Origin of the sequence: Actinokineospora iranica, from assembly GCF_900101685.1 — a bacterium.
Classification (GTDB): Bacteria; Actinomycetota; Actinomycetes; order Mycobacteriales; family Pseudonocardiaceae; genus Actinokineospora; species Actinokineospora iranica.
This window is the reverse complement of sequence record NZ_FMZZ01000010.1, coordinates 173,015-228,713: the sequence shown is the minus strand read 5'-3', so window position 1 is coordinate 228,713 and position 55,699 is coordinate 173,015. Positions and strand designations below refer to the sequence as shown.

Annotated in this window: 54 protein-coding genes and 1 riboswitch (2 of these 55 cut by a window edge); of the genes, 29 read left to right on the top strand and 25 right to left on the bottom strand. The window is 70.4% G+C overall.

The features are described 5' to 3' along the window. Positions 1-635, top strand: partial view of a glycosyltransferase family 4 protein gene (locus BLS56_RS20840; RefSeq protein ID WP_091453574.1) — the final stretch only. The gene continues 640 nt to the left of window position 1, outside the view; only the last 635 of its 1,275 coding nucleotides appear in the window; its start codon lies beyond the left edge, outside the window; the stop codon is at positions 633-635. A gap of 34 nt (positions 636-669) precedes the next feature. Here the strand turns inward: BLS56_RS20840 and BLS56_RS20835 are convergent, their stop codons facing one another. Together BLS56_RS20835 and BLS56_RS20830 are read right to left on the bottom strand one after the other, a co-directional pair. After that, positions 670-2,187, bottom strand: a complete 1,518-nt coding sequence (locus BLS56_RS20835) for a GMC oxidoreductase (protein WP_175482958.1) — start codon at positions 2,185-2,187, stop codon at positions 670-672. Positions 2,188-2,208: 21 nt separating this feature from the next. Next, a complete protein-coding gene (locus tag BLS56_RS20830; protein WP_175482957.1) occupies positions 2,209-3,996 on the bottom strand; it encodes a B12-binding domain-containing radical SAM protein in 1,788 nt (595 codons plus the stop codon). Positions 3,997-4,221: 225 nt separating this feature from the next. Between BLS56_RS20830 and BLS56_RS20825 the strand changes: the two genes are divergently transcribed. Next, complete coding sequence (locus BLS56_RS20825; protein ID WP_091453565.1) at positions 4,222-5,412, top strand: radical SAM protein; 1,191 nt, start codon at positions 4,222-4,224, stop codon at positions 5,410-5,412. Next, entirely contained in the window at positions 5,412-6,155 is a 744-nt protein-coding gene (locus BLS56_RS20820; protein WP_175482956.1) for a TylF/MycF/NovP-related O-methyltransferase, read from the top strand. The genes BLS56_RS20825 and BLS56_RS20820 overlap by 1 nt, the downstream gene beginning before the upstream one ends. On the opposite strand, the gene BLS56_RS20815 is transcribed toward BLS56_RS20820, so the two are convergent. Beyond that, positions 6,119-6,955: a PIG-L deacetylase family protein gene (locus BLS56_RS20815; RefSeq protein ID WP_175482955.1), complete on the bottom strand. Its 837-nt coding sequence runs from the start codon at positions 6,953-6,955 to the stop codon at positions 6,119-6,121. The two genes, BLS56_RS20820 and BLS56_RS20815, sit on opposite strands and share 37 nt — an antisense overlap. 42 nt (positions 6,956-6,997) lie before the next feature. Between BLS56_RS20815 and BLS56_RS20810 the strand changes: the two genes are divergently transcribed. Genes BLS56_RS20810 through BLS56_RS20800 form a run of 3 tightly spaced genes read left to right on the top strand, consistent with a single transcriptional unit; the run spans position 6,998 to position 10,198 of the window. Continuing rightward, positions 6,998-8,032: a zinc-dependent alcohol dehydrogenase gene (locus BLS56_RS20810; RefSeq protein WP_091453560.1), complete on the top strand. Its 1,035-nt coding sequence runs from the start codon at positions 6,998-7,000 to the stop codon at positions 8,030-8,032. 11 nt (positions 8,033-8,043) lie between these two features. Next, entirely contained in the window at positions 8,044-9,357 is a 1,314-nt protein-coding gene (locus tag BLS56_RS20805) for an aminotransferase class III-fold pyridoxal phosphate-dependent enzyme (protein WP_091453557.1), read from the top strand. 10 nt (positions 9,358-9,367) lie between these two features. Next, positions 9,368-10,198, top strand: coding sequence for an APH(3') family aminoglycoside O-phosphotransferase (locus tag BLS56_RS20800; protein ID WP_091453555.1), 831 nt, complete (start codon positions 9,368-9,370; stop codon positions 10,196-10,198). Here the strand turns inward: BLS56_RS20800 and BLS56_RS20795 are convergent. The 4 genes from BLS56_RS20795 to BLS56_RS20780 all read right to left on the bottom strand — a co-directional run bounded on the left by BLS56_RS20795 (position 10,171) and on the right by BLS56_RS20780 (position 13,493). Next, positions 10,171-11,112, bottom strand: coding sequence for an inositol monophosphatase family protein (locus BLS56_RS20795; RefSeq protein ID WP_091453552.1), 942 nt, complete (start codon positions 11,110-11,112; stop codon positions 10,171-10,173). The genes BLS56_RS20800 and BLS56_RS20795 overlap by 28 nt on opposite strands. Positions 11,113-11,140: 28 nt before the next feature. Then, complete coding sequence (locus BLS56_RS20790) at positions 11,141-11,935, bottom strand: class I SAM-dependent methyltransferase (protein ID WP_175482954.1); 795 nt, start codon at positions 11,933-11,935, stop codon at positions 11,141-11,143. After that, complete coding sequence (locus BLS56_RS20785) at positions 11,932-12,963, bottom strand: Gfo/Idh/MocA family protein (RefSeq protein WP_091453547.1); 1,032 nt, start codon at positions 12,961-12,963, stop codon at positions 11,932-11,934. Before BLS56_RS20785 ends, BLS56_RS20790 begins: the two co-directional genes overlap by 4 nt. 65 nt (positions 12,964-13,028) lie before the next feature. After that, on the bottom strand, positions 13,029-13,493 hold the full coding sequence (locus BLS56_RS20780) for a carboxymuconolactone decarboxylase family protein (RefSeq protein ID WP_091453544.1): 465 nt from the start codon (positions 13,491-13,493) through the stop codon (positions 13,029-13,031). A 353-nt stretch (positions 13,494-13,846) separates the two neighbouring features. On the opposite strand from BLS56_RS20780, the gene BLS56_RS20775 reads away from it, so the two are divergent. Next, the gene (locus BLS56_RS20775; RefSeq protein WP_228771804.1) at positions 13,847-15,001 is read left to right on the top strand and encodes an epoxide hydrolase family protein; all 1,155 of its coding nucleotides are present in this window, start codon (positions 13,847-13,849) and stop codon (positions 14,999-15,001) included. Between the two features lie 102 nt (positions 15,002-15,103). Here the strand turns inward: BLS56_RS20775 and BLS56_RS20770 are convergent, their stop codons facing one another. Then, a complete protein-coding gene (locus tag BLS56_RS20770; protein WP_091453539.1) occupies positions 15,104-15,946 on the bottom strand; it encodes an alpha/beta fold hydrolase in 843 nt (280 codons plus the stop codon). A gap of 114 nt (positions 15,947-16,060) precedes the next feature. Here BLS56_RS20770 and BLS56_RS20765 point away from each other — a divergent pair, with 114 nt between their 5' ends. After that, positions 16,061-16,633 carry a TetR/AcrR family transcriptional regulator gene (locus BLS56_RS20765; RefSeq protein ID WP_091453536.1) on the top strand — a complete coding sequence of 191 codons (573 nt, stop codon included), beginning with the start codon at positions 16,061-16,063 and terminating at the stop codon, positions 16,631-16,633. Between the two features lie 81 nt (positions 16,634-16,714). Here BLS56_RS20765 and BLS56_RS20760 read toward each other — a convergent pair whose 3' ends face one another. The 3 genes from BLS56_RS20760 to BLS56_RS20750 all read right to left on the bottom strand — a co-directional run bounded on the left by BLS56_RS20760 (position 16,715) and on the right by BLS56_RS20750 (position 21,651). Next, positions 16,715-17,035 (bottom strand): hypothetical protein, encoded by a 321-nt coding sequence (locus BLS56_RS20760; protein ID WP_091453534.1) that lies wholly within the window; start codon positions 17,033-17,035, stop codon positions 16,715-16,717. A gap of 129 nt (positions 17,036-17,164) precedes the next feature. Continuing rightward, positions 17,165-19,483, bottom strand: coding sequence for an ATP-binding protein (locus BLS56_RS20755; RefSeq protein WP_091453531.1), 2,319 nt, complete (start codon positions 19,481-19,483; stop codon positions 17,165-17,167). Between the two features lie 95 nt (positions 19,484-19,578). Next, positions 19,579-21,651, bottom strand: a complete 2,073-nt coding sequence (locus tag BLS56_RS20750; RefSeq protein WP_091453528.1) for an NB-ARC domain-containing protein — start codon at positions 21,649-21,651, stop codon at positions 19,579-19,581. A gap of 416 nt (positions 21,652-22,067) precedes the next feature. Here BLS56_RS20750 and BLS56_RS20745 point away from each other — a divergent pair, with 416 nt between their 5' ends. Both BLS56_RS20745 and BLS56_RS20740 read left to right on the top strand, forming a co-directional pair. Then, positions 22,068-23,594, top strand: coding sequence for a hypothetical protein (locus tag BLS56_RS20745; RefSeq protein WP_139190866.1), 1,527 nt, complete (start codon positions 22,068-22,070; stop codon positions 23,592-23,594). A 159-nt stretch (positions 23,595-23,753) separates the two neighbouring features. Continuing rightward, positions 23,754-26,063 (top strand): ATP-binding protein, encoded by a 2,310-nt coding sequence (locus BLS56_RS20740; RefSeq protein WP_091453523.1) that lies wholly within the window; start codon positions 23,754-23,756, stop codon positions 26,061-26,063. Here the strand turns inward: BLS56_RS20740 and BLS56_RS20735 are convergent. Next, positions 26,046-26,522: a helix-turn-helix domain-containing protein gene (locus BLS56_RS20735; RefSeq protein WP_091453520.1), complete on the bottom strand. Its 477-nt coding sequence runs from the start codon at positions 26,520-26,522 to the stop codon at positions 26,046-26,048. The two genes, BLS56_RS20740 and BLS56_RS20735, sit on opposite strands and share 18 nt — an antisense overlap. Before the next feature lie 299 nt (positions 26,523-26,821). Between BLS56_RS20735 and BLS56_RS20730 the strand changes: the two genes are divergently transcribed. From BLS56_RS20730 to BLS56_RS20715, 4 genes are all read left to right on the top strand, one after another. Continuing rightward, positions 26,822-27,733, top strand: coding sequence for a hypothetical protein (locus tag BLS56_RS20730; RefSeq protein ID WP_139190864.1), 912 nt, complete (start codon positions 26,822-26,824; stop codon positions 27,731-27,733). A 541-nt stretch (positions 27,734-28,274) separates the two neighbouring features. Beyond that, positions 28,275-28,709, top strand: a complete 435-nt coding sequence (locus BLS56_RS20725; RefSeq protein ID WP_091453514.1) for an SRPBCC domain-containing protein — start codon at positions 28,275-28,277, stop codon at positions 28,707-28,709. Further along, entirely contained in the window at positions 28,699-29,034 is a 336-nt protein-coding gene (locus BLS56_RS20720; RefSeq protein WP_091453512.1) for an ArsR/SmtB family transcription factor, read from the top strand. Before BLS56_RS20725 ends, BLS56_RS20720 begins: the two co-directional genes overlap by 11 nt. A 34-nt stretch (positions 29,035-29,068) precedes the next feature. Continuing rightward, on the top strand, positions 29,069-29,863 hold the full coding sequence (locus tag BLS56_RS20715) for a DUF899 domain-containing protein (protein WP_091453510.1): 795 nt from the start codon (positions 29,069-29,071) through the stop codon (positions 29,861-29,863). 373 nt (positions 29,864-30,236) lie between these two features. On the opposite strand, the gene BLS56_RS20710 is transcribed toward BLS56_RS20715, so the two are convergent. Continuing rightward, a complete protein-coding gene (locus BLS56_RS20710) occupies positions 30,237-30,668 on the bottom strand; it encodes a PPOX class F420-dependent oxidoreductase (RefSeq protein ID WP_091453507.1) in 432 nt (143 codons plus the stop codon). A gap of 52 nt (positions 30,669-30,720) precedes the next feature. After that, positions 30,721-30,927 carry a hypothetical protein gene (locus BLS56_RS20705; RefSeq protein ID WP_091453506.1) on the bottom strand — a complete coding sequence of 69 codons (207 nt, stop codon included), beginning with the start codon at positions 30,925-30,927 and terminating at the stop codon, positions 30,721-30,723. 261 nt (positions 30,928-31,188) lie between these two features. Between BLS56_RS20705 and BLS56_RS31635 the strand changes: the two genes are divergently transcribed. Continuing rightward, entirely contained in the window at positions 31,189-31,509 is a 321-nt protein-coding gene (locus BLS56_RS31635; protein WP_175482953.1) for a hypothetical protein, read from the top strand. Positions 31,510-31,537: 28 nt separating this feature from the next. Here the strand turns inward: BLS56_RS31635 and BLS56_RS20695 are convergent, their stop codons facing one another. Further along, positions 31,538-31,903, bottom strand: coding sequence for a VOC family protein (locus BLS56_RS20695; RefSeq protein WP_091453503.1), 366 nt, complete (start codon positions 31,901-31,903; stop codon positions 31,538-31,540). A gap of 105 nt (positions 31,904-32,008) precedes the next feature. On the opposite strand from BLS56_RS20695, the gene BLS56_RS20690 reads away from it, so the two are divergent. The 6 genes from BLS56_RS20690 to BLS56_RS20665 all read left to right on the top strand — a co-directional run bounded on the left by BLS56_RS20690 (position 32,009) and on the right by BLS56_RS20665 (position 39,008). Then, positions 32,009-32,533, top strand: a complete 525-nt coding sequence (locus BLS56_RS20690; RefSeq protein WP_091453501.1) for a 2Fe-2S iron-sulfur cluster-binding protein — start codon at positions 32,009-32,011, stop codon at positions 32,531-32,533. Next, complete coding sequence (locus tag BLS56_RS20685; protein WP_091453498.1) at positions 32,530-33,522, top strand: FAD binding domain-containing protein; 993 nt, start codon at positions 32,530-32,532, stop codon at positions 33,520-33,522. Before BLS56_RS20690 ends, BLS56_RS20685 begins: the two co-directional genes overlap by 4 nt. Then, positions 33,519-35,597: a xanthine dehydrogenase family protein molybdopterin-binding subunit gene (locus BLS56_RS20680; RefSeq protein ID WP_091453495.1), complete on the top strand. Its 2,079-nt coding sequence runs from the start codon at positions 33,519-33,521 to the stop codon at positions 35,595-35,597. The genes BLS56_RS20685 and BLS56_RS20680 overlap by 4 nt, the downstream gene beginning before the upstream one ends. A gap of 488 nt (positions 35,598-36,085) precedes the next feature. Further along, a protein-coding gene (locus tag BLS56_RS20675) for an IS3 family transposase (RefSeq protein ID WP_228771803.1) occupies positions 36,086-37,293 on the top strand; the annotation gives its coding sequence in 2 pieces (ribosomal slippage) (positions 36,086-36,386 and positions 36,386-37,293; 1,209 coding nt in all). 357 nt (positions 37,294-37,650) lie between these two features. Beyond that, positions 37,651-38,292 carry a hypothetical protein gene (locus BLS56_RS20670; RefSeq protein WP_139190862.1) on the top strand — a complete coding sequence of 214 codons (642 nt, stop codon included), beginning with the start codon at positions 37,651-37,653 and terminating at the stop codon, positions 38,290-38,292. Continuing rightward, positions 38,289-39,008 carry a hypothetical protein gene (locus tag BLS56_RS20665; protein ID WP_091453490.1) on the top strand — a complete coding sequence of 240 codons (720 nt, stop codon included), beginning with the start codon at positions 38,289-38,291 and terminating at the stop codon, positions 39,006-39,008. The genes BLS56_RS20670 and BLS56_RS20665 overlap by 4 nt, the downstream gene beginning before the upstream one ends. Here BLS56_RS20665 and BLS56_RS20660 read toward each other — a convergent pair. Both BLS56_RS20660 and xrtP read right to left on the bottom strand, forming a co-directional pair. Further along, positions 39,005-40,327 carry a glycosyltransferase gene (locus BLS56_RS20660; RefSeq protein WP_091453716.1) on the bottom strand — a complete coding sequence of 441 codons (1,323 nt, stop codon included), beginning with the start codon at positions 40,325-40,327 and terminating at the stop codon, positions 39,005-39,007. The two genes, BLS56_RS20665 and BLS56_RS20660, sit on opposite strands and share 4 nt — an antisense overlap. 44 nt (positions 40,328-40,371) lie before the next feature. Further along, positions 40,372-40,842, bottom strand: a complete 471-nt coding sequence (gene xrtP, locus BLS56_RS20655; RefSeq protein WP_324187530.1) for an exosortase P — start codon at positions 40,840-40,842, stop codon at positions 40,372-40,374. Positions 40,843-41,233: 391 nt separating this feature from the next. Between xrtP and BLS56_RS20650 the strand changes: the two genes are divergently transcribed. The 3 genes from BLS56_RS20650 (at position 41,234) to wecB (ending at position 43,429) form a co-directional block, all read left to right on the top strand. After that, complete coding sequence (locus BLS56_RS20650; RefSeq protein ID WP_091453488.1) at positions 41,234-41,965, top strand: choice-of-anchor P family protein; 732 nt, start codon at positions 41,234-41,236, stop codon at positions 41,963-41,965. A gap of 16 nt (positions 41,966-41,981) precedes the next feature. Continuing rightward, on the top strand, positions 41,982-42,137 hold the full coding sequence (locus BLS56_RS20645; protein ID WP_091453486.1) for an LPXTG cell wall anchor domain-containing protein: 156 nt from the start codon (positions 41,982-41,984) through the stop codon (positions 42,135-42,137). Positions 42,138-42,232: 95 nt separating this feature from the next. Continuing rightward, the gene (gene wecB / locus BLS56_RS20640; protein WP_091453482.1) at positions 42,233-43,429 is read left to right on the top strand and encodes a non-hydrolyzing UDP-N-acetylglucosamine 2-epimerase; all 1,197 of its coding nucleotides are present in this window, start codon (positions 42,233-42,235) and stop codon (positions 43,427-43,429) included. A gap of 18 nt (positions 43,430-43,447) precedes the next feature. Here wecB and BLS56_RS20635 read toward each other — a convergent pair whose 3' ends face one another. Beyond that, on the bottom strand, positions 43,448-44,056 hold the full coding sequence (locus BLS56_RS20635; protein ID WP_091453479.1) for a hypothetical protein: 609 nt from the start codon (positions 44,054-44,056) through the stop codon (positions 43,448-43,450). Continuing rightward, positions 44,053-44,415: a hypothetical protein gene (locus BLS56_RS31630; RefSeq protein WP_175482952.1), complete on the bottom strand. Its 363-nt coding sequence runs from the start codon at positions 44,413-44,415 to the stop codon at positions 44,053-44,055. The genes BLS56_RS20635 and BLS56_RS31630 overlap by 4 nt, the downstream gene beginning before the upstream one ends. A 160-nt stretch (positions 44,416-44,575) precedes the next feature. On the opposite strand from BLS56_RS31630, the gene BLS56_RS20630 reads away from it, so the two are divergent. Continuing rightward, complete coding sequence (locus BLS56_RS20630; protein WP_175482951.1) at positions 44,576-45,853, top strand: helix-turn-helix domain-containing protein; 1,278 nt, start codon at positions 44,576-44,578, stop codon at positions 45,851-45,853. On the opposite strand, the gene BLS56_RS20625 is transcribed toward BLS56_RS20630, so the two are convergent. Both BLS56_RS20625 and BLS56_RS20620 read right to left on the bottom strand, forming a co-directional pair. Next, positions 45,837-46,556, bottom strand: coding sequence for a Type 1 glutamine amidotransferase-like domain-containing protein (locus tag BLS56_RS20625; protein WP_091453474.1), 720 nt, complete (start codon positions 46,554-46,556; stop codon positions 45,837-45,839). The genes BLS56_RS20630 and BLS56_RS20625 overlap by 17 nt on opposite strands. Before the next feature lie 117 nt (positions 46,557-46,673). After that, positions 46,674-47,270, bottom strand: a complete 597-nt coding sequence (locus BLS56_RS20620; RefSeq protein ID WP_091453471.1) for a hypothetical protein — start codon at positions 47,268-47,270, stop codon at positions 46,674-46,676. A 287-nt stretch (positions 47,271-47,557) separates the two neighbouring features. Here BLS56_RS20620 and BLS56_RS20615 point away from each other — a divergent pair, with 287 nt between their 5' ends. From BLS56_RS20615 to BLS56_RS20605, 3 genes are read left to right on the top strand one after another with little or no spacing between them, the layout of a single operon-like run. Beyond that, positions 47,558-47,776, top strand: coding sequence for a hypothetical protein (locus BLS56_RS20615; RefSeq protein WP_139190858.1), 219 nt, complete (start codon positions 47,558-47,560; stop codon positions 47,774-47,776). A 6-nt stretch (positions 47,777-47,782) separates the two neighbouring features. Next, entirely contained in the window at positions 47,783-48,673 is an 891-nt protein-coding gene (locus tag BLS56_RS20610) for a hypothetical protein (protein WP_091453467.1), read from the top strand. A gap of 30 nt (positions 48,674-48,703) precedes the next feature. Continuing rightward, entirely contained in the window at positions 48,704-49,132 is a 429-nt protein-coding gene (locus BLS56_RS20605) for a hypothetical protein (RefSeq protein ID WP_091453465.1), read from the top strand. A gap of 286 nt (positions 49,133-49,418) precedes the next feature. Here BLS56_RS20605 and BLS56_RS20600 read toward each other — a convergent pair whose 3' ends face one another. From BLS56_RS20600 to BLS56_RS20590, 3 genes are read right to left on the bottom strand one after another with little or no spacing between them, the layout of a single operon-like run. Then, on the bottom strand, positions 49,419-50,369 hold the full coding sequence (locus BLS56_RS20600; RefSeq protein ID WP_091453715.1) for a FecCD family ABC transporter permease: 951 nt from the start codon (positions 50,367-50,369) through the stop codon (positions 49,419-49,421). Positions 50,370-50,389: 20 nt separating this feature from the next. After that, a complete protein-coding gene (locus tag BLS56_RS20595) occupies positions 50,390-51,349 on the bottom strand; it encodes a FecCD family ABC transporter permease (protein ID WP_228771801.1) in 960 nt (319 codons plus the stop codon). Positions 51,350-51,375: 26 nt separating this feature from the next. Beyond that, complete coding sequence (locus BLS56_RS20590) at positions 51,376-52,443, bottom strand: ABC transporter substrate-binding protein (protein WP_091453462.1); 1,068 nt, start codon at positions 52,441-52,443, stop codon at positions 51,376-51,378. Between the two features lie 26 nt (positions 52,444-52,469). Beyond that, positions 52,470-52,602: riboswitch (cobalamin riboswitch) on the bottom strand. A 202-nt stretch (positions 52,603-52,804) separates the two neighbouring features. Between BLS56_RS20590 and BLS56_RS20585 the strand changes: the two genes are divergently transcribed. Beyond that, complete coding sequence (locus BLS56_RS20585; protein ID WP_091453459.1) at positions 52,805-54,958, top strand: bifunctional serine/threonine-protein kinase/ABC transporter substrate-binding protein; 2,154 nt, start codon at positions 52,805-52,807, stop codon at positions 54,956-54,958. A gap of 1 nt (position 54,959) precedes the next feature. Here the strand turns inward: BLS56_RS20585 and BLS56_RS20580 are convergent, their stop codons facing one another. Next, positions 54,960-55,699: the 3' portion of a hypothetical protein gene (locus BLS56_RS20580; protein ID WP_091453457.1), read on the bottom strand. The gene runs 151 nt beyond the window's last position; only the last 740 of its 891 coding nucleotides appear in the window; its start codon lies off the right edge, out of view; the stop codon is at positions 54,960-54,962.

Genomic DNA, 55,699 nt, shown 5'->3' with positions numbered 1-55,699 from the left:
CCACCGAGGACCGGGTGCACATCGTGCCGGACGGCGTGCGGCTGGACGACTTCCGGCCGTCCGCCGCCGATCCGGAACCGGACCCCGGCCCGCCCGTGGTGCTCTACTGCGGCCGGTTCGCCCCGGAGAAGGGCTGGGCGGACTACGTGGCCGCCGCGGCCATGCTGGTGCGGGAAGGCACGGCGGCGCGGTTCGTGATGTGCGGGGACGGCAACGAGTTGCGGCACTGCCGGGCGGAGCTGGCCCGGCTGGGCATCACCGGGCACGTCGAGCTGCGCGGGCACCTTGAGCGCGCCGAGATCGCCGCGGCGGTCAAGTCGGCCGCGGTCGTGGTCATCCCGTCCCGGCACGAGGAGCTGGGCGGGACGGTGCTGGAGGCGCTGACCGCGGGCCGGGCGGTGGTCGTGACCGAGGTGGGCGGGCTGCCCGAGGTCGTCGGGCACGGGGCGGCGGGGCTGATCGTGCCGCCGTGGGACCCGCCAGCGCTGGCCGCAGCGGTCCGCAAGCTCCTGGAGTCGCCGGACCTGCGCGGTGAGCAGGGCGCGGCGGGGATGGCGCGGGCGGCGGGCTTCGACCTGGCGGCGGTGACCCGGCGGCTCGCCGAGGTCTACGCCTCGGTCGTCGCCCGTCGGTGAGCGACCAGCCGTGAGGGTCGCCGGGCGGCGACCCTCACGGTTTTCCGTCCACTACCAGGGAAGTGGCGAGACGATGGGCGAGAGCCTGGATCGTGAGGGTGGGGTTGACCCCGCCCGGGTAGGGCATCAGCGCGCCGTCGGCGACCCGGACGTTGTCCGTGGCGTGCACGCGGCCGTCCGGGTCGCACACGCTGGCGCGCGGGTCGGTTCCCATCCGGCAGGTGCCGTGCAGGTGCGCGCTGCCCAGCGGGAAGTCCATCGGCTCGGTGACCACCCTGGTGGCGCCCGCCGCGGTCATCAGCTCGGCGGCCCGCTTGCGCAGGTACGCCAGGCGTTCGAGGTCCAGCGGGTGCGGCCGGTAGTCGATGACCAGCCTGGGCAGGCCGTTGGCGTCCAGGGCAGACCAGTCGAGCGCGACCCGGTTCGACGCCATCGGCTGGTCGCCCACCAGGCACTCCACCCGCAGCACGCGCGGGTTGCCGCGATCCTCGTCCAGCGGGCCGGTCTCCAGGATCAGCCCGCCCAGCCCACTCGGGCAGTCCGGGTCGAGGTAGTGGTCGGTGAGCGCGACGGTGGCGTAGCGGCCGCCCGCGGCGACCAGCGGCTCGGGCAGATCCTCGGCGAGGGTCGCCCGCACGTGCTGGCCCGCCTTCATGCACAGGCCGCGGCCGACCATGCCGTGGTCGTTGCCCAGGCCGTCCGGGGCGAACTCCGACCGCGAGCGCAGCAGCAGCGCGGCGCTCTGGATCGCGTTGGCCGCCACCACGAACATCCCGGCGCGCACGGTTTCCCGCGTGCCCGTGGCCAGGTCGAGGCAGTCCAGCCCGCCGACGTGCCCGGGCCGGTCCTGCACCAGCCGGACGGCTTTGAGCCCGGTGCGCAGGGTCAGGTTGGGCGCGCCTGCCAGCGGGCCGAGCAGCCGCTGGTGCACGTCGCCCTTGGCGCCGGACGGGCAGGCGTAGTCGGTGCACGCGGTGAGGTCCGCGCAGGCGGGGGCGTCGCCGAAAGCCGCCGACGCCACCGCCAGCGGCACCGGGAACGGCCGCATCCCCAGGGAGCGGCCCGCGGCGACCAGCGCGGCCCCGCGCGCGCTCGGCCGGTGCGCGGGCAGCAGGTCCAGCGGCGGCGACGGCCGCTGCGGGTCCAGCCCGCCGTCGGAGGTGATGCCGAGCGCGCGCTCGGCCCAGTCGTAGTGCGCGCGAAGCTCGTCGTAGCCGAAGGGCCAGGCTGGCGGCAGCGCGTCCGGGGCGACGTGCCCCGCTGCGTCGAAGTCGACCCGCCGCATCCGCAGCGAGACCCCGGCGTAGAACCGGGTGCCGCCGCCGACGCAGCAGGCCGTCCACGGGTAGCCCTCCTCGGTCCACTCCCCCGTCATCGTCCTGGCCCTGGCCGTCTCGTAGCCGGGGATCAGGTCGACCAGGTAGGCCCCGCCCGGGACGTGCTCGCCCTGTTCGACGACGAGCACGTCCCAGCCCGCGCCGACCAGCTCGCTGGCCACGACGCCGCCCGCGGCGCCGCTGCCGATCACGCAGACGTCGTACCGACGCTCCATCGCCCGCTCCATCGCCAGCGCCTACTCGGCCATCGCGGCGTCGGGCTCCCCGGCCAACTCGTCCAGCGACTCGCGCAGCACGGCGACGGCGGTCCGGCAGGTGCCCTCGAAGGCGGGGTCGACATCGTCCACGCTGAGCGCGAACACGCAGCGGCCGTCGGTCTTGCCCGGCAGCTGCCGGGCCCCGTAGGCGACACCGGTGTAGAGGCTGACCGCGGCCGCCAGCGCGTCCCCGGTGAAAGTGCACAGGCCGTCCGGCCGCGGCTTGTCCGCGATGTGCTGCATCGAGTCGTAGCAGCCGTCCGGGTGCACGTGGACCCGGTCGCCGTCCACGATGACCGGCACCGCGGGCACCTCCAGCCCGCCGTCGGGCCCGAACAGGTCGGTGCTGTGCGCCAGCAGGCGTTCCAGCCCCTCGGCCAGCGACACCGGCCCCCGCTCGCGCCGGGCCGCGCCCTCCAGCACGTAGGCGGGCCACTGGGCCATGGCCTGGGTGCTCACCCACGCCCAGTACAGCTCGCCGGGCGAGAGCCGGTCGGAGCCGATCGCGAAGTTGAACTGGTCATACAGCGCGAGCTCGGTGTCGTGGGTGATCAGCCCCTCGCCCAGGCACTGCTGGAAGTCCGGCGACCCGGGGATCGGGTAGAACGGGTTGGTCCAGAACCGGACCCCGGCCAGCATCAGGTTGACCGAGTCCTTGATCAGCTCCGCGGTGCTCTGCCCGAGCAGGCCGACGATCAGCGACGCGCCGACGTCCACGCCCTTCTCGGTGAACAGCGCCGCGCCGTCGCGGACCTTGGCCAGCGAGGTGAATCCTTTGCGGATCTTGCGCAGCCGGGCCATGTCCGTGGTCTCCAGCCCGAGGAACAGGCTGCGGAAGCCCGCCCCGGCCATGTCGCTGACCAGCTCCTCGCTGAGCTTGACCACGGTCATGCCGTTGGGCAGGTGCAGCTCGACGTCCAGGCCCCGGTCCCGGATGGCCCGGCAGATCTCGTGCACGCGTGCGATGTCGAAGGTGAAATTGTCGTCCTCGATGAAGAAGCGGCGGATGCCGTGCACCTCGACGTAGTGCTCGACTTCGTCGACGACATTTTTCGACGACCGGGTCCTGAATTGTTTCCCGACCGTCGCGTGCACAGTGCAAAATGAACACGAAAAGGGGCAGCCGCGACTGGTGATCAAGGTGGCCGTGGCGTCGTAGGACGCCATGTCCAACAGGCCGACATCGGGCCGGGGAAGACTGTCCAGATCTTGCAGGAAATTCGCCCTCGGCTGGAGGTGGACCCGGTCGGCCGGTTCCGCGCAATCACACATCCCACGATTGCAGCGGAACGCGACGCCCGCCTGTCCGAGCAGGCTCTCGCCCTCGTGCAGCGCCCGGAAGACCGGCGCGACGTTGGCCTCGGCCTCGCCGAGGACGAGGGCGTCGAAGGCGGTCTCGGTCATCGCGTGGTGGTGCGCGACCGTCGGGTGCTGCCCGCCGAGGACGATCTTCGCTTCCGGCAGGATCTCCTTGACCAGCCTGGCCAGCTGGTAGGCGGGCTCGTAGTACGGGGTGAACATGCAGGACACGCCGACGACGTCGTAGGCGCCCGCGCGCAGCTTGTCGGTGATCCGGTCCCAGGTGGCGCCCCAGTGCACGAGGTTGCGCCAGCGCGGATGCGCGGCGATCTTGGCCCGGTCGGCGTCGGTGTAGTCCTCCGGCGCGACGACGTGGTTGTCGTCGGTCCAGGCGAGGGAATCGAATATCTCGACGGCCATGCCGTCCTGCCGGAGTTGGGCCGCGAGATAGGCGAGCCCGATCGGCATATGCCTGCCGATCTCCACCATGCAGGATCTGATCGGGGGTTTGATGAGTAGTACTTGAATGGGGTTGGTTGTTCCGGCGTCCGCCACATCGGACCCCTTTCTGCGGGGTCCTTGATCTGACGACCTCCCGCGTGGTTTATTAGACGCATCTACGAAAGCCATGTCAAGGGTTAGCGGGGGCCCTCAGGGCTGCTCGAGTGCGTTACGGCCATTCGGAGGAATGTCATGATCCATCTGCCTATACAACCCGCACGACAGCCCGCATTACCGCAAGTTCCGCGTTATGTCACCGTTTTCGTCAACTGGGCGTGCAACCTCAGTTGTCGCGAGTGCTGGCTCTACGGCGATTCCTCAAGCGAGAACACCTGGCTTGAGGAGGTCAAGCGCGAGCACATCACCCTGGACATGTGGAACGGGCTGGTGGACGAACTGGTCGCGCACAACCCGAACCCCAGCATCTCCATGATGGGCGGGGAGCCGCTGATGCACCCGGACGTGCTGGAACTGGTGCGGCAGGCCAAAATCCGCGCGCCGGGCTGCCAGCTCGACATGAGCACCAACGGCACGCTGCTGCCCCGGGTGGCCGACGGCCTGGTCGAGGGCGGCATCGACATCGTCTACGTCTCGCTCGACGGCCCCACCGCGGAGATCAACAACCCGATCCGCGGCCGCAAGTCCTTCGAGCGCGTCGTCGACGGGATCAAGGCGCTGCAGAAGGCGACCCGCAAGGCGGGCCGCGGGCCGCGCATCGCGCTCAACTTCACCCTCACCGGGATGAACTACACCTCGCTGCCGGGCATGGTGCGGCTGGCCGAGGAGCTCGACGTCAACCAGGTGACGGTCGACTTGGCCATGTACTTCACCAAGGAGGAGGGCAAGGCCAGCCGCCCGGCGTTCGAGGGCGTCACCGGCAGGCCTTTCCTGTCCTGGACCGGCTACTGCAACGAGCACCAGCACGCCGACGTCGACCGCGCCGTGCTGCTGCGCGTGCTGGAGGAAGCCAAGACCTGCTCGGACAAGGTGGAAGTGCTTGTCGCGCCGGTCCGCTACACCTCCGAGCAGCAGAGCGCGTTCTTCACCGACGACTGGAAGTCCACGGTGGAGGAGACCACCTGCCCGAAGCTGTGGGCGCAGACCACCGTGCTGCCCAACGGCGACGTGCTCAGCTGCACCCCGTTCGCCGACACCGTCATGGGCTCGGTGAAGGACACCACGCTCGGCGAGGTGTGGAACAACGACATGTACGGCCGGATGCGCGAGCTGATCAAGCAGGAGCTGGAGCCGATCTGCTACCGGTGCTGCGAGCTGAGCCTGGACATCGAGGTCGACCCAGCCCTGTTCGCCAAGGACGGCGACAAACCCCGCGGCGACGAAACCCTCAGCGACGAACCCCTCACTCCGGCAGAAGGACGATGATGACCCGTACGTTCGACCAGGTCGAGAACGCCACCTACGGCGACCTCGGCCGTGCCACCAGGATCTACGGCGAGGCTTTCCGGCTCACCTTCGAGTACGTCTACGGCAGCCACATCCCCGGCGCGGTCGCCGAGTTCGGCTGCTTCGAGGGCTTCAGCTCGCTGCTGCTGGCCGACCTGATCGCGGAGTTCCGCGCGGAGACGGAGTTCTACGCCCAGACCTTCCCCAGGCACTTCTACGTCTACGACTCGTTCCAGGGCTTCCCGAAGAGCACCAACTCGGTCGACTCGATCTCCTACGAGGTGGCCGACAGCGGCTACTGGCGCGAGCACGAGGACGCCTCGCCCCCGGGAACCGAGGAGATGCTGCGGCACGAGTTCGGCCGCAGGCTCGGTCCGGGCGCCTGGACCATCGTGCCCGGCATGTTCTCCGACAGCCTGCGGGCCACCCCGCTGACCGAGCAGGTGGCCATCGCCAACCTCGACTGCGATCTCTACTCCTCCAGCGTCGAGGTGCTCGACCACCTGCTCGGCCGCCACCTGCTGCCCGACGGCGCGGTGCTGCTGATGGACGACTACAACTGCAACCGGGCCAACCCGAGGTTCGGGATGCGCCGGGCGATGCGCGAGTGCTTCGCCCGCACGGACGGCTTCTACGAGTTCAGCGAGTTCATCCGCTACGGCTGGCACGGCCGCGCGTTCTTCGTTCACCGGTTGGGCGACAGCCCCAACCCGGACGCGTGAGCGTCGGCTCCCGACGGCGGTGCCACCGGCGCGGCGGACCACACCAGTTCCGCCGCGCCGTGCGTCGCCAGCCGCGCGTGCGCGTGGCCGGTGAACGCCGCGCGCCAGCCCGGCCCATCCGGGAACAGCATGTCCAATTGGGACGAATAGCGCCCGACGGCCGCCAACTTGGCCGCGCGGTGCGATTCCGATGCCTGAGTGGGCACCAGGGGCCCGGTGGTCTCGGCGGGCGGCTGCCCGATGGCGTAGGGCAGGTCCTCCCACAGGGCGAGGGCGACGCCCTCGGCCGCGCAGGCGGCGGTCGCGGTGGCCAGGGTCGTCCGGTGGTCCACGTGGCCGCCGACCGCCGCGCACGTCCACACCGCCGCGGGCCGCAGGTCGCGCAGCAGCGCGCTCAGCGACGCGGTGACCTCGGCCGCCAGGTCGGGCTCCGCGGGCAGGTCCGGGTCGAAGTGCGCGCCCAGCCAGGCGCACAGCCAGTCCCCGTCGAGCCGCCGGTAGAGCGCGTCGAGGAACGGCAGGTGCAGCGGTTCCGCGCCGAGCGCGGCGACGGCGGCGCTGTCCTCGGCCCTGCGCACGTCCACCGCGTCCGGGCCGAGGCCGCAGTCACGGTGAAACTCCGTGGCGGGGCCGGAAAGCGGCGGCGGCGGACTGCCCGCGAAGACCGTGCAGACCACCACTTGCCGACCGGTTTCGGCGACCGCGGCCAGCGCCGCGCCCGCCGACATCACCGCGTCGTCCAGATGGGGGGACAGCGCTAACAGTGGCCCGTCGTCAGTTGAACCGGTGAATCCGTGCACAGTCCGCTCCTTGGTCCGAGTCAGCACATCCAGGCAAAGGTGATGATGTATACCGAAAATCCCGTCGCCGAGGCGAGCACGATGCTCGCGGTCGTCGTGACCGGCCCCGGCGAGCACAGTCTCGAACGCGTCCCCCGGCCCAGCCCGGAGCCCGACGAGGCGCTGGTCGCGGTCAGCCATGTCGCCCTGTGCGGCACGGATCTGCGGCTGCTGCGCGGAACCCTGCACGACGCCGAGTACCCGGTGATCCCCGGGCACGAGTGGGCCGGGGTCGTGCTGGCCGCGCCGAGCAGGCCCGACCTCGTCGGCCAAGCGGTCGTCGGCCACAACTTCAAGTCCTGCGGCGCCTGCGGGTGGTGCGAGCGCGGCGCGGCGAACCTGTGCCCCACCCTGGACGAGGTGGGCTTCACGCTGCCCGGCGCGTTCGCCGAGGCGTTCTGCCTGCCGGTGCAGAACCTGCGGCCGCTGCCCGCGGGCCTGTCCGGCGCGGAGGGCTGCCTGCTCGAACCGCTGTGCGTGGCCATCCACGCCGCCGAACGCGCGGGCGAGGTGACCGGGCGCACGGTCGGCGTGATCGGCGCGGGCACGGTCGGCCTGCTGGTGGCGCAGTTGGCTGTCGCGGGCGGCGCGACGTCCGTCACCGTGGCCGATCCCGCCGCACAGCGACGCGGGATCGCCGCCGAACTCGGGCTCGGCGCGGTCGCGGACCTCACCGTGTGGCACGACGACCCGCGGGAGGTCGTGGTCGACGCGACCGGCGTCGCCGGGGTCTTCCCGGCCGGACTGGTCGCCACCGCGCAGGGCGGCCGGTACGTCCTGGTGGGCTACTCCGGCGAGGACTCGACGCCGTTCGAGCCGAGCCTGGTCATGCTGCGCGAGTTGACCGTGGTCGGGTCGCTGTCCGGCGTGGGCAGGCTCGACCGGGCGCTGGAAGTCGTCGCCGACGGCTCCGTCCGGCTCGGACCGCTGCTCAGCGACGCGCTGCCGCTGGCGGACTACCGGGCGGTGCTGGACATCCCGGCGGACTCCGCGCCGCTGCGCAACATCTTTTCCGTGAACCAGGAACCGAGCCAGTGAAAGGGATTCCGATGAGCGCAGGCGCGCAGGGCAACGAGGAACTGATCAAGCGGGCGCGCCGGGTGACCGCCGCCGAGGTCTACGACATCGGCACCCGGTTTCCGGCCGTCTACACCGAAGCCGACGGCTCCTGGATGACCGATGTGGAGGGAAACCGCTGCCTCGACGTCACCGCTGCCAGCGGCGCGCTGCTGCTGGGCAACCGGAACCCGCACGTGGTCGGCGCCATCAACAGATACATCGCCGAGCACGGCGTGGTGTTCGCCAGCACGCTGTCCCTGCCGCGCATCGAACTGGCCGAGCGGCTGTGCGAGTGGTTCCCGGCGGGGGAGAAGGCGGTGTTCACCAAAACCGGCTCGGAGGCGACCACCACCGCCATCCGGCTCGCCCGCGCCGCCAGCGGCAAGGACCTGATCGTCACATCGGGTTACCACGGCTGGCACGACTGGCACACCGGCTTCCTGACCATGGGGTACGACGCCGGGACGCGCACGGTCACCTTCGGCTACAACGAGACCGCGCTGGAGCGGCTGCTCACCGAGTTCGCCGACCGGATCGCGGGCGTCATCGTCACCCCGGAGCCCGCCTGGTTCGGCGCGGACTACTACCAGCGGCTTTCCGCGCTGTGCGCCAAGCACGGCGTGCTGTTCATCATCGACGAGGTGATCACCTCGTTCCGCTACGGCCAGCACGGCCTCAACGGGACCGGCGGCGTGCCCGCCGACATCATCACGATGAGCAAGGGCCTGGCCAACGGGCACGCGATCGCCGCCATCCTGGGCAAGGCGGAGGTCATGGACTGCTACGACGCGGCCGGGATCGCGGGCACCTACACCCGCGAGGTGCCGCCGATGGCCGCCGCGCTGGCCGTGCTGGACGTCCTGGCCGACGGCAGCGCGCTCGCGAACGCGCGGAAACAGGGCACCACGCTGATGAACGGGATGCGCGACATCCTCGACGCGGTGGGCATTCCGGCCTTCGTCGGCGGGCCGCCGATGATGTTCGACGTGGTCGTCCCGTCCGAGGCGCTGTCCTGGGACCTCTACCGGGCCGCCTTCGACTACGGCGCGTACTTCGAGGACAGCGGCACCCACATGGTCACCACCTCGTTCACCGACTCCGACACCGACCACGCGCTGACCGCGTTCGAGAAGGGCGCCAGGAAGGTCGCCGCCACCACGAACTTCGAGCCGGGCGGGCTCAGCGTCGACCGCAAGGCGGAGTTCGCCGCGGAGGCGTTCGGCGGCAACCCGGTCGACAGCGCGGAGGTGCTGGCGAAGATCGACACGATGGTGCGGCGGATCGCCGCAGGCACGCAGGCGTGAGCGCGTGCGGATGAGCACTCGGCAGACCGGTCCGGCGGGGTCGGCGGCGTCCGTGACGTCGCAGGCCCCGCTGGCCACCGGCCACATCCTCGACGGCGACTGGCACCGCGTCGCCACCCGTTCCTACGGCGCCGCCATCCACCGGGTGCAGTGCCGGGGAACCTACTACGTGAAGACGATGTCCACTGTGGACCGGGACGACCTCAGGCTCCACCCGGAGAACGAGGCCGAGCGGCTGAGCTGGCTGGCCGGGTACGGGTTCCCGGTCCCGGAGGTGGTGGAGGTCGGAGCCGCGGAAGGCCTCTCGTGGCTGGTCACCACCGCCGTTCCCGGGGTGCCCGCCAGCGGCCCCTGGCGTCCCGACGAGCGGGTCCGGGTGCTGGACGCGGTGGCCGACCTCACCGCGGCGCTGCACTCGATTCCCCCGGCCGAGTGCCCGTTCGACCGGACGCTCGCGGTGACGCTGCCCCGGTGCCGGGTCGCGGTGGAACTGGGGACGGTGGACCTGGACGACCTCGACGAGCGGCACGCGGGGTGGTCCGGCCAGGACCTGTTGGCGGAGCTGGATTCCCTGCCGGCGCCACGCGAGGACGTGGTCGTGTGCCATGGGGACCTGGGGCTCGACAACATCCTGGTCGATCCCCGATCCCTTGCCGTATCAGGCGTTCTGGACGCGGGGCGGTTGGGGCGGGCCGACCGGTGGCTGGACCTCGCCATCGCGGTCCGGGATATCACCGAAGAGCTGCGGGTTCCAGCAACCGGATTCCTCAAGCGGTACGGAGTGTCCACTGTGGATGAGCGGCGGTACTTCTACTACCGGTTGATGGACGAGTTCATCTGAGCCGACACCAGGGCCACCGCGTCACCGATCGTCGTGGGAACGTCGACCGCGGTGGGGGCGCAGGCGCTCGTGACGAAGCCGGGAAGGTCCGCGGTGCGGGTGTGGGCCAGCAGCGTCGGGTGAATCCTCGGGGAGGCCGCCAGGACGTGGCCGGTGGTCAGCCAGCGGTTGTGGTCGCCGTGCCAGTCGGTGACCACGCCGCCCGCCTCGCGGACCAGCAGGGCGCCCGCGGCCACATCCCACGGGCCAAGCGCGAGCTCGAAGAAGGCGTCGAAGACGCCGCAGGCCACCCACGCCAGGTCGAGGCTGGCGCCCGCGGGGCGGCGGATGTCCTCCACCGCGCGCACGATCCGGGTGAGGACGTCGAGGTACAGCGGGAAGGAATCCGGCATCTTGAACGGGAAGCCGGTCGCGCAGACCGCTTGGGCCGCCGGTCTGCCCGCCACCCGGATGGGCGTGCCGTTGCGGGCGGCTCCGTGTCCCCGCACCGCGGTGAAGGTCTCCCCCCACATGGGCGCGTGGACGGCGGCCACCACCGGCTCCCCGTCGGCGACCAAGGCGATGGAGACCCCGACGGAGGGAAAGCCCCGCACGAAGTTCGTGGTGCCGTCCAAGGGGTCCACGACCCAGCAGAGCCCGTCAACGACCCCGGCCGCGCCGCCGCACTCCTCGCCGATGAAGGCGGCAGCGGTTCCCACCTCGCGGCACAGCCGGTCACGGATGGCCTTCTCGGCGGCCAGATCGATCTCGGTGACGTAGTCGCCCGGGGACTTGGACCGCACCGCCACCGCGTCGTCGGTGAAGGCGGCCCGGATCAGGTGGCCCGCCTCGTGCGCGGCGCGGACGGCCGCGCTCAGGTAGCGGTCGAGTTCACCGTCGGCGAGATCCTTGGCCCGAAGGTCGTTGCCTGCCACTGGACTCCTCTACTCGGTCTGGGTCCGCTCAGTCCGGCTGCCGCAACACCATCAGGACGTCGCGGTAGCCGACCTGGGTGGGTCTTCCCCTGCGGGCCGACCACAGCGCCGCGAGTTCCCGCTCGTCGACGTCGCGGACCGATCCGGGGGCGAACGCGGGCAGGTCTATCGAGTAGTCCACATGCGTGGACGCGGTGACCTCGACCCAGCGCAGGCCGCTGTCCAGAGCGGCCGCAATATAATCCTCGAAGAACAGCCGGTTGACCGTGTCGCTGTCATGCACATGCCAGATCAGCAGTTCCACCAGATCCGGCGGCAATCCGGTCGCCAGCACTCGCGCCAACTCGTCGCGGGTGTAGGCCAGATGCGCCCATGGCGGAAGCAGCGTGTCGCGCCAGAACACCAGATCGCGGCCGTCGTGCTCGACGTATTCCAACTGGTGCCCGTCCACCCCACTCCAAATGGGGCCGAAATGCGCATAAAGCAGACCACCTGGCCGTAGAATGCGGCGAACCTGCGCCAGTGTGGCTTTCACATCGATGAACTGGAACGCGTTGCTGGAAAACACCGCGTCGACGGACGCGTCGGCCAGCGGCATCTCCTCGGCCCGCGCGCGCAGGACCTGGTAGTCGCCCGCCTCGGTGCGGAACGGGTCGCGGTTGGGGTCCACCGCGTGCCACTGGGCGACGCCGTGCCCGGTGGCGAACTCGACCGGCACCGAGCCGCCGATCTCGGCCACCACCGCGCCTGCAAGCTTCACCCGGGCGGCGAAGTCGGCGAAGACCGCGTCCTCGGAAAGCGCGAGCCCCTGCGGATTGGTCACACCAGCCCCATCTCGACCGGCCGCGCGCCGCGGCTGACCTCGTCGACCAGCACTGGCCGCCGCTCCCGGCGCGACGCGGCCACCGCGTCGGCGACCAGCAGCGCCCGCATGGCGTCCTCGACCGTGCACGGGCTCCGCGCACCCGTGGCGACCATGGTCAGGAACGCCGAGATCTCGGCCCGGTAGGCCACCGTGAACCGCTCCAGGAACCCTGACCAGGCCGTTTCGGCCAGCACCGGGGAATCCGGCTCGACCGAGCGCAGCGGCACCCGGGTGTCCAGGCCGACGGAGATGGTGGACTTGCTGCCCGCGACCTCCATCCGCACGTCGTAGCCCGCGCCGTTGTACCGCGAGGCCTGCATGGTGACGATCGAGCCGTCGTCCAGGGTGAGCAGCGCGGCCGACTCGTCCACGTCGCCCGCCGCCCCGAAGTAGTCCGCGCCGCGGTTCGCGCCGGTGGCGAACACCTCGACCACCTCGCGGCCGCTGACCCAGCGCAGCGCGTCGAAGTCGTGGATCTGGCAGTCCCGGTGGATGCCGCCGGACACCGCCACGTACGCCGCGGGCGGCGGCGCCGGGTCGGCGGTGACCAGGTGCAGCCTGCGGACCTGGCCGAGCGCGCCGGAGCGCACCGCGTCGTGCGCGCCGCGGTAGCCCGGGTCGAACCGGCGCTGGAAGCCCACGTGCACCGCCACTCCCGAGGCCGCGACGTGGTCGACCACGCGCTGGGCGGTCTCCGCGTCGGTGAAGCAGGGCTTCTCGCAGAACAGCGGAATCCCCCGGTCGCAGCATTCGGTGATGAGGTCGGCGTGGGTGTCGGTCGGGGTCGCGACCACCACCGCGTCCGGAGCCGACGCCAGCAGCCCTGCCACCGACTCCGCGGTCCGGGCGCCGAGCAGCGCCGCCGCCCTGCCCGCGCTGCCGGGGTCGAGGTCGGCGATCACCAGGTCGGCCACCCTGGGGTCCGCGGCCAGGGTCGCCGCGTGCACCAGGCCGATCCGGCCCGCGCCTAAGAGTCCAATCCGCATCCGCACGTCCTGCCCGTTCGCCCGGTCATACCTGGTGGTCCATGTCGTTTCGCGCCGTTTCGGCGCTAGGAGATCAGCCAGGGGCGGGCGCCGCCCGCGATCTGGTTCCACACCGTGATGACCGAGACGGTCCAGGTCAGCTCGGCCAACTCGACCTTGCTGAAGTGCTCGGCGGCCGAGCGCCACTGCTCGTCGGTGACCGGCGCGTTGTTCATGTTGGTCAGCGCCTCGGCCAGTTCCAGGGCCGCGCGCTCGCGCTCGGAGAAGAACGGCGCTGCCCGCCACACCGGCAGCGCGGCGATGTGCCGCTCGGGGATCTCGGCTTCGCGGGCGTCGGTGTTGTGCGAATCGACGCAGTAGGCGCACCCGTTGATCTGCGACACGCGCAGGCGCACCAGTTCCAACAGCGGCAGCGGCAGGCTCACCTTCTCCGACAACTCGTCAAGCTGCTCGAATGCCTCCATCAGGTGGGGCGTGAGCTTGTCGACCGCCAAACGGAACTTTCTGGTCCCGGGGCCAGCCTCTGCCATGGGGTGGTTCTCCTATCCGTGGTGCACGGTGTCGCGTGCGTGCTTGCCCGCCCGTGTTCCGGCGGGCACGGGAACGCATTCTAAGCTCACCGAACGCGTGTCGAGAACCACTTTCGCATACTTTTTCTCAGGTGTTCCCATACCAGAAAAGCCAACCGGATTCGGGAAAACCGGCACACCGGGAACCGTTTTCGACCGAACGGTGCCGAGGTGCCATCCACCGGGGTAGCGGGGAATGGACCGGGCGGGCCATGGCGCTTTGTCAAGGTTGTCCTTTAATGGGCGCGACCCGGGCCGCTTCGCTTCGAGTCGGCGTCTGGACCAGCCGGGGCGCCTGTGGGAGCCTCTGGCACGTGATCGTGGAACCCTATGCCGTCGCGGTGGACGACGCGGTGCTGGCCGACCTGCGGGCCCGCGTGCGCAACACCCGGTGGCCATCCCCGGCCCCCGGCGCGCCGTGGTCGCAGGGCACGGATCTGGCGTATCTGCGCGCGATCGCGGACTACTGGGCGGACGGATTCCCGTGGCGGGCACAAGAGGACGAACTCAACCGGCACCAGCACTTCCGGGCCAGGCTCGACGACGTGGACATCCACTTCGTGCACGCGCGGGCCGCGCGCGGCGACGGCGTGCCGCTCGTGCTCACGCACGGCTGGCCGAGCACCTTCGCCGAACTGCTGCCGCTCGTGCCGCGGCTGACCGACCCGGCCGCGCACGGCATCGACGGCCCGGCGTTCGACGTGGTGATCCCGTCGCTGCCCGGCTACGCGTTCTCCACCCGGCCCGCGCGCCCGATCACCATGCGCGACACCGCGGGGCTCTGGCACCGGCTGATGCGCGGGCTCGGCTACCGGCGCTACGGCGCGCACGGCGGCGACTTCGGCTCCGGCGTGTCCACCTTCCTCGGCCTCGACCAGCCGGACGCGCTCATCGGGCTGCACCTGAGCAACTTCGAGCTTGACCCCTACCTCGGCCCCGGCTCCCCGCCGCTGACCGACGCCGAACGCTCCTTCGTCGAGCACGAGGAGGATTTCGCCGAGCGCGAGGGCGGCTACAACCTGGTGCAGTCGACCAGGCCGCAGACCCTGGGCTACGCGCTCAACGACTCCCCCACCGGCCTGGCGGCCTGGGTGCTGGAGAAGTGGCGGGCCTGGTCGGACTGCCGGGGCGACCTGGCGTCCCGGTTCTCCCGAGACTTCCTGCTGACCACGGTGACACTGTTCTGGGTCAGCGGCTCCATCACCGAAACCCTGCGCGACTACCACGACAACGCAAGCGTGTACGACACCCTCACCCCGACCGACCGGGTACGCGTGCCGACCGCCGTCGGACTGTTCGACAACGAGTTCGCCCACAACGGCACCGTCCCCCGCTCCTGGGGCGAACGCCTCTACAACCTCCGACGCTGGACGGTCTCCCCCACCGGCGGCCACTTCGCCGCCGCCGAGGAACCCGATTTGCTGGCCCGCGACATCGCCACCTTCTTCGGCGACCTCTTGACACACTGACCCAGCAGGCCGCCGCGGGTTTCGCAGTCACCTGATCAGACACGGCGGCCGGTTCGCCGTCTCGCCTGCCGGACTTCTCCGGCAGGCGAGACGGCGTGGGAATTACTTGGCCAGGAAGGAAAGCAGGGCTTCGTTCACCTCGGCCCCGTGTGTCCACAGCAGACCGTGCGGGGCGTTTTCGATCTCGACGTAGTCGGCTTCGGGGAGGAGCTTGCGGAACTCGCGGGCGGTGGCGTCGATCGGGAGGATGTTGTCCGCCGTGCCGTGCAGGATCAGGGTGGGCACACCGGTTTCAGCGATCTTGGCGATGTCCGCGCGGAAGTCGGTCAGCCAGGTGGGCACGACCGCGCTGGAGGCGAACCAGGACGCGCCCGCGGCGACGTTCCAGGCGTTGCGCAGGGCCTCTTCGGACAGGCGGGTGCCGAGTGTGTCGTCGGTGTTGAAGAAGCCCTTGTAGAACTCGGTGAAATAGGCGTACCGGTCGGCCTTGACCGCCGCCAGGATGCCGTCGAACACCTCACCGGGCACACCGGTCGGGTTGTCGTCGGTCTTGAGCAGGAACGGTTCCAGCGAAGCCAGGAAAGCCGCCTTGGCCACCCGCTCGGAGCCGTGGGAGCCGAGGTAGCGGCCGACCTCCCCGGTGCCCATGGAGAACCCGACGAGCACGGCGTCGCGGAGGTCGAGCGTGTCGAGGACGACCTTCAGGTCCGCGGCGAAGGTGTCGTAGTCGTAGCCGGTGGTGGGCTGGCTGGACCGGCCGAAGCCGCGGCGGTCGTAGGTGACGACCCGGTAGCCCGCCGCCAGCAGCGCTGAGCTCTGCTTCTCCCACGAGTGCCCGTCGAGGGGGTAGCCGTGGATGAGGACGACCGGCTGACCCTCGCCGTGGTCCTCGTAGTAGAGATCGACGGTGGTGCTGTTCTCGGTCCCGACGGTGATGAATGGCATCGTCTCGCGCCTCTCCTCGCTGGGAGAACGTTCGTTCTCCGGTATGGTGGAGAACAGGCGTTCTCAGCGCGGCATTCCCGGGCGCCGCCGTGACCAGCGCCACAAGGAGGAGCGATGGACGACCGGACCGCACGGGAGCGGGTGCTCGACGCCGCGGCCAGGCTCTACTACCGGCGCGGCATCCAGAACGTCGGCATGGTCGACCTGCGCGCCGAGTCCGGCGTCTCCCTCAAACGGCTGTACCGGCTCTTCCCGTCGAAGGATTCCGTGGTGGAGCAGGCGTTGCTGCGCCAGCACGAGACCTGGGACGCCTGGCTCGCCGCCGCCATCGACGCGGCGGACACACCACGCGACCGACTGCTCGCGGTGTACGACATGCTGGCTCGCTGGTTCAGCCACGACGACTTCCGCGGCTGCATGTTCATCAACTCATTCGGCGAGCTCGGCTCCGTCATGCCCCGGGTCGCCGAGATCGTCCGCGCCCACAAGGCCGACTTCCAAGCGCGCGTCGCCGAGTTGGCTCGCGCGGCCGGAGCGCCCGCGGGCCTGGCCCCGCAGCTGGCGATCCTCGCCGAAGGAGCGCAGACCACCGCGGCCATCTCCGGCACGACCGACGCCGCCCGCCAGGCCCGTCAGGCCGCTGAGGTGCTCATCGACACTGCCCTGCCGCGTCCCGACGCCGCCTAGAACTGGTCGAGTGTGGTGCGTTTCTTTCTTGCGGCAGGCGCGTTCGCGGCTGGGCAGGCGCCATTTCCGTTATCGCCGCGGTCAGCAGGTGACCGTCTTGTCGTAGGTGCCGAAGACGCCCTCATAGATGAAAGTCTTGCTCGTGCCCGCGCCCATGACATAACAGGGGCTGTCCCCGCCGTTGTTGACGATGACTTTCACGGACATGGTCCCGCCGCAGTTGTTCTGGAGAAAGACATCGAACCCGTTCGGCGTGGCGTAGACGTTGCGACTGACACAGGCGGGAGCGGTCCCGGTGACGCCGTTTTCGGTGGCGGTGGCGGTGGGCGCGGCCGCAAGTGAGACGCCACCGACCACTAGCGCCATTATGGCTGTCTTGACCGGACTGACGACGATCTTCATTTTGAACCCCCTGCGAATGAACTACTCGTCACTACCACTTATAGACGTTCGACTTGCGAGCGGTGGGCGCCGATCGCGAGTTTCACCTGAACGAGATCGGACCAGTCGCGGCGTGGTCACCGCGGGCGGTCAATTTCCTTCCGCCTGCCTGCGTCTGGTCGCTATCCACACCGCGACCTGGGCGCGGTTGTGGAAGCCGAGCTTGGTGAGGATGTGATCGACGTGGGTCTCCACGGTTCGCCGGGTGATGACCAGGCGGGCCGCGATCTCGCGGTTGGTCAGTCCAGCGGCGAGCAGGTCGGCGATCTCGCTCTCCCGCCGCGACAGCGGGTTGTCCGGCTCCTGCTCCGGGGCCGCGCCCCCGGACGGCTCGCCGAGCACGTAGCGCACCGCCTGGTCCCGGGGCATCTCGATGCCCAGCCGGTAGTTCTTCTTGTACTCCTGCTCGCCGAGCCCTTCGTAGGACCGCGCGCCGAACTCGGCGAACTTCTCGGTGAAGACGCCGAACCGCCACGGTGAGGCGCCCACGCTGCGCCACAGCTCGGCGGCGATGCCGAACAACGTGGCCGACCGCTCCAGGTGCCCCAGCCGCACCTCGACGCCGCCGAGCAGGTGGACCGCGAACGGCTCCGCCGCCCGGTTGCCCAGCTCCTGGTGCAGCCCGAACGCCGCCAGTCCCGCTTCCCTGGCCGCCATGGGGTCGCCGTAGAACAGTTCGATCATCCCCAGCGCCCACAGCCCCCACGACCGCCAGAAGATCTCCCCGGCGGCCTCCCCCGCCTCGACGCGTTCCCGGACCAGCCGCCTGCCCTCGTCCACGTCGCCGTCGACCGCCGCGGCCAGACCGTGCAGGAACCCCGCGTACCCCTCGCCGTGCGGCACCCGATGGGCGCGGAACACGGCGAACGCGCGGGCGAGCTGCTCTCTGCCCAGCGTTTCGCGGTGCGTGAACAGGTTCGCCAGGGCCCACCCGACGTCAACGTACGCGGTCGAGACGGGATCGGAGATCTGCTCCGCGAGCTCGCGCCCCACCTCCAGCGCGGCGACGCCGGAGTCGATGTCGCCCTGCAGCAGCGCGCACCACGCGATCAGCCGCTGGGCGAGGACCCGCTCAGGCGAGCCGGACGGCGCGAGCGCCCCCAGCCTGCCCAGCCAGATCCTGGCCTCGCTGAGGAACCCCCGGACGGTCCAGTAGACGTCGAGCTGGTTCGCCATGCGCAGCCCGGCCACGGCCTCGCCCGGCTCGGTGGCGCAGAACCCGAGCGCGACCCGGATGTTGGGGTGGTCGCGCTGGATTCGCTCCACCCAGGCGACCTGGTCCCCGCCCATCCAGCCGCTCTCGTAGCGGGCGGTGAGGTCGGCGAACCAGTCGCGGTGCAGGCGGCGCACCCGCTCCACGTCGCCCGCGTGGACGAGCTGGTCATGGCCGTACTCGCGCACGGTCTCCAGCATCCGGTACTCGATCGCCTCGGCGTGCTCCTCGGTGAGCAGCAGGGACTTGTCCACCAGCGCGTGCACGATGTCGAGCACGTCGACCGGGTCCACCCCGGCGCCGCCGCAGACCTCGGTGACCGCCTCCAGGCTGAACGCGCCGGAGAACACCGAGGCGCGCGCCAGCACGGCCCGCTCCTGCGCGGAGCACAGCTCATAGCTCCAGTCGATCATCGCGCGCAGCGTCTGCTGCCGCTGCGGGGCCAGTCGGTTGCCCCCGGTCAGCATGTCCAGCCGGTTGGTCAGCCGCTCGACGATCTGCCGCAGGCCCAGCGCCCGCAGCCGGACCGCGGTCAGCTCGATGGCCAGCGGCAGGCCCTCCAGCCGGGCGCACAGCCGCGCGACGTCCTCGCTGTTCTCCTCGGTGAGCTGGAAGGACGGCGCCACCGCGCGCGCCCGATCCACGAACAGCCGGACCGACTCGTACCGCAGCAGGTCGGCGACCGAGGTCTGCCCGTCCTCCTCGGGCATGGACAGCGGCCGCACCGCGAGCAGCTGCTCGCCGGGGACGCCCAGCGACTGCCTGCTCGTGGCGAGGACCGTCAGGTGCGGACACGCCGGGACAAGGGTGTCCACCAGCCGCGCGCACACGTCGACCAAGTGCTCGCAGTTGTCCAGCACCACCAGGCACCTGCGTGCGCGCAGGTAGTCCAAGAGCACATCGACCGCGGGGCGTTCGGACTGGTCGGACAGGCCGAGCTGGTGGGCCACGGTGATCGCCAGCAGTTCCGGGTCACGCAGTTCGGCGAGTTCGACCAAGGCCACGCCGTCGGGGAAATCACCACGCAGCGCGTCGGCTATGCGCAGCGCCAGCCGGGTCTTGCCGACGCCGCCGACGCCGGTGAGCGTCACGAGCCGGTTCGCGGCCAGCAGGCGCTTGGCCTCGGCCAGCTCACCTTCTCTACCGACGTAGCTGGTCACCTCGGTCAACGGCTCCACCATGCTGTTGCGGGCCACTAGACAGGCTACCTCGTGTGTCTCATACCCGCTTAGCTTCCGGGAACCGCCTGGTCACGGCTCATTATGCGGAACATCACCCGGCGGTGCCGCGCTTACTCGCCGAGGGCGCCGTCGACCAGCAGGCGGGCCGCGCGGGGGCTTCCCATGCGCTCGAAGGCGGCGATGGCCTCGGCCCGGTGCCGCGCCGCCGCGGCGGTGTCGCCGCCTCGGTGGGCGGCTCGGGCGCGCAGCACCGCGACCTCGGCGAGCAGCGCGGTGTTGTCCAAAGCGGTGGCGAGATCCGCGGCGTCGGCGAGGGCGGCCTCGGCGGCGGCCAGGTCCCCCGCGCCTGCGCCTAGGTCGGCCAGGGCGATCAGGGCCTTGGCGCGCACCACCGGCTCGTCGGCCGCCTCGGCCAGCCGCAACGCGGTGCGCAGGGTGGCGCCCGCCTCGTCGTGGCGGGCGAGCCGGGTGAGGGCGCGGCCGACGAACAGGGTCTGCAGCGCGGTGCCGCGGGCCAGGCCGAGGGCGCGGTTGATCTCCAGGGCGCTGGTGAACCAGTCCAGGGCGTCGGAGAACCGGCCGGTGCGCAAGGCGAGGTTGCCGCTGAAGTCGTAGGTGGATGCCCGCAGGCGGTCGTCGCGGGCCAGCTCCCGCGCGCGGGCGAGATGCTTGGCCGCGTCGTCGTGGCGGTCGGTTTCCTGCAAACCCTTGGCCAGCAGGCACCGGCACCGCACCTCGGCCGCGGTGTCGCCGTCGAGGACGGCGGCCTCCACGGCGAGCGTGCCCGCCTCGATCCAGGCGGCCAACGGCTTGCGGGCCTCGTAATAGGCGAAAGCCGACTCGAACAGCCGCCAGGCCAGGTCGTGCCAGCCCTGTTCGGCGCAGGCGCGCATGGCGGCCTCGATGTTGGCGTGCTCGCGGTCGAACCACGCCAGGGCGGTCCGCGCGTCCATGGCCGGGTCCTGGCCGTCGAGGAAGACGTCGGGATCGGCCACGCGCAGCCGCTTGCGCCCGGTGGCGGCCACGTCGGCGGCCGCCGCGCCCAGGCACCACCACCGGACCGCGCGCCGCAGCATCGCGATCCGGTCGGCCCGGGAGCTCTCGGCGTCACCGCGGCGCAAGGCGTGCCCGCGGACCAGGCGGTGCATCGAATAGTGCCCGTCGGGGCGCTCCTCCAGCAGGTTCGCCGCGCAGAGCTGGTCGACGTGGGCGCGGACCTGGGCCACCGGCGCGTCCAGCGCCGCGGCGAGGACTTCCACCGAGAAGTCTCGGGTGACCAGCACGCCCAAGGCCCGGTAGACCTGCCGGACGGGCTCGGCGAGATCGTCGTAGACCGCGTCGAACACCCCGGCGACACGGGCGAGGACGTCGCCCTGGCCGGTGTCCCGCAGTCTCTCGACCTCGGTGGCGAGCGACCGGTTCCGGTGGAGGTTCAGGCGCGCGCCGACGACTCGGATCGCCAGTGGGAGGTAGCCGCACAGCCCGACCAACTCCATGGCCGCGTCCGGCTCGGCGTCGGCTCTGGCCGCCCCGCAGAGGCGCTTGAGCAGGTCGAGCGCGTCTGCCGCCGCGAGCGGGTCCAGGGAGATCGGGACGGCGCCGTCGATGTGCAGCTCTTCCAGCACGATGTTGCCCGCGACGAGGACCATGGCCGCGGCCGAGTTGGGCAGCAGCACCTCGACCTGGGCCGCGTCGGTGACATCGTCAAGGACCACGAGCAGGCGGGAGCGGGCGGTGAGCGAGCGATAGAGGTCCCGTCGTCCGGCCAGGCTCGACGGCACCTGCCCCTCGGGGACACCGAGCACGACCAGGAACCGGGCAAGCGCCTCGCTGGGCGTCTCGCCGTGCGGCCCGAACGCCGCGTAGAGGACGCCGTCGTCGAACCGGTCCGCCAACCTGGCCGCGACATGCCGCAGCAGGCCGGTCTTGCCGACCCCCGGCATCCCCCTGACCGCGACCACCACCGGGCGCCCCAGACCCGCTGACACCGGGACCAGCTCGTCCATTTCCCGAATCTGCTCGCCGCGGTTGACAAACGGGTTCGGCGCCAGGTCCGTCAGCAACGGGACCGCGGCGGGCGCCTGCGGCTGCGGCGCGACGAACGTCACCGAGCCGATCGACCCCGCCTGCACGACCTGGGCGGCCGAGCCGCTGAGTTCGTTGTGGCTGTCCCCTGCGCTCATCCCCACACGAGCCCTCCGTAGCCATCTGTGACGATCACGGTACTGGACATCGGGCCGTTGCGCGGGCACGGGGAGACCTCGTTGCTACCGTGTCACGCGACCGCCGACAGCCGAGGGAACCGCATGTCCGAACCCAGTCTCACGCTCAGCGCCACGCAGGCGGCCAGAGGTCCGGCGGCCCAGGGTCGGCACCGGCACCCCCGGCGACCGAGCGTGCGGCCGCGTGACCCGCGCGTGTGATTGCCGAACCGAAGCCAGCCGTGGTAGTCGAGAATGTCGGGAACCGGGAACCGGGAACCGGGAACCGGGAACCGGGAACCGGGAACCGGGAACCGGGAACCGGGAACCGGGAACCGGGAACCGGGAACCGGGAACCGTGGCACACCATTCAGCCGCTCCGGCACGTCCTGATCGTGGTGCGCTCGCCCGCGGCGCTGGACCGGTTGGAGGACATCGCGCCGCTGCTTCTGCGCGACCGCAGGCTGGAGGTGTGGTTCACCATCGCCCCAGGGTCCCGCTTCTCCGGCGGGTTGAGCAAGCGGCTGAGCGACGCGGGCGCGCTCCTGCTGAGCTGGGAGAACGTGGACCAGCGCCGGTTCGACCTGATCGTCGCGGCCAGTGAGAACAGCGACTTCGCGCGGCTGCGCGGGCCGATCGTGCTCCTCCCCCACGGCGCCGGGTACCACCGCCACTCGCCGCACGACCGGCAGTGGCCATCCGGGCTGAGCAAGACCGCGTTGATCCAAAACGACCATGTGCTGCCGACCACGATCGTCGTCGCCGACGCCGACCAACTCGACGTGATGCGCTCGGTGGACCCGCGCCTGCCCGCCCACGCACTGGTGGCGGGCGACCCCTGTCTGGACCGCCTCCGCGCGTCCCGGCCGCACCGGGAACTCCACCGTCGCGCCTACCAGGCCGACGGCCGCCACCTGGTCCTGCTCTGCTCGACCTGGGGCCCGAACTCCCTGTACGGGCACCGCCCCGACTTCGCCGAACGACTCGTCACCCACCTGCCCGCCGACGAGTACCGGGTGGTCCTCACCCTGCACCCCAACATCTGGGAACTCCACGGCCCGCTCCAGGTGAACGCGTGGCTCCGGCCGGCGGTCACCGCGGGCCTCGTCGTCGTCCCCCCGACCAGGGACTGGCGCCCCGCCCTGCTCGCCGCGGACCTGGTCGTCTCCGACCACGGGTCGCTGACCTTCTACGCCGCAGCCCTGGGCCTGCCGACCCTCATCGCCGCGGACGGCGCCGACGAGGTCGTCGCCCACTCCCCCATGGCCGACCTCATCGCCCGCCTGCCCCGGCTCACCGACGCCGACCGGACGGAGATCGCCCGGGCGCTGCGCGCCCCCGACGCCACACCGCACCGGCCACCCACCCTGGACGTCCTCATCGGACACCTCTACAGCCTGCTGGGCCTGCCGGACGACTCGGACGCCCCTGTCCCACCGGCGGTGCCGGTCCCCGACACCGAGGTGCCCGCACCCCCGCACTTCCAGATCAAGGTGATCGCGGCGCGCAGGCATGGCGACAGCGCGGAGATCACCCTCGAGCGCACCACCGCCCGATGGCGGGCCGACGGCTCGTTCCTCACCGCCGCCGAGCACTGCGCCGACCTCGCTCTCCTCGAACGCGCGGGAGCGATTTACGCCGAGCACCCCCATGCCCGCGCCGACACCGCGGCCGCCCGCGCCAGGAACCTCCGCGAGACCTTCCCCGGCGCCCGCGTCGCGCTCGTGTCCATCGATGAGACCCGGGTCGCGGTCGCCGTCGACAACGGCACAAGCGTCGCGCGAACCACCGCGCCCGTCTCCGCCACGGCCGCGGCACTGCACTGGTGGTCGACCATCCCCCTGCCAGAGCGGCCGACCACCATCCACGTGCGCGCCGGAACGGTCACCGGGGTCGTGACGACCGACGCCGACCCGATGGCGTGACCGGAACCGCCCACCGGCCCGTGCGGGTCTCGGGCTCGTTCGACGGGTGGGAGGCCCGCCGGAGGTCGAGCGTCACCCGTTGCCTGCTTGATCTGTGACCGGGGTTACACTGGGTGACCCTCATCGAGTCGACGGGACGCGGTGGATTTGAGTACAGCGATGGTTGTCGAGGGAGACCCGGCGGGCAGGCCTGCCGAGGTCACCAGCTATATCGGTCGGCGGCATGAGATCGCCGAGGCCAGGAAGCTGCTGGAGACCGGCAGGCTGGTCACGCTTACCGGGCCGGGCGGGGTGGGCAAGACCCGGCTGGCGCACCGGATCGCGGCTGCGGTGGGGCGGCAGTTCCCGGACGGGGTGGCCTTCATCGAGTTGGCCGAGTTGCGCGACCCCGAACTGCTGGCGAACCTCGTCGCCGACAAGCTCGGGCTGCGGGACCAGTCGGCGCGGGCGGCCGCGGACACCGTCGCCGAGCACCTGCGCGAGCGCGCCATGCTGCTGGTGCTGGACAACTGCGAGCACCTGGTGGTCGCCTGCGCGCACCTGGCGGGCAGGCTGATCGCGTCGTGTCCGCGGCTGGTGATCGTGGCGACCAGTAGGCAGTCCCTCAGCGTCGACGGGGAGCACCTGCTGTGGGTGCCGCCGCTCGCGGTGCCGCGCGAGGTGGGCTCGCCCGCCGAGTTGGCGAACTACGAGTCGGTCCGGCTGTTCGTGGACCGGGCGACCGCGGTGCTGCCCTCGTTCGAGATCACCGAGGAGAACTGCGCCGACCTGGCCCAGCTGTGCGCGCGGCTGGAAGGGCTGCCACTGGCCATCGAGCTGGCCGCCGTGCGGTGCCGGTCGATGTCGGTGCGCCAGATAGCCGAGCGGCTGTCGCGGCGGCTCTCGCTGCTGACCATGGGCTCGCGCACCGCGCCCGAGCGCCAGCAGACGCTGCGCGCCACGATCGACTGGAGCTACTCGCTGTGCTCGCGCGGCGAGCAACTGGTGTGGGAGCGGGCTTCGGTGTTCTCCGGGAGCTTCGACCTGGCCGCGGCGGAGCACGTCTGCGGCGGGTCGGGAGTCGAGCGGGCGCAGGTGCTCGACCTGATCGACGGGCTGCTGGACAAATCCGTGCTGATCCGCGAAGAGCACCAAGGGATCGCGCGCTTCCGGATGCTGGAAACCCTGCGGGAATACGCCCAGGACCGCCTCGACCGCGGCGGCGAGAGGCTCCGGGTGTCGCGGCTGCACCGCGACTGGTACGCCGGTCTCATCGAGCGGTTCGAGGCCGAGTGGCTCAGCGCGCGGCAGGTGGACTGGGTGGACCGGTTGCGCCAGGACCACGCGAACCTGCGCGTGGCACTCGACTTCTGCGTCACCGACCCCGCCGACGCGGTGATCGGGCTGCGGATGGCCACCCGCCTGGACGACTACTGGGGCATCCGCGGCTTCCACACCGAGGCGCGGCTGTGGCTGGACCGGGCGCTGGCCGCGGCGGCGCCCGACGCGCCAGAACGCGCGGCGGCGCTGCGCATGTCGGGCTGGTTCGCGCTGCTGCAGGACGACGTCCAGGTCGGGGTGAGCAGGTTGGCTGAGGCGGGCGAGCTGCTCGCGGCCAGCGCCGACCCGGTCCAGGAGGCGTACCTGGCGCACGCCTGGGGCATGGCCGCGCTGTTCAGCGGCGATCTGGCCAAGGCGGCCGAGACGTTCGCCGAGGTGCTGTCCGCCTTCCGCGCGCACGGTGAGCTGCGCGGCGAGCTGTTCACCCTGTTCATCTACGGCTACACCCTCGGCGTCGGCGGCGACCCGGGCGCGGGACGGGCGATGCTCCGGGAAGCCGTCGACACCAGCTCGGCGACCGGGGAGACGTTCTGGCGGGCCTGGGCGCTGTGGGCCTTGGCCCAGATCGAGATCAGCGACGGCGACGTCGATGCGGCGGACCGGGCGGGCAAGGAGGCGCTGCGGCTGGAACGGACGTTCGGCAACCGCCTCGGCGAGGCGTTCAGCACCGACCTGCTCGCCTGGGTCGCGCAGCGGCAGGGCAGGCACGCGCGCGCCGCGATGCTCTTCGGCGCCGCGAGCGCGATCTGGACGATGATCGGCAGCTCGCCGAGCATGTCCTCGGAGTTCAAGCGGCCGCACGACGAGTACCTGAAGCTGAACCGGCAGGCGCTGGGCGAGCCCGCGTTCCAGAAGTCTTTCGCCGAGGGGCGGGCGCTGCCCAGCGACCTCGCGATGCACTACGCGCTGGAGGAGGACACCGCCGAGGCAGCGGTCGACTCCGAGCGGCTCGGCCCGCTGACCAAGCGCGAGTTCGAGATCGCCCAACTGGTCGCAGAGGGCCTGACCAACCGGGAGATCGCGGGCAGGCTCACCATCGCCCGGCGCACCGCCGAGTCGCACGTCGAGCACATCCTCACCAAGCTGGGGTTCACCACCCGCACCCAGATCGCCGCGTGGGTCGCGCGCGAATCAGTCGGCCCCAGGTGACTCCGGCTTGTGCCCGCCGGGTCTGTTGACACGGCGCGTCAGTTCTTTCGCGGGCGCTTTTCGTTCGGCGCCGGACGCGGCCGCGCTCAGGATTCGGCGGAACGTCGGGCATTCCAGGTGGCTCGGCGCGGGGCACGCCGCGGCGTGCCGCAGGCCGTCGCGCACGGCGGTCAGCTTGGCGATCGTGGCGTCGAGTTCGTCCGCCTTGGCCGCGAGCACTCCTCGGTCGATGCGCGGTCGCCCGTCCGGGGCGAACATGAGGGCGATCTCGTCAAGGGAGAAGCCAGCGGCGCGGCCGAGCGCGATCAGCGCCAGCCGCTCCAGCACGCTCGCGTCGAACACGCGCTTGAGGCCCCGCCTGCCGGTCGAGGCGATCAGGCCCTTGTCCTCGTAGTACCGCAGGGTGGAGGCGGGCGCGCCGGAGCGCAGCGCCACCTCGGTGATGTCCAGTTCCGCCATCGCCTGACCTCAAGTCGACTTGAACCGCAACGGTACGGCTTCCCTTTGGCCGCGGCAAACACCGCCCGTGCCGCGCCTACGTTGCGTGAGGCTCGGCGCTGGATCGGGGCCGATGCCGTCCCGGCGGAGTGGACTCGGCCGAATCCCGTTCCCCCGGCGTGCTTTCCCTTGGTTTGCTCATCGCTGCGGATCTCCTGTTCCGCGCCTTCGTGGGTGATCGAGAGTTCGAGAAGGGACCGAAGATGAAGTGCCACCGTGCGCCACGCCGTCATGTCGGCAGAACCGCGATCCTGGCGTCGATGAGTGCGGCGATGCTGCTGCTCTGCGCCCCGGCGCACGCCGCGCCGGACCGCGTCGACTTCGACGCCGGGACGGCGATGGGCATCCCGGAACCCACCGCGGTGCAAGGGTTCCTGCGGAACACGGTCCTGTGCCCGGAAGGCAAGTCCCCCTACGGCGGCGGCGCAGCGGTCGTCGGGGAGGGCACCCGCGACTTCAAAACCACCATCCAGGAAAGCTCCCCCGGCACGATCGGCGGCGGCGCGCGGACTTTGTGGCTGGCGTCGGTGCGCAACAACGACAGCGCCGCGCACACCGTCGGCGTCTTCGCCACCTGCGCCGACAAACTGGCGGGCTACCAGAAAGTGTCCAAGACGATCGCCATTCCCGCCGGTTCCGCCGAGCGCACGACGGTGATCTGCCCGTCCGGCAAGGTCGCCCTCGGCGGCGGCGCCGCGGTCGTCGGCGAAGGCACCCGCGACTTCAAAACCACCATCCAGGAAACCACCCCCGGCACAGTCGGCGGCGGCGCCTACTCCCTCTGGGGAGTGTCGATCCGCAACGACGACAACGCATCCCACACCGTCGGGTTCACCGTTGTCTGCGCCGATCCCCCCGCGGGCTACGAACTCGTCCGCCGCGACCTCACCGTCCCCGCAGGCGGCTTCCTCCGCGACATCGTGCGGTGCCCGTCCGGCAAGGTCGCCCTCGGCGGCGGCGCGGCGGTAGTCGGCGAAGGCAGCCAGGACTTCAAGACCGCCATCCAGGAAACCGCCCCCGGCACGGTCGGCGCCAACGACCAGTCGGTCTGGCTGACCGCCCTCCGCAACGGCGATGCCAAGTCCCACCAGATCGGCCTGTTCGCCGCCTGCACCAACCCGCCCTCCGGCTACCACCGCGCCCGCCAGGACTACAGCGTCCCAGGCGTTTAAAACCGCGCGAGAAGCAGCGATTTTCGGTGTGCTCGGCCTGGTGACCAGGCCGAGCACACTGGCGTGTCCATTGGTCAGCCAGGAGAGAGCGCTGCCGCTCATGCGATAAACGGGACAAGTTAGCCGCGGTCCACTATGGACTGTAAGAGATCGGCCATCCCAACAGCTTTCCGGGCGATGGCCAATGATCCTTGCGGTGGCCATTCGGGCAGTCGGATATGGCCTTCCGCCGTCCGGGGCGGCGTTGCCGGGTGGAGTGGTGGGAGGAAGTGCTTCTCCCTTCTCCACTACGGCCCAGGTTCTGATCAGGAATCAGGCGGGGCTTCCCGTGCTCACCGTGAGCGCCGACCAGGGGTCGCTGGTGCTGGGGGTGGCCGGGACCCGGGGGCGAGATCATCCGCGCAGGTCGACGCGGAGCCCGCGAAGGTGATGATCACCGTGGGCCGGCAGGTGTCCCGCACACCGTCCTGACAGCCATTGACGCAACTAGATGGTTGCCATACTGTGGCAACCATCCAGTTGCTACTCAGTGGAGGCTGTCATGGGATTCCCCGATCGCATCGAACGGACCGTCGAACTCGCCCACCCGCCGGAAAAGGTGTGGTCGGCCATCACCACCGCCGAGGGCCTGGGGACCTGGTTCGGCAACGAGGCGGGCATCGACCTGCGCCCGGGCGGGGCGGCCTGGATGCGGTGGACCGACGGACCCACGGTCGCGCTGCGGGTGGAACGGGTGGAGGAGCCCGCGGTGTTCGGGTTCACCTGGCCCGTTCAAGGCCTGCCCGAGGACGACCCGCGGCGCACATATGTCGAGTTCACCCTCGAACCGGTCGACGCGGGCACCCGGCTGACCGTGGTCGAGACCGGTTTCGCCCAACTCCCGGACGACACCCACCGGACGGAGTACGACGCGCACGTCCAGGGGTGGGCGAGCGAGGTGGGCGAGCAACTGGTCGACTACCTCGATGCCGCCTGACACCGAGGCCGTCGCCGAACAGGTCTTCACCGCCTTGGCCGACCCCAGCCGACGCGCCATCCTGGCGGCCTTGGCCACAACGGGCCCAGCCACGGCGACGGACCTGGCCGACCACCTGCCCATCTCCCGACAGGCCATCGCCAAGCACCTGGCCCTGCTGTCCGAGGCGGGCTTGGTGACCGCCGAGCCCGGCGAACGCCGCCGCGTCCGGTACCGCCTGCGCTCGGCCCCCATGCGGGTGGCACAGCAGTTCCTGGCCGCCCTGGCCCGCGACTGGGACGGCCCCCTCGACGCGTTGAAGAACCACCTTGACCTATCCGACTGACCGTCATCCCTCTAGCTTCGAAGGCGAACTCACCATGCGAACTCCCCCGATCGTCACTCTCCCGGAATGGGAAGCGGCCCGCGAGCGCCTGCTCGTGCGGGAAAAGGAAATGACCCGAGCCCGAGACGCGCTGGCCGCGGAACGCAGGCGAATGCCCTGGCTGCCGGTGGAGAAGGACTACTCTTTCGAGACCCGCAACGGCGAAGCGACCCTGCTGGACCTGTTCGAGGGCCGCCGCCAGCTCATCGTCTACCGCGCCTTCTTCGAGCCCGGCGTCTTCGGCTGGCCCGACCACGCCTGCCGAGGCTGTTCCCTGGTGGCGGACCAGGTGGCCCACCCCGCCCACCTCAACGCCCGGGACACCACCCTGGCCTTCGTCTCCCGCGCCCCCCAGTCGGACATCGAGCGCCTCAAAACCCGCATGTCCTGGCCAGTCATCCCCTGGCACACCATCACCGACGACTTCGACAAAGACTTCAACGTCGACGAATGGCACGGCACCAACGCCTTCATCCGAGACGGAAACCAGATTTACCGCACCTACTTCATCAACAACCGTGGCGACGAGGCAATGGGCAGCACCTGGAGCTACCTGGACATCACCGCCCTGGGCCGCCAAGAAGAATGGGAAGACTCCCCCCAGGACTACCCCCAAACCCGCCCCTACGAATGGTGGAACTGGCACGACGAATACAGCGACGCAGAGGTATCGGAAGGCTGGCTGGCCAAAATCGCCGAATCCGGTGCGATCACCCCCGCCTCTCAGCCCACCCCCGACAAGGACAAGAAGGACGACGCAGGACAGCCAGGGTGCCGCTGCTCTGACTGACCCCCGCGAGGTGGGGCAACACCGCTAGGAGGACAACCGCCCCAAAGCCGTACCCAGCCTGCCCTGCCAGGTGCCAACTGCTCGATGGAGCGAACCAGCGCACCTGCCTTCCTGTCAGGCCGAACACACGCCTGCCAGGTGCGAGATGGGGTCGAGCAGCGAACCTGAGCATCTGCCAGGCCAGCAGGCACCCGCCCAGTGCTCGATGGGGTGGAGTGGTTTCTTCGGGGGTGAAGGAAGATCCCTGAACTCGCCGTGGTCGTGGGGCCGAAGGCTCCCCACCCGTCTTTCCCCGCGACGGGATCTTCCTTCGCAGGGGCCCCGAAGAAACCACTCCACCCCATCGAGCAACCCCACCCAACCCAAGATCAGATCAGCGAAGATCAGCCCCATACACGTTCTCAACAGCGATGGAGATCAACACCCGCCGATCGGACACCATCACCGCCCGATACTCATCCCAGTCGGGATGCTCCCCAGCGGCAGCACGGTAATAGTCCACCAAAGCCTGAACCTCAGGCCCATGAGGATCAACCCCAGGACCGACGAGAGTGACCGTCCCCTCCGCCGTAGCCCAAGCCATGCCATCAGCACTGGTCACCTCCAGTGCCGCCCGAGGATCACGCCGAAGGTTCGCGACCTTCGCGGTCCGGTCGGTGGTCGACACCCGGATGACACCAGCAGCCCGGTCATAAGCGGGCTGGACAGGGGAAAGCTGCGGCCGCCCATCGGACTTGATCGTCGCGAGGACGCCGATGCTGCTCTGCGCGAGCAGCGCGTGCGGGTCGAACAGCGTGTCTGTCATGTCAGCACCAACGCCGTTCGACACCGGGTATTCCCCTACAAAGGCATGTCCGTCAGGTCGGGTTACGGGCGCTGAACACGGCGAAGCTGGGGTTGCGCAGCAGCAGGTCCCAGAAGCCCGGGGGGCGGTCGTCCTGGGGCGCCACGGTTTTGTGGCGGGTCAGGTCGAGCAGGCCCGCGCGGGTGAGTGCGTCCTCGAAGACGGTGCCCGCCCAGAAGTACGAGGTGAACTCGAACGGGGGATCGCCGAGGACGCCCACCGACCCCGCCTGCCGCGGGCCGGGGGGCCGACGCGGTGGATGTCGTAGCCGTAGGGCCGGTAGCCCGCGAGCAGGTCCCAGTCGACGTCGGGGTTGGCCACCAGCACCACCACGGCGCCGCCGGGGGCGGTGTTCGCGCGCACGTTGGCCACCATCCGGTCCTCGCGCCCGAGCCGTCCCCCGCACTCTGGTCGGCGCCGCCGCCGGGCTAATGATCATGATGACGGTCTGGATCGGCGCGGCCTCGCAGGCTGGGCGGGCGTGGGCGGGTCGGCGGTGTTCTGGCTGATGCTGCTGCCTGCCTCCGAGCCAAGCCCGCGTTCGGCGGGTGTTCGCGGGCGGGCTGTGGGTTTCGGCCACCTGACCACGGCCGTGCTCGGGCTGCTGGCCTGGATGCCGCTGGTCACCGTGTGGGGTCCGTGGCCGCTCGCCCGGGTGTGGCTCCCGCTGACCGGCCGCCTGCCCTGGCCGGTCATGGCGTTCCTGGCCGACACGCACCGCCGGGGCGTGCTCAGGCAGGCGGGCGGGGTCTACCGGGTCCGGCACGCGCGGCTGCGCGACCACCTCACGGCGCCGCGGTAGCCGCGGCGCGGGCAGCGGGCCGACGCGGTCAGTCGATGTTGAAGATCAGGCAGAACGGGTGTCCGGCCGGGTCGAGGAAGACGCGGAAGTCGGTTTCCTCGTGCGGTTCGGTCACCCGGGTCGCGCCGAGTGCCAGCACTTCGCGTTCGGCCGCGTCGATGTCCTCGACGTGCAGGTCTATGTGAACCTGTTGGGAGCCCGCGGGGTCGGGGAAGCGGGGCGGGGTGTGGTCCGGGGCCAACTGGAACGCCAGCCGCCTGCCCTCGCCGTCGACCACGACGACCCAGGCTCCGTCGTCCTCGGTCACCTCGCCGCCCACGAGCGCGGCGTAGAAGTCCGCGAGCCGCCGGGGCTCGCGGGTGTCGAGGACGATGTTGCGGAGTTTTCCGATCATGTCGAGGAGATTACCCGCCACGGTGGTGGTAAACCGTGGTGAGCGAGGTGACGGAACGGGCGGATTCCGGTTCACTGGTGGAGATCGGCTATCTGAGGGGAATCCATGAGTTGGACCAACTCCAGCACCATAAAGCTTCGGGTGAACGGAGAAAACCGGGTCATCACGATCGACAACCGCACCACCCTGCTCGACGCCCTGCGGGACCGCCTGGACCTGACCGGCGCCAAGAAAGGGTGCGACCACGGACAGTGCGGCGCCTGCACGGTGCTGGTCGACGGCAGGCGGGTCAATTCCTGTCTCCGGCTCGCCGTCGCCTCGGAAGGGGCGTCGGTCACCACGATCGAGGGATTGGCCGACGGCGAGGACCTGCATCCGATGCAGCAGGCGTTTCTCGATTTCGACGCCTACCAGTGCGGCTATTGCACCCCTGGGCAGATCTGCGCGGCGGTGGCGGTGCTGGACGAGCACGCCGCGGGCTGGCCGAGCGCGGTCACCGACGACCTCTCCCCCGAGGTCCCCGTCGCGTTGGCCGAGCCCGAGATCCGCGAGCGGATGAGCGGAAACCTGTGCCGCTGCGGCACTTACGGCGCCATCGTGCGCGCGGTGTCGACCGTGGCGGCGCGGTGAAGGAGTTCGGCTACCACCGCGCGTCCACAGTGGACGACGCGGTCGCGCTGCTCGACCGGGAGCCCGGCGCCCGCGTCCTGGGCGGCGGAACGAACCTGGTCGACCTGATGAAGTCCGGCGTCGAGGAGCCCAGCCTGCTTGTCGACGTGCGCGAGTTGCCGCTGGACCTGATCGAGCCGACCGGGAACGGCGGGCTGCGGATCGGGGCGACGGTCGCCAACAGCGACCTGGCCGCGCACCCGGAAGTCCGCCGCCGCTGGCCCGCGCTGGCGCAGGCCCTGCTGGCGGGCGCGTCCGGGCAGGTGCGGAACATGGCCACGGTCGGCGGGAACCTGCTCCAGCGCACCCGCTGCGCGTACTTCGCCAACCCGGCGATGCCGTGCAACAAACGGGTTCCGGGCAGCGGGTGCGCCGCGCGCGGCGGGGAGCACCGCAACCACGCCGTCCTCGGCTGGTCCGAGCACTGCGTGGCCACCCACCCCTCGGACATGGCGGTCGCGCTCACCGCGTTCGACGCCGTGGTGACCGTCGCGACGCCCGCCGGGGAGACCGACATCCCGCTGTCCGACTTCTACCTCCCGGTCGGGCGGACCCCGCACCGGGAGACCGTCCTGCCCGCCGCGGCGCTGATCACCGCGGTCACGCTGCCCGGACTGCCGGTGGCGGCCCGGTCGCGGTACCGGAAGGTGCGGGAACGGGCGTCGTTCGCGTTCGCCATCGGGTCGGTGGCCGCCGCGGTGGAGATCGCCGACGGTCAGGTGCGCGACGCGCGGCTCGCCTTCGGCGCGGTCGCCTCGCGGCCGTGGCGTGCCCGGTCGGCCGAGCGGGCGCTGATCGGCTCGCCAGCCGTTCCCGAGACATTCGCCGCGGCGGCCGACGCTGAGCTGTCCGCGGCGAAAACGTTGCCGGACAACGGATACAAGGTCGCGCTGATCCGCGAGCTCACGGTCGCGACGCTGTCGGAACTCACGAGGGAGACGAGCCGATGATCCGGGTGGAAGGCCGCGCGAAGGTCACCGGGGCCGCCCGCTACGCCGCGGACGCCGCCGCGCGGGGCCACGCGCACGGCGCGCTGGTGCCCGCCACGATCGCCCGCGGCCGGGTCGTGTCCATCGATGACGACGCCGCCCTGGCGCTGCCCGGCGTCCTCGCCGTGCTGCACCACGGCAACGCGCCGCGCCTGGCCGAGGTGGCGGGCAGGCTGGGGCCGGACGCGTCGACGCGGGTGCTCCAGTCCGACCGGGTGCCGCACACGGGCTGGCCGGTGGCGCTGGTCGTCGCGGAGACCGCCGAGCAGGCGCGCGCCGCGGCCGACGCGCTGGTGGTGACCTACGCGCGAGAGCAGCACGACGTCGCGTTCACCGCCGACCACCCCGGCCACTACACCCCCGAGCGGGTGTTCCCGTACGAGCCCGCGGTGACCGTCGTCGGCGACGTGGACGCCGAACTGGCCGCCGCGCCGGTCGTCGTCGACGAGACCTACACGACGCCCGCGGAGCACCACGCCCCGATGGAGCCGCACGCGGCCACCGCGCACTGGCGCGACGGCCGCCTGGACGTGGTGGACTCGAACCAGGGCGCGTTCGTCATCGCGGGGGACCTGGCCGGGCTCTTCGCGCTGGACCCGGCGGCGGTGCGGGTGCGCGCCGAGCACGTCGGCGGCGGGTTCGGCGGCAAGGCGGTCACCGGCGCGCACGTGCTGCTCGCGGTGCTGGCCACACTGCGGCTCGGCCGTCCGGTGCGGGTCGTGCTCGACCGCGCGCAGGTCTTCGCGCTCACCGGCTACCGGCCCGCGACCGTGCAGCGGCTCCGGCTCGGCGCCGACCCGGACGGGCGGCTGCGCGCCGTGGACCACGACAGCGCGACGGCCACCTCCACCCTGCACGAGTACGTCGAGGGGACCGGGGCGGGCACGCGCGTGCTCTACGCGGCCGACGCGCTGCGGATCAGCCACCGGGTAACGCGGCTCGACGTTCCGACACCGCGCATGATGCGCGCGCCGGGGAAGGCGCCCGGCTCGTTCGCGCTGGAGTCCGCGATGGACGAACTCGCGCACCGGTGCGGTGTGGACCCGGTCGCGCTGCGGCTGCGCAACGAACCGGCGGCGGGACCGGTCACCGGGTGGCCGTTCAGCAGCCGCAACCTGGCGGCGTGCTTCACCGAGGGCACCCGGCGGTTCGGCTGGGACGGCCGCGACCCGCGGCCCGGCGTGCGCCGCGACGGGCGGTGGCTGGTGGGCACCGGGACAGCGGCCGCGGTGTTCCCCGCGTTGTCCGTCCCGGCGACGGCAGCGGCGACCGCCGAGGCCGACGGCACGGTGACCATCCGGGTCGGCGCGACCGACCTGGGCACCGGGGCGCGCACCGCGCTCACCCTGCTCGCCGCCGAGGCGCTGGGCCTGCCGGTCGACCGGGTCCGCGTGCTCATCGGCGACAGCGACTTCGGGCGAGCGCCGCTCGCGGGCGGCTCGTGGGGCACGAGTTCGTGGGGGGCGGCGGTCGTCAAGGCCGCGACCCGGCTGCGGGAGACGCTGGCCGAGCCGATCCCAGCCGGAGGCATCACCGTCGTCGGCGACACCGCGGCCGATCTCGGGGCGCCCGCCGAGCGGCACCGACTGGCCTTCGGCGCGCAGTTCGCCGAAGCGGCGGTGGATGTCGCCACCGGCGAGGTGCGGGTGCGGCGGCTGCTCGGCGTCTTCGCCGTCGGCCGGGTGGTCAACCCGACCGCGGCCCGCGGCCAACTCGTCGGGGGGATGACGATGGGGCTTTCCCAGGCGCTGCACGAGGAAGCGCTCTGGGACCGGACACTCGGCACGCAGGTCAACGCCGACCTGGCGGGCTACCACATCGCCACGAACGCCGACGTGCCGGTGATCGAGGCAGACTGGGTGGATGATCCGGACCCCGAGATGCCCGGCGGGATCAAGGGGCTGGGCGAGATCGGGATCGTCGGCACCGCTGCGGCCATCGCCAACGCGGTCTGGCACGCGACCGGCGTCCGCCACCGGCACCTGCCGATCCGGCCGGACCGAGTGCTGCTGGCCAAGCCGAATGAACTGGTTTGAGCCCGGCCGAGTCCTCTGTAGACAGGGCTGAGTAAGTGGCTCGCTGTGGGGTCTGCTCGATGGGGTGGAGTGGTTTCTTCGGGGCCCCTACGAAGGAAGATCCCGTCGCGGGGAAAGACAGGTGGGGAGCCTCCGGCCCCACGACCACGGCAAGTTCAGGGATCTTCCTTCACCCCCAAAGAAACCACTCCACCACGTCGAGCACCTGGCAGGGTCGGTGCGGCCTGGCAGATGCTCGGGTGTGCTGCTTGACCCCATCGAGCACCTGGCGAGCGCAGGTTCGACCTGGCAGGAGGGCGGGTCTGCTCCTTGCACCCCGCCTGGCACTGGCGGGACCGGGCCTGGCTGGCGGGTGGGCAGGTGTGCTGCTGCCCCGGCCCAGTGAGGGTGCGGGGCGGTGGCATCCTGAGCAAGTGGGCCAAGCGCCCGGACTGTCTGGACCACCCCGAGTCGGTTGGAGGCTCTGATACCTGGAAGGGTGAGGAGCTATGGCACCACCGAGGAAGTACTCGTCTGAGCTGCGGGAACGCGCGGTTCGGATGGTCTTTGAGTTGCGTGAGCAGGGCGAGCGGACGGGCATGATCGCTCGGGTTGCGGACCAGCTCGGGGTGCATCGGGAGGCGTTGCGGACGTGGGTCCGGCAGGCTGAGGTCGACGGCGGGAAACGGCCGGGGACATCGACGAGTGATGCCCAGCGCATCGCCGAGCTGGAACGGGAGAATCGCGAGCTGCGGCGGGCGAACGAGATCCTGAAAGCGGCGTCGGCGTATTTCGCCCGGGAACTCGACCCCAAACCGCCGCGCTAGTCGAGTTCATCGATACCCATCGTGCGCGGTTCGGTGTCGAGCCCGCCTGTGCCGTGTTGGGAGTGTCACCGTCCACGTATTGGGCGGCCAGGAAACGGGAGTCGAGTCCGTCGGCTCGTGCGGTCCGGGACGAATGGCTGAAAAAGGAGATCCTGAGAGTGTGGCGCGGGCCGGGACGTGGCCTGTACGGGGCGCGGAAGGTGTGGGGACAGTTGAACCGGGAGGGCGTCGGCGTGGCGCGGTGCACGGTCGAACGGCTGATGCGCGAGCTGGGCGTCAGCGGGGTGACCGCGTCCCGCAAGCGGCCCCGCACCACCCTGCCCGGACGCGATTGTCCCGGTGATCTGCTGGAACGAGACTTCACCGCGGAGGGGCCGAACGTGCGGTGGGTCGCCGACATCACCTATGTCGCCACCGCGGTCGGCTGGGTGTACACCGCGTTCGTCCAGGACTTGTTCTCCCGCCGCATCGTCGGCTGGCAGGTCGCCGACCACCTGGGCGCCGACCTCGCGCTCGACGCCCTCGACATGGCGATATGGGCGCGCGGCGGCAGCATCGACGGCCTTGTCCACCATTCCGACAGAGGCGTTCAATACACATCCATCCGCTACGCCGAACGACTTGACCAGATCGGCGCCGCGCGTTCTGTCGGCAGCAAGGGCGACTCCTACGACAATGCCGCAGCCGAGTCGCTCAACAGTCTCTATAAAAAGGAACTCATCGACTTCCACGGCGGCTGGAAGAATACAACGGACGTGACACTGGCCACGATGGAATGGGTTGCCTGGTACAACTCGGAAAGACTACATTCCTTCTGCGGGAACACTCCTCCGACCGAGTACGAGGAGACGTTCCACCAAGCGGCCGCCGACACCTGCTCAGCAGTCTGAGACCAACTGATCCGGCCTCCAACTTTGCCGGGGCGATCCAGTCCCCTGTCGAAGGCCCTGCTGAATGACCACGCTGACATGACCGCCGCGCGCGTTGAGCTGCGGTTGCACCTTGTTCCTGACCGGCTGGTTCCGCGTGAGCCTCGGCTGGGTGGGTGTGGTGTGCCGGTGCCCGCCGACCGGCTTGCTGCGTTGGGGCAGTCTGGGTCGGCGGTTATCGGGTTGGCTTCGGGTTACCGGCATGTGGCCGGGTTTGTCGCGTCGGTGTTCTCTGAGCTTCGGGGGGTGTTGGGGCTGCCGGGGACGCATGGGTGCGTGGTGGTCCCGGTCGTTCCGGGGGCTGTGCTGGAGTTGGCCATGGCCGATCTGGGGTCGGCGGTTCCGGTGGTGGCTCGGGAAAATCCGCACTGGCCTTACGCCGTCGGCGCGGGGGACCCGTGGCGGGTTGTGGACTTGACCCGCACCACCGCGCCGATGGCGCCGGGGGTGCTGGGTGGGGTCGATGTGGCGTTCTTCTGCGCGAGCTGGGTGTTCGGTCTCCCGGCGGGGTTGACCGTGGTGACGCTGTCGCCGCGCGCGGTCGCGGCGGCGCGGCCTACCGGGCTCGGGGCGCTGTTCACCCCGGCGCCTACCGTGACCGACCTGGTGTTGTTGGCGCACGCGGTTCGCGACGCGGCCGATCGGGAACCGGGGGCGTTGGAGCGTGCCGCGCGGGCCCGGCTGGCTCTGGTGCGCGACTGGGCCGTGGACAAGCCGTGGGTGGCCGAACCGCCGCTGCGGGTGGGTGGCGACCTCGTGGCGCGGGTGCGCGTCTCGGCGCCCGCGCGGGCCGTGGCGGAGATCGGCGAGTTCCTGGCCGCGCACCACCTCGCCTATGGCGTGACCGACCCGGCGGTGCCGGGCACGCTGCTGATCGGGTTGGGCGAGACCGTGCCGATCGACGATCTCGAACGGCTGCTCGGGCTGCTCGCCTTCCTCTTCGACGCGGTGGCGGGATGAGCACGCCCGCGTTGGTGATCCTCAAGCCCGACATTCTCTCCGGGCCATTCGCGGTGTGCGGCCGCGCCGCCGCGCGGGACACCGTGCGCGGTCTGCTGTCGGTCTACACCGCCGAAGACGCCGGGCCGTTCGAGGTGGCCGCCTCGGCGGGCGCGGTCGCGGTGGCGACGCGCGCCATCGACCGCAAGGCGCGGGCCGGAACGTGGTACGTCCGCGCGCTGCGCCGCCCGGAGGTGCACCTGCCCGCGCTGCGGGAGCTGGTCGACGGCCCAGCGCTGGCGGGCCCCGGGGTGATCGAGACCGCCGAGCTGGTGCGCCTGGTCGTCCGGGCGCTGGGCTTCCGCGAGCTGGTCAGCGAGCGGCGGCTGTGCACGCACCGCGACTACCTCGGCCTCTACGCCGACAACGCGCACTTCACCCGGCTCGCGGGCAGCCTGCGCGCGTACCTGGTGGGCCGCGAGATCGTGGTGTCGCACCACGAAGGCGACCAGGAGCTCTCCGCCCCGCACATCGTCAAGGAGGTGGTCCGCCGGGTCGTGCGGTACCCGGCGACCCCCTACGACGCGGTGGAGAACCTGCTGCACGTCGCCGATCCGGGGTCGCCGGACTGGCTGTTCTTCACCGCCGTTGTTCCCGCGCCGCAAGCCGTCAAACCGGTTTCCCAAACATTGAGAAACGCCGCTTCGCCCGATTTGTCCCCTGGCCCGCCCGGTTAGTGATCAATCGCGACCAGGCCCGCCCGATCGTTGTTCCGCCGGGTCTTGGTCCAGCCGTTGTGGCCGCGGATCAGCCGGATCAGCGCCCGCCACGAGGTGATGTAGAAGGTGTAGATGTAGAGGGCGTAGGCGAAACCGTAGCCGAGGCCGCGCAGAAAACTCGTCTCCGGTTCGCAGCGTTTGCGGTAGATCGGTCCCCAGATGACGAAGGGCAGCAGGCCGAACGAGCCGTAGACCGCGAACAGAATCCACGCGCCCTCGCTGAACCAGGCCCACACCTGCGCCGGGTCCCCAGCCGCGCGGATGCCCAGCAGGATGAACGGAATCGGGTAGATCAGCGTGCCGAGCAGCTGCAGCCACGGCTGCGCCAGGTAGTACATCATCTCGGCCGCGCCCAATGTGGACAGGTGCTTGGAGTCCCAGATCCGCCGCACGTACCGGATGCACTGCATCGTGCCCTGGCCCCAGCGGGTGCGCTGGGCGAGGAAGCGGCGCAGGCTGTAGAGGGCTTCCTGGTCGACGTGGGTGTCCACGGTGAAACCGGTCTTCCAGCCCACGGTGAGCAGGTGGACGCCGAGTTCGAAGTCCTCGAGCAGCGCGCCGCGCCAGGGGCCGTTGCCGTCCCCGGCGATCGAGTCCAATGCCGAGAGCCGGGTGAACTGCCCGTTGCCGCCCATGGAGATGGTGCCGGTGAGCCCGCGCGACATCTGGATCGCGGCGATGGCGGCGCGGAACTCCAAGTCCTGCAACCGGACCATCATCCGGCCGAACCCGCGCTTGACCGGACCGCCCCTGGTGGGCGACGTGCCCCGGTTGCTCATCCGCACGTCGACCTGGACCGCGCCGATGGCGGGGTTGCCGAAGAGGTGGTCGGCGGCGCAGACCGACAGGCAGTTGGCCCCGGGCCTGCCGTCGGCGTCGACGACGACCACCACGACGCGCTCGGGGTCGTGGTGGGAGCCGAGCCAGCCCTTGAGCGCGCTGTAGGCGGAGTTCAGGGCGTCGCCCTTGCCGGTGCGCGCTTCTGGCCGGTAGCGGCGCACCAGGTGCACGTGGCCGTCGGCCATCGGCCCGGTGCCGCGCAGACCGGTCACGACCGCCACGGTGGCGTCGTCGGAGTCGTCGTCCACGACCCAGATGTGCGCGTGCGGGAAGTTGCCGCGCAGGTAGCGGATCGTGTCGCCGATGACGGCCTCCTCGTCCCGGCACGGGACCAGGAAGTGCCACTCGAACTTGTCCGCGTCCCCGGCGGGAAGCGGGCGGTAGCGCAGGAACGGCACCACGATCAGGACGACGTAGGTGAGGAAGGTGACGCTCATGGTCAGCGCCATCGCCTGGGTCAGGCCCAGCAGCAGGCTCAGGTTCACCGCTGCGACCGCGGCTGACGTGTCGAAAGCCACACGAAAAGCACGAGGGCGAGCGCGCCGCCGATGATGCTGATCATCGAGCCGAGCAGGGTGTGGCCCCAGTAGTAGCCGCGGTCGGTGCCCAGCCAGTCCACGAGGCCGACCAGGCCGAGGATGCGCACCTGGTTGACCGCGATCACCGCGGCGCCCGCGACGGCGAGCCCGATGAGCACGCGGGTGGCGATGTGCGGGCGCAGCGCGACCATCACCGCGCCGACCAGGATCAGCGGCAGCAGCAGGAACGCCGAGGTGCACTCCGGGCTCATCTGCAGGCCGAAGGGCTGGTCCGTGCCGAGGCCAAAGTAGACGGACTGGCGCTCGGCGGCCAGGTAGACGCCCGAGGACGACGTGAGCCGGATGAACCCGGCGGCCAGCGCCATCTCCGCGGTGCGGAACGCCCGGTTGGCGATGATCAGCGCGGCGGCCACCGCGACCAAGGCGACAACCAGGAGCTTTGCGCCAATAGTGCTCCCCCTTACGGGTGAGGCTGGTAACGATCCAGCAAAGGCCACAGGTGTCTCCTCCGTGCTCTCACTTCGTGACGCCCTGCGTCATCGTTGATCAGATACCCGCCCCCGCACGGGTGGTCATCCTAAATTAGAGTGACATACGCCGCCAGAATGCACACGTTCCGTGTCTGTGGTTCAGTCTAGGCGGCAACATCAACACAATCGTGCTTGCCCCGCGTGTCCGTTATACCGCTGGCTCGTTGGGCTGGATGGCACGACTGTCAAAACCGATGCACGACCGACAGCGACCCCCGTTAGGGTGACTCGTCACCCCGACGGGCTAAGTCGCCAACCCATAATGGAGTTCTTAATGCAGATGAGACTGGTGCGCCGCGGCGGCTTGATCGGCGTCGCCGCCGCCGCAGCGCTGCTGGTGGGGGCCATGCCCGCGTCGGCCGCCCCCGGCGACGGCTCCGCCTACGTCGCCGACGTCGGCGTGACCCTGCTCGGCCAGCCCGCGGTCAAGGTCGGCCCGCTCTCGCCGAGCCACACCGACGGCCCGACCGACGCGCAGCTTGCCAGCATCGACGTGCCCGGCGTGGTCAGCGCGGGCCTGGTGACCAGCTCCGCGAAGCGTGACGACGCCACCGGCATCGTGCACTCCTCGGCGAACCTGACCGACGTCAAGGTGGCCCTGGCCGCGCTGGGCTCGGTCAAGGCGATCGACGTCGACTGCGAGGCCACCCAGGCGGGCACGACCGGCAAGACCTCGCTGGTCGGCGTGAAGCTCGCGGGCGTCAAGGTCGACGCGAACCCCGCGCCGAACACCGTGATCTCGCTTCCGCTGGTGACGATCGTCTTCAACGAGCAGATCAAGAACAACGACGGCAGCCTCACCGTCAACGGTGTGCACGTGAAGCTCAACGCCCTGCTGGGCAAGGGCGACGTCGTGCTGGGCAGCGCCACCTGCGGCCCGGCCGCCCCGCCGGTTCCGCTCGCCTCGGGCGCCGGTCTCTGGATCGGCCTCGGCCTGGTCGGCCTCGTCGCCGTCCCGGTCGGCGTCACCGTGCTGCGCAGGCGCCAGGCGTCGGCCGCGGTCTGAGTCGGAGGTCCGGACCGTGTACCGAGCTCCAACCGGAGGCGCTGTCGGCGGAGGCGCAGGCCTCGCCGCGACCGGCGCCGACGTGGGCTGGTGGATCGCGCTGGCGATCGCCCTGCTCATCACCGGGGCGCTGCTGATCCACGCGAACCGGCGTAGGAAGCAGACCCAGTAGGTCGACCGGCGGACTCCGGGCGGGCACGTCCCGCCCGGAGTCCGCTGTGTCCCGCCCCCGATATCCCAGCGCCGTCGACCGGAAGATTCCAGTACATGCGCAACGAAGTGCTTCTGTTAGTCGGGACCAGGCCGGAGGCCCTGAAGGTGGCGCCGGTGGCGCTGGCGCTGCGCGGCCACCCCCGGCTGCGGCCCGTGATCGTCCACAGTGGACAGCACGCGGGCATGGTCGAGCAGGCGCTCGCCCCGTTCGGCCTCACCCCGGACGAGACCCTGTCGGTGGACCGCCACGCTGGCGACGTGGCCGAACTCGTCGCCGGGCTGCTGCCCGCCTTCGACGCGGTGATCGCCCGGCGCGCGCCAGCCGCGGTCATGGTCCACGGCGACACCGCGACCACGCTGACCGGGGCGCTGGCCGCGTTCTGGCGCCGGGTGCCGGTGGCGCACCTGGAGGCGGGCCTGCGCACCGGGGACTTGGCGCACCCGTTCCCCGAGGAGGCCAACCGGCAGTTGGTCGCCCGGATCGCCGCGCTGCACCTGGCCCCCACCCCCGGCGCCGCTGCGGCGCTGCGCGCGGAGTCGGTGCCCGCCGAGTCGATCGTGGTCACCGGCAACACCGTCGTCGACGCCGTCCAGCACATCGCGGCGGCCGAGCTGCCCGCCATCGACCCCACCCTGGCCGAGGTCGAACGCGAGGTCGAGGCCACCGGCGGCAGGCTGGTCCTGGTCACCGTGCACCGCCGCGAGTCCTGGGGCACCCCCCTGGACGAAGTCCTGCACGCCGTGCGCACCATGGTCGAACGCCACCCGGACGTGCGGGTCGTGCTGCCCGCGCACCCGAACCCCGACGTCCGCGCCCAGGTCACCCGAGCCCTCGCAGGCCGTCCCCGGATCACCGTGACCGAGCCCCTGGACTACTCCGACCTCGTCCGCGCGCTCCGCCGCGCCGCCCTGGTCCTGACCGACTCCGGCGGCATCCAGGAGGAAGCCCCCAGCTTCGGCGTCCCCGTCCTGGTCGCCCGCGACACCACCGAACGCACGGAAGCGATCGACGCTGGCTGCGCCTGGCTGGTCGGCACCGACCCCACCCGCATCCTCGACGGCGCCGACCGAATCCTCACCACCAACCTCCGCGTCCCCGCCGACCAGAACCCCTTCGGCGACGGCCGCGCCGCCCACCGGGTCCGCGCCGCCCTCGACCGACTCCTCGGCACCGGGGACAGCCCGGAAGTCCCCCGCACCCCCGTGCTGCTGACAACATCGACGGAAGCGAGCGCTCAACTGTCCCATTAGGACGACCAGCTTCCGTGGTCAAAGGTTCAGGACGGTGCAGTCGCCGAGTTCGCGGACCAGCTTGGCGGCGAGAGTCCAGCGGATGGCGGGGTCGCCGAAAGCGACGGCGTGGTGGTCCACGGGCACCGGGCTGGGCCGTGCTGTCCGATACAGGATTCCGTCAACGCCGTAGAGGGTGAACGATCCAGCACGCAGCAGGATGTGTCCTTTTCGCAGCGCCGGACAGACCCGCACCGACAACCGCGCGCAGGGCAGGCAGATCGGTGGCTCGCTGACCAGCATCTCCGGTGACGAAGGCGCACCCGTATCGCGGAGCAGCCACAGGACACCGTGGCACGTGTTGTCGGCGGGGCTGCCGCAGATCTGGCAGAGCAGCCTGCGCATCGCCCGGCGCTGCCGCAACGGATGGATCTTGGCGAACAACGGCGTGCCCTGCCCAGGCCTGCCGGTCACCCGGTCCCACAAGACACCGTCACCGTCCCGGTCTCCGACGATCTCATCGGCGTACGCGATCCCAGCCCCACGCTCCACCACAAGCGGATGATCCACCCACTCCTCCCCACTCCACGTGGCGACATACGGGACGACAAGACCGGCCCGATCAGTGGCCGCGCCGAGACCGCTCATGCCACATCACCGGTCGCCGATAGCGCGCTCACCGGAAGAATCAGGTCTGGTGCTCCACATCGACCTGGAGCGGGAACCGCGATGAGCTCTCGGGCGACCTCGGCGAGGCTCTCGCCATGCGCCATCCAGACGATGCCGTCCTCGACCGACACCACCCGCAGCCCGAGCACCGGCCCCTGAGCGAAGGCGAAGACCACGTCTGTGTGCCCGGCCTCGCCACGGCTGACGGCGACGCCGAACACCACGTCGTCCTGGCTGAGCAGGTGGAACCGCCACCCATCCTGCCGAACGGCAAGCAGCTCACGCAGCTCGGGACAATGCGGCGCGGCATCGACTAGGGAAACAACGGTGTGTGACATCGGGTCGACTCCCAGCTCGGCGTCTAGGTCAGTGACACCCGGCTCGCGCTGCCGAGGAAGCAGTCCGGGCACTGGCGTGTCACCAGTAGCGTCGTGTGCTTCACTGAGTGCTGTCGACCGGTCACAGCAAGTTGTGAAGAACTGTCAAGGAGCACCGCCAGTGCCAGGGAACAAGGAACTCGGGGCTGTGCTGCGGGAGTTGCGCAAGTCACGCGGCTTGACACTCGGGGCCGTCGCCCGCCATGCGGGTTGCGCTGAGTCACTTGTGTCCTATGTGGAGTCCGGCAACCGACAACTCCACCCCTGGCTGGCAAGCAGGCTTGACGAGGTCTACCGCACCGGCGGTGCGGTCGCGGCGCTATTGCACAGCACAAGTCAGGCGACTAGCGGTGCCACACCACTTTCCAGCGACACAGTGATCGTGGAACAGCCAGCGGACGGTGTTTCAATGCCTCTTTCCCGACGAGAATTGCTCATCGCGCTTGGCGTCGGCATCACCGGCGGATTGTTGCGCGACCAGTTTGAACAAGCACTAGACGCGATCCCCTTGACAGATGACACGCTCCGACGATGTGAGGACTCCTACTCCGGATTCCAAACCGCCGCCCGAACACTGCCGCCCGGCCACCTCATCGACGGGATGATCGGCAATGTGGCCGTGCTCGACGGATTACGACACCGGGCAGGCGCCCGCGAGCGGCCACGCTATAGCCGTATGCAAGCCCGTTATGCCGAAACGCTAAGCTGGCTCAGCGAAGAAGCGGGCGATCCCGTGAACGCGATGTATTGGATTGATCGCGCCAGCCAATGGGGACAGGCAGCCGACTGGCACGGCATGAGCGCCTACGGATTTGTCCGCCGATCCATGATGGCGGTCAGTTTTTCCAGCGACGGGTCTCGCGCGATCGACAATGCCATGACAGTCATGAGCTTGACCGACGTGTCGCCCCGGATACGAGGTTTGGCCGCCAAACAAATGGCTTTCGGATATGCGCTCACCGGTGCCGCATCGGCCAGCGACCGTTCGCTCGATGACGCCATGCGCCTACTTTCCGAACCATTGCGTGAGGATGATGCCGTGCTCGGTCAGCGCAGCGTTGTTGACGACGACTTGTTCGCCATCTTTCGGGCCACCTGCGACATCTATCTCGGCCGAGGCGAACGGGTGGTGCCGGTGCTCGCGCCACGTGTGGCTTCCCTGTCAGCCTCGTCCGCACGAACGGCCACCATCACCCGAGCCAAACTGGCTCGCGCGTACGCCAACGCGGGCCAACCTGAAGAGGCCGCCCACTGGTCGCTGGCCGCCCTGGATGACATCGGGCGGGTTGGCTCGCTCTCCGCGCGCAGCGAGCTAAAACGCGCCCTACCCGTTCTCAACAACTGGCATGGCCGCGAGGACGTCCAGATGGTCATGCGCCGGATCAAGTCTCGCGACTGAGCAGCCGAACGTCCAATGTTTGCTCTTGAATTTCTCCGTCCGAGCTTCGGGTGACATGGTAGGCACTCGCATTCGGGCGGTCCGATAGTGCCGTGGCCAACGTCGTACCGGTGAAGTGCAAGCCCGCGCCCGCGTCGGTGGCGTAACCTTCGGGCAAGTCGCCACGCTTGATGCTCTCATGAAACAAAGCACGCCGATCGCCATAGTGAACAGCGTTCGAGAAAGGGAGAAGACCCAGCCCGGACGCGAACGGGCGGACCTCGCCGAACGAGTCAGTCGTGCCGCCGGTGAACCAGCACAGCGAGCCCGCTGATTCACCCGCCAAGACAATGCCCGACTCCCAGCATTCATGGAAGATCCGGTCGAGACGGTGAGCGCGCCAGACGGCCAGCAGGTTGACGACACTGCCCCGATCGACCCAGATGACGTCTTGATTCCGCAGGTGGTCGGCGACATCCGGCACGTTCGGCTTGTCAAACAAAGCAAGGTGGCTGGTGCGGACGTCAGCTTCAGCGAATGCCGCATAAAAGGCGTCGATACTGGCTTCTTTGTCGCCTGTTCCGGTCGAGATGAAGCACAAACGGGGTCTTTCGACCTCGGTCAGCTCAAAGGCGTACCGAAAGACCGGCGATGGTTGCCACGGGGACCGTGCGCGGTTGAAGCCCATGGCGGTCGCCAGAATGGTCGGCTGTTGAGCGGGCACCCCATTCACTCCTTGTCGGCAGGTCGACAACCAGCCTAACCCGTACCAGGGCGGTCCACCGCGAAACACGAACCCCGCTGTGCCGAGCCACAGCGGGGACAGGTGCGATGCCAGGGCTCAGGCGTTGGGGATTCGGTCGAAGGCCGTCTTGGCCAAAGCACGGGTGATCGCGCAGACGTCCTTTGCCCGGCCCGCCTCGGACCAGAACAGGGTGGTGACCAGCAGGGTTCCGCCCGGCTGCTCCTTGGGCACCCGCGCGACACGCACGCGGACGCTGCACTCGTGGAGGGCGGGGCCGTTTTCATCGCGTTCGGTGGCGTGGTTCCCGGCGATGTCGATGACCCGGTCCGAGGGCTCGGAGTCGTCCAAGGTGAGGGTCACGCCGACCGCGCCATTGAAAACCGTCGACTCCTGGAAGGACAGCCTGCAGTGCGAGGCGCTGCTCGACTTCTCGTCCGGCGACGTCGGGAAGCCGACCGCGGGCTGCACGTCGGCCGCGGTGAGCAGACCCTTGCACTCGGAGGGCTTGAGAACCTTCTTCGGGGTGGCGATGGGAATGTCACCGCCGCCCTGGCTCGCGGCGGTCGTGGTGGCGGGAGCCGTCGAGCCCCCGGGCGGGGTCGGGGTGGCGTTGCCGCAGGCTGAGCCGCCGGTGGCGGCGGCGAGAAGCAGACCGAGGAGCGCGACGTTGCGGCGGAGTCGGTTGTTGGTCATCGGTCGTCGGGGACCCGCGGGTGGTCCCCGTCCCCCTTTCATCCGGGTCCAACAGCAGCCGCACCCTACCGCAGCGGGCGCGGGCAGTGATCATCATCGGCCATTGACAGTCCTCAAGGGACCGCTAGTATGCCGCCGGTCGGGGCGATGACCTGACACGGTCGAGATGACAAGCACACAACCCTGGGGGGCCACACGTGCCTACGATCCATCCGCAGTCCATTTACAACTTCGGTGTCTGGTCAAGCGGAGTCGCGAACCAGTTCACCAGCCAGGTCCAGTCGCAGATGTCTCAGCAAGGCTGCAACAAAGAGGGCTTCGACGGCCTGCTCATTCCGCTGCAGGCGGCGATGGACCTCCTGCGCGGCATCACCGAGCAGGTGAACAAGGGGTTCAGCGGCAAGCTGGCCAGCATCGCCATGGGCCTGGAGGCGACCGCCAACCAGTACCAGGGCGTCGAGCAGCACAACACCACCCTGCTCAACCAAACCCCGGCAAGGGGCTGAGCCCCGATGACCACCGCGTACTCCCCCGCCTCCTACGGCGAGTGGCAGGACATCACCCCGATCCAGCCTGCCGAGATCACCTCCGAGAAGAAGAGCCTCGCCGACGAGGTGCAGGGCAAGCACCCGGCCCTGGACACCGTCGACTTCGTGTGGACGAACATCATCGGTCCGATGATCGGCAAGCCGGAAAGCCTCTACGACCTGTTGTTCAAGCCCATCGCGGGTGACTTCAACCGGATCAGGGCCAACGGCACCGCGTTTGAGGACGCGGGCAAGATGTACTGGGACATCGCCGGGAACCTCGGCAAGAACGCCGCCACCCTCACCACTGAGCACTGGACCGGTGACGCGGCGACCTCGTTCAACAACTTCGTCCAGGTCGTCGCCACCGGCGCCCTGTATATCGCGAAAACCTGCTGCGACTGGCTGAAAAAGGGTTTCGACAAACTCGCCGACGTCTCGATCCAGATCGCGAACACCTGCGCGAACCTCCTCAACACCGTCATCGAGAAACTGGTCAAACTCGCCGCGAAAGTCATTCCCGGGTTCGGCACCCTGTGGTCGATCGCCGAATGGGTGATCAGCGGTTTCGAGGACTTCCCCTACATCAGCGACGCTGAGGCCATCGTTGAGGGAATCCAGAGTATCATCACCCTCTTCGAGAACCTGGAATCGTTGGTGCAGTCCGCCAACGCCTACTGGGACGCCTTCAAATCGGTGACCGAAGCCGTCGGCCAGATCCCGGACATCAACAACACCCACGACGCGGTGGACACCGGCAAGCAGATCAGCCAGAGCATCAGCGACATGAAAGCGGCTCGCGAGGCGATCGACCAGAAGACCGGCGAGATCACCAAGCAGCTCAGCGACATGGACTCGAAAGCACCGCCCAAGTAGGCGTTCGACCGCACAGATAAGGAGTCACAGGTGGTCGACCCGTCTGCCTTTGAGAACTTCAAAACCACGGCCATGCTCCGCGCGGAACAACTCCTCGGCGACGCCGCCGAACGAGCCCAACAGGCGGCAGCCAAGGCCCAACGCGAACACGACGAGAAGAAGCGGGCAGAACAGCCCCCGTCAAAAGAAGAGATCGACAACCTCAAGGCTTACGCCACGGGCCCGAAAGCGGCCCCGGAATGGCGACGCGTCGTGGAGAAGATCGAAGCGGGCCAGTTGAGTTGGGAGGCCATCGCCTCCGGCAAGGTCGGCGACGACCCTGACTTCTCCGCTGCGGTCTCGGCGCAGAACCGCCTGGCGGCGGAACGGGCAGTGGCCGCTCAGCAGCAGAAGTCGCAACGGGACTGGGACGACGACGACTTTTCCAACAACTCTTTTATGGACAAGCGTCGGCCGTAAGGATCGTTGAGCTGGACTTCTGCGTCGGTTGGCCCGTGTTGGTTGACTCGATGGGATGGGCGCTGGTTCGGCTTGGCACTTCACCCAGCCCAGCACCAAAAGCAACGGGCCCAGGCCAACGGCCTGTTGGGGTGGTTCGCCTTGATTTGGGGGAAATGGGCCTAAACTCGTGGCGCGAGTGGGGTTCCTTCGCCCCGCCTTTTGGCCCGCGCAGGCCCATTTCGAGGGGCCCCAAATCAAGGCGAACCACCCAAACAGGCACCCACCTGGAGACCCCCACAACAGGTCAGGCCCGATTGGCCCGCACCAACAGATAAGCCAAAAACGGCCCACCACACACCGCCGTGAGCACCCCCACCGGCACCTCGACCGGTGCCAGCACAACCCGAGCGGCCAGATCCGCCACCGCCAGCAACGCACCCCCGCACGCCGCCGACGCCACCAACGCCTGCCCCCGCACAAGCCGCCCCGCTATCTGCGGAGCCGCCAAAGCCACAAACGCGATAGGTCCAGCCGCAGCGGTGGCGACCGCGGCCAAAGCCGCCCCGACCGCCACCAGACCGGCGCGCGCGAACTCCACCCGGGTGCCCAACGACCGGGCCAGGTCGTCACCCAACTCCAACGCGCGCAACGGATGCGCGAGTCGGAACACCAGTGGCGCCAGCACAGCCAGGGCGATCAGGACCGGCACGATATGCGGCCACGACCGGCCACTCAGGCTGCCCGACAGCCACATGGTGGCCGCCCGGCCCGTGTAGAGGTCAGCGGTCGTGAGCAGGTAAGCGGTGACCGACGACAGCACCGCCGTGACCCCGATACCCACCAGCACCAACCGATAACCAGTGACCCCCCGCCGATAGGCCAGCACATACACAGCCGCGGCGGCGGCCAACGCGCCAAGCAGAGCACCGACAGCCACCGTTGGCGGGTCAGCGGCGAACACGACGATCAGCAGCACGGCGACGGTCGCGGCTCCCGCGTCCACACCGACGATATCGGGACTCACCAACGGATTCCCCGCCAGCCGCTGGAAAATCGCGCCGGACAAACCGAAGCTCGCCCCCAGCGCGACCGCTCCCACCGCGCGGGGCAGCCGCAGGTTCAGGACCACGTGCGCGGTCCGGCGCGTGCTCCCACTCCCTCCAGTGAGCACGGAACCCACGTCGCTCAACGGAATGGGGTAATCGCCGAACACCAGCGACGCGACCAGGGCGGCGCCTGCCAGACCGAAAGCCATGGCGGTGACCGCGGCCGCCCTCACAGCCGGGCCAGCCGTCGCCCGCGGACCAAGGCGATGAACACCGGTGCCCCGATCACGGCGGTGACGATGCCGACCTGCAACTCCTGCGGCCGGGCGAGCAGCCTGCCCAGGATGTCCGCCGCCAGCAGCACGATCGGCGCCAGCACCGCCGACCACGGCAGAATCCAGCGGTAATCCGTTCCGCCGAAAGCGCGCGCCATGTGCGGCACAGTCAGGCCGACGAACGCGATCGGGCCCGCCAAAGCCACAGCGCTGCCCGCCAGCAGCACGGCCGCGGCCACCGCGACGAGTTTGCCCGCGATGATCCGCTGGCCCAGTGAGCGGGCGACGTCCTCACCGAGCGCCAAACCGTTCAGTGTCCGGGTCGAGCCGATGGCGAGGGCCGCGCCCGCCGCCACGAACAGGGCGGCGACGCCGATCGAGGACATCTCCGCCGAGGTCAGCGCGCCGACCGACCAGAACCGGTACACGGTGAACGTCGAGACGTCGAGCAAGGTGACCGCGGTCGTCAGGCCCGCCAGCGTCGCGGTGAGCGCGGCGCCCGCCAAGGCGAGCTTGACCGGAGTCGGGCCGCCGTGGCCCGCGGCCGCGAGGAAGTAGACCAGGGCTCCGGCCACGGCCGCGCCGAGGAACGCGAACCAGATGTATCCGCCCAGGGTGGTCAAGCCCAGGCCCGCGATGGCGGCCACGACCGCGAGCGCGGCGCCCGCGTTGACCGCCAGCACCTCCGGGCCCGCGAGCGGGTTGCGGGTCAGGCCCTGCATCAGCGCCCCGGCGAGGCCCAGCGCGGCACCAGCGAGCAGGCCGACGAGGGTGCGCGGCACCCGCAGGAACGCCACGATCCGCTGGGCGTCCGAGCCGTCCGGCCGCCGCCAGGTGGCCAGCACGTCGCCGAGGGCGATGGTTTCGTTGCCGATCAGCACCGAGGCCAGGCAGGTCGCGGCCAGCACGACCACCGCGCAGGCGAACGCCGCCTGCCGCCTCAGAACCGCTCCGGGTGCAGCATTCGGGCGATGGCGGCCACCGCGTCGGCGTTGCGGACGCCGGGGCTGATCTCGGCGAAGGTGATCGCGTGGACGCGGTTGTCGCGCACGGCGGGCACATTGGCCACCGCCGGGTCCTTCCGCAGTTCCTCGATGACCTTGTTCGCGCCTTCCGGGCCGACGTCGGCGCCGCAGCAGGCGGGCACGAGGATCACCTGCGGGGCGCGCTTGATCAGCTCTTCGACGCCGATACGGGTCATCCTGCCGTTGATGTCGTCGAAGACCTGGTCGCCGCCAGCGGCCTCGATGATCGAGGTGGCCACGTCGCCCGCGCCGAAGACGCGGATGTCGCCGTTGCCCGGCCGGTTGATCATGGCGACGCGCGGGCGTTCGGCGACCCCGCCGAGCGCGTTCGCCGCCTCGGCAACGGTGGCGCGCATCCGGGCCACCAGCGCCGTCGCCTCGTCCGGCTTGCCGAGGATTCGCCCGAGGTCGGTGATGTCCCGGTAGACGCTTTCGAGCGTGGTGTCGTTGGCGGCCAAGGAAGTCTGCCCCTGCCCGTCCGCCGTTGGGCAGTACTGGCTGAACAGGTAGGAGCCGATGCCCAGGTCAGTCAACTCGGCCCGGGTGCCCAGGCCCTCGGTCGTGAACGTCCCGGTGAAGCCGGACAGGACGAAGTCCGGGTCGAGCCGGAGGAACTCCTCCCGGCTGGGCGTGTCGGTCGGGTAGTAGGCGGGTTCGCGCTCGTCCGGGCGGAACCGGCCCGCGAACTCGGGCAGAATCGGGTTGTCCAGGTAGCTCGCGCCGACCAGCCGGTCGTCCGCGCCGAGCGCGTAGACCATCTCGATCGCGTTGTGGAACGTGGCCACGATCCGCGCGGGCGGCGTGGCGGGCACCTCGATCCCGCAGTTGCGCACGGTCTCGCCGACCGGATTGTCCTGAGCCGCGGGCGAACCGCAGGCCGACAGTGTCAAAAGGACAGTCGCGGCGGCGGCGCGGAGCCTGCGCCAGGAACGAACGGGTGGGCGGGCGCTTTCGACAGCGCGATACGTGCGGACAGGCGCCATGGCGTGTCAGCTCCATCCTCGTGGACCTCACGAAAAAACCCGAGGGCGGTAACCTGACTCCCGAACCGGCCGCCCACGCGGGCGACACGTTCCGGTCACAGTGGCGGGACCGCGCCGGACTCGCACCGGCTTCCCCGCACCACGGGCCTCAATGTCGCAGTGACCCTAGCCGCCCCGCCGCCGCGGCACACTGTGACCTACGACATGACGCGACCCGGGACATGGCGCGACCCGGGGCATGACGCCCGGCAGTCCTGAGTGGATGCTCAGCCGCCGGATCGCGAGTGCCCACCGCCGACCGAGCCCGTGACCCGATAGAGTGGGTCCGCGGTCGGGGCCGGGACTTCAGGGCAAGGAACACATGACTGCTGCGACCTTCGGCACCTACCGGCTCGACGGCGAGCTCGGTCGCGGCGGCATGGGCATCGTCTACCGGGCGTTCGACACCGAACTGGAACGGCATGTCGCGCTCAAGGTGCTGCCCGCCGCGCTGTCGGCCGACCCGGACTTCCGCGAGCGCTTCCGCCGCGAGGCGCGCGCCGCGGCCCGGCTGACCGCTCCGCAGGTGGTGCCGATCCACCGGTTCGGCGAGGTCGACGGGCAGCTCTTCCTCGACATGCGGCTCATCGAGGGCATGGACCTGGCCGCGCTGCTGCGGGCGAACGGCCCGCTGGAACCCCGGCGCGCGGTCGCGGTCATCACCGCGGTGGCCGCCGCGCTGGACGCGGCCAAGGCCCAGGGGCTGCTGCACCGCGACGTCAAGCCCGCCAACATCCTGGTCGCGCCCGCGACCGCCGACGCGCCCGAGTCCGCCTACCTCGGCGACTTCGGCATCGCCCGGTCCATCGACCCGTCCGACCGGTCGAGGCTGACCACGACCGGGAACACCGTCGGCACGCTCGCCTACATGGCGCCCGAGCGGTTCACCTCCGGGCAGGTCGACCACGGCGTGGACGTGTACTCGCTGGCCTGCGTGCTGCACGAATGCCTCACCGGCGGCAAGCCGTTCCCCGGCGAGGGCGCGCTGGCCATGATGCACGCGCACTGCTACCTCGACCCGCCGGTGCTCGGCGGCCCGCTCGCCGCGCTCGGGCAGGTGATCACGCGGGGAATGGCGAAGAACCCCGCCGACCGCCCGGCGTCGGCAGGCGAGTTCGCCGCCGCTGCCCAACGAGCGCTGACGGCGGAGCCTGCCGACCCCCCGACGACGCGGACGCCCCCGACCCGGTCGCCGCTGACGCACGTCATGACGCGACCCGCGGGCCGGTCGCCGCTGGTGTGGATCGTGCCGCTGGCCTCGGTCGTGGTCGCGGCGATCCTGGTGGTCGCGCTGGTCGTCGTGCCGAATCTGGCGGTCCCCGGCACCGCGACCCCCAAGCCCGGCGGCGACCAGGCCGGGCAGGCGACATCCTGCTCCCAGGACAAGGGGACGCTCACCGTCGGCGTCATCGCGCCGCTCACCGGTCCGATCTCCAGCTACGGGCGGGGGATCAGGAACTCGGCCCAGCTGGCGGTCGACCAGGCCAACGAGCGGTGCGCCGTCCAGGGTTACAAACTCGTCCTCGACGCCCGCGACGACGAAGCCAGGCCGGAGATCGGCGCACAGGCCGCGACGGCGCTGGCCGGGGACGCGACCGTGGTCGGCGTGGTCGGCACCCTGAACTCGTCGGTCGCCCAGGAGACCGCGCCGGTGCTGGCCGCGAAGACGATCGCCCAGATCTCGCCCGCCAACACCTACCCGGAGCTGACCCGGGGTCCCGAAAACAGCCCGGACCGCCTGCACGACAACTACTTCCGCGTCTGCGCGACCGACGACTCGCAGGGCCCGTTCGCCGCCGACCACCTGGCAGGCGAGGGCAAGACCCGGGTCGCGGTCGTCACCGACGGCAAGGCCTACGGCGAACGCCTCGGCGCCGAGTTCGAGCGCCGCGCCGCGGCCAACGGCATGACCGTCGTCGCCCGGGAGATCGTGCGCGACAACGACTTCGGCGGCGCGCTCCCGCGGATCAAGGCCGCCGCGCCGGAGGCGGTCTACTTCGGCGGCGAGTACCCGCAGGGCGGCCCGCTGGCCAAGCAGGCCGCCGACGCGGGGCTGGCCGTCCCCGTCGTCGGCGGCGACGGGATCTTCGCCAAGGAATACCTCAGCTTGGGCGGCCGCGACGGCGACCTGGCCACCGCGGTGGGCGCGCCCGCGGCCGAAATCGAGACCGCGGCGGATTTCGTCGCGGCGTACGAGGCGCGCGGCTTCGGCGAATCGTTCTCGGCCTACGGCCCGATGGCCTACGACGCCGCCAACGTGATCATCTCCAGCGTCGCGGCCACGGTCGGCGACGGCGACTGGGACCCCGGCCTGCGCCCCCACCTGCTCACCGCGATCGGCGCGCACACCGGCGCGGGCGCCACCGGCCCACTCGGCTTCGACGAGCACGGCGACACGACCAACCCCACGCTCACCGTGTACGAGGTGCGCGGCGGCCAGTGGCACACGGCGCGCGTCGGCACGGCGAACCGCTGAGTCACGGCGCGTCGGCGGCGGGAAAACCGGGCGGCAGGTCGAAACTGCGGTCCAGCTCGCCGGTGCGGGTGTCGACCTGGAACACGATCCGGCCGGGCAGGCAGGACGACAGGTCGGCGAACACCATCACGTAGGTCACCTCGGCCATGTTGGTGAACCACTGGGCGCGGCCGGGGACGGGGACGTCGCAGTGCCCGCCGGGGTCGGTGTCGGGCAGCGGCAGCACGGTGGGGGTCAGCGGCAGGCTGGAGGTGTTCGGGGCGCCGAGCCGGAGCAGCACGCGGTCGCGCCAGGGCACGGTTCCGGTGTTGACCAGCCGGGCGGTGAGCACGAACAGCTCGCCGTGCTCGACGCGGACGGACACCGTGGACGCGGCTCGGTCGATCGCGGCGGCGTCGCCGGGGACCGGGGCGAAGCGGGCGCTGGAGTTCCCCAGGGCCAGGCGGGCCTGAAGCTGCTGGAGCATGGTCTCCTGCTGGCCGCCGTACCGGTCGAACAGCTGCTGGTAGTGGGCGGCGTGCCGCACGCCGATGTGCCGGGCGACCAGGAGCAGCGGCGCGTGCCACCACTTGTTCCCGGCGAGCCGGGAGACCACCCGGGTCCACTGCCGCCGCCGCAGCTCGGGAGTGGACGGCGGCACCGGGTCGATCCGGGCGACCGGGCCGCGCAGCACGGCGACCCGCTCCAGCGGCGCGCCCGCCGCCGTCAGCGCCTCGGCGATCTCCTCCCACAGCGTGACCG

Excerpts from the sequence above, each read along its gene's own strand:
- BLS56_RS20835 (WP_175482958.1), bottom strand. The coding sequence starts at position 2,187 with ATGGAGCGTCGGTACGACGTCTGCGTGATCGGCAGCGGCGCCGCGGGC.
- BLS56_RS20830 (WP_175482957.1), bottom strand. The coding sequence starts at position 3,996 with ATGCCGATCGGGCTCGCCTATCTCGCGGCCCAACTCCGGCAGGACGGC.
- BLS56_RS20825 (WP_091453565.1), top strand. The coding sequence starts at position 4,222 with ATGATCCATCTGCCTATACAACCCGCACGACAGCCCGCATTACCGCAA.
- BLS56_RS20820 (WP_175482956.1), top strand. The coding sequence starts at position 5,412 with ATGACCCGTACGTTCGACCAGGTCGAGAACGCCACCTACGGCGACCTC.
- BLS56_RS20810 (WP_091453560.1), top strand. The coding sequence starts at position 6,998 with ATGATGTATACCGAAAATCCCGTCGCCGAGGCGAGCACGATGCTCGCG.
- BLS56_RS20805 (WP_091453557.1), top strand. The coding sequence starts at position 8,044 with ATGAGCGCAGGCGCGCAGGGCAACGAGGAACTGATCAAGCGGGCGCGC.
- BLS56_RS20800 (WP_091453555.1), top strand. The coding sequence starts at position 9,368 with ATGAGCACTCGGCAGACCGGTCCGGCGGGGTCGGCGGCGTCCGTGACG.
- BLS56_RS20785 (WP_091453547.1), bottom strand. The coding sequence starts at position 12,963 with ATGCGGATTGGACTCTTAGGCGCGGGCCGGATCGGCCTGGTGCACGCG.
- BLS56_RS20780 (WP_091453544.1), bottom strand. The coding sequence starts at position 13,493 with ATGGCAGAGGCTGGCCCCGGGACCAGAAAGTTCCGTTTGGCGGTCGAC.
- BLS56_RS20770 (WP_091453539.1), bottom strand. The coding sequence starts at position 15,946 with ATGCCATTCATCACCGTCGGGACCGAGAACAGCACCACCGTCGATCTC.
- BLS56_RS20765 (WP_091453536.1), top strand. The coding sequence starts at position 16,061 with ATGGACGACCGGACCGCACGGGAGCGGGTGCTCGACGCCGCGGCCAGG.
- BLS56_RS20760 (WP_091453534.1), bottom strand. The coding sequence starts at position 17,035 with ATGAAGATCGTCGTCAGTCCGGTCAAGACAGCCATAATGGCGCTAGTG.
- BLS56_RS20750 (WP_091453528.1), bottom strand. The coding sequence starts at position 21,651 with ATGAGCGCAGGGGACAGCCACAACGAACTCAGCGGCTCGGCCGCCCAG.
- BLS56_RS20740 (WP_091453523.1), top strand. The coding sequence starts at position 23,754 with ATGGTTGTCGAGGGAGACCCGGCGGGCAGGCCTGCCGAGGTCACCAGC.
- BLS56_RS20735 (WP_091453520.1), bottom strand. The coding sequence starts at position 26,522 with ATGGCGGAACTGGACATCACCGAGGTGGCGCTGCGCTCCGGCGCGCCC.
- BLS56_RS20730 (WP_139190864.1), top strand. The coding sequence starts at position 26,822 with ATGAGTGCGGCGATGCTGCTGCTCTGCGCCCCGGCGCACGCCGCGCCG.
- BLS56_RS20725 (WP_091453514.1), top strand. The coding sequence starts at position 28,275 with ATGGGATTCCCCGATCGCATCGAACGGACCGTCGAACTCGCCCACCCG.
- BLS56_RS20720 (WP_091453512.1), top strand. The coding sequence starts at position 28,699 with ATGCCGCCTGACACCGAGGCCGTCGCCGAACAGGTCTTCACCGCCTTG.
- BLS56_RS20715 (WP_091453510.1), top strand. The coding sequence starts at position 29,069 with ATGCGAACTCCCCCGATCGTCACTCTCCCGGAATGGGAAGCGGCCCGC.
- BLS56_RS20710 (WP_091453507.1), bottom strand. The coding sequence starts at position 30,668 with ATGACAGACACGCTGTTCGACCCGCACGCGCTGCTCGCGCAGAGCAGC.
- BLS56_RS20695 (WP_091453503.1), bottom strand. The coding sequence starts at position 31,903 with ATGATCGGAAAACTCCGCAACATCGTCCTCGACACCCGCGAGCCCCGG.
- BLS56_RS20690 (WP_091453501.1), top strand. The coding sequence starts at position 32,009 with ATGAGTTGGACCAACTCCAGCACCATAAAGCTTCGGGTGAACGGAGAA.
- BLS56_RS20680 (WP_091453495.1), top strand. The coding sequence starts at position 33,519 with ATGATCCGGGTGGAAGGCCGCGCGAAGGTCACCGGGGCCGCCCGCTAC.
- BLS56_RS20670 (WP_139190862.1), top strand. The coding sequence starts at position 37,651 with ATGGCCGATCTGGGGTCGGCGGTTCCGGTGGTGGCTCGGGAAAATCCG.
- BLS56_RS20665 (WP_091453490.1), top strand. The coding sequence starts at position 38,289 with ATGAGCACGCCCGCGTTGGTGATCCTCAAGCCCGACATTCTCTCCGGG.
- BLS56_RS20660 (WP_091453716.1), bottom strand. The coding sequence starts at position 40,327 with ATGAGCGTCACCTTCCTCACCTACGTCGTCCTGATCGTGGTGCCGTTC.
- BLS56_RS20650 (WP_091453488.1), top strand. The coding sequence starts at position 41,234 with ATGCAGATGAGACTGGTGCGCCGCGGCGGCTTGATCGGCGTCGCCGCC.
- wecB (WP_091453482.1), top strand. The coding sequence starts at position 42,233 with ATGCGCAACGAAGTGCTTCTGTTAGTCGGGACCAGGCCGGAGGCCCTG.
- BLS56_RS20635 (WP_091453479.1), bottom strand. The coding sequence starts at position 44,056 with ATGAGCGGTCTCGGCGCGGCCACTGATCGGGCCGGTCTTGTCGTCCCG.
- BLS56_RS31630 (WP_175482952.1), bottom strand. The coding sequence starts at position 44,415 with ATGTCACACACCGTTGTTTCCCTAGTCGATGCCGCGCCGCATTGTCCC.
- BLS56_RS20620 (WP_091453471.1), bottom strand. The coding sequence starts at position 47,270 with ATGACCAACAACCGACTCCGCCGCAACGTCGCGCTCCTCGGTCTGCTT.
- BLS56_RS20615 (WP_139190858.1), top strand. The coding sequence starts at position 47,558 with ATGTCTCAGCAAGGCTGCAACAAAGAGGGCTTCGACGGCCTGCTCATT.
- BLS56_RS20610 (WP_091453467.1), top strand. The coding sequence starts at position 47,783 with ATGACCACCGCGTACTCCCCCGCCTCCTACGGCGAGTGGCAGGACATC.
- BLS56_RS20600 (WP_091453715.1), bottom strand. The coding sequence starts at position 50,369 with ATGGCTTTCGGTCTGGCAGGCGCCGCCCTGGTCGCGTCGCTGGTGTTC.
- BLS56_RS20590 (WP_091453462.1), bottom strand. The coding sequence starts at position 52,443 with ATGGCGCCTGTCCGCACGTATCGCGCTGTCGAAAGCGCCCGCCCACCC.
- BLS56_RS20585 (WP_091453459.1), top strand. The coding sequence starts at position 52,805 with ATGACTGCTGCGACCTTCGGCACCTACCGGCTCGACGGCGAGCTCGGT.